This is a genomic window from Actinosynnema pretiosum (genome assembly GCF_024171695.1).
In the GTDB taxonomy this organism is placed as follows: Bacteria; Actinomycetota; Actinomycetes; order Mycobacteriales; family Pseudonocardiaceae; genus Actinosynnema; species Actinosynnema pretiosum.
Genome location: NZ_JAMTCF010000006.1, coordinates 288,358 through 346,028, shown reverse-complemented (window position 1 = coordinate 346,028; position 57,671 = coordinate 288,358). Strand labels below are relative to the sequence as shown.

Sequence of the window (57,671 nt, the reverse complement as noted above, 5' to 3'; positions counted from 1 at the left end):
GCCGAGTCGCCCGAGCTGCTCGCCGGCTACCAGGCGCTCGCCGAGCAGTTCGGCCGCTCCTCCCTGCCCGCGCCCGCCAAGCACGTCGTGTGGCTGGCCGCCAGCGTCGAGAACGACTGCGGCTACTGCGTCGCCGCCCACTCCGCCCTCGCCCTCAAGTCCGGGGTCGACGCGGCCGTGGTCGCCGCGCTGCGCGCCGGCGACCCGCTGCCCGACGAGTCGCTCGACGCGGTCCGCGCCCTCACCCGCGCCGTCGTCGCCGACCGGGGCTTCGTCGCAGACGACGTCGTGGAGCGCTTCCTGGCCGCCGGGCACACCCGACGCCACGTGCTCGACGTCGTCCTCGGCGTCGGCATGAAGACCCTGTCCAACTACACCAACCACCTCGCGGGCACCCCGCTCGACCCGGCCTGGGCCGACCAGGAGTGGCACCGCTGAGCCCGGCCCGCCGGGCCGGGGCCACCGCGCGCCCGCAGGTCCGGACCACCCGCCGGTCCGAACACCCGCAGATCCGAGGAGCACATGGCAGACCAGGACTTCACCACCACCATCGTCGTCGACCAGACCCCCGCCGAGGTGTTCGCCGCCGTCAACGACGTCCGGTCGTGGTGGTCCGGCGACATCGACGGCCCGACCGACCGGCTCGGCCGCGAGTTCCGGTACCGCCACGGCGACCAGCACCGCTGCACGTTCCGGGTGTCCGCGCTGGTGCCGGGCGAGCGGGTCGCCTGGTACGTGGTGGACAACCGCTTCAGCTTCACCGCCGACCGGACCGAGTGGACCGGGAACACCCTCTCGTTCGACATCGCCGAGGTGGACGGCCGCACCGAGCTGCGCTTCACCCAGCACGGCCTGGTCCCCGCCTACGAGTGCTACGAGGTGTGCTCGAACGCCTGGGAGTTCTTCGTCGGCGAGAGCCTCAAGGGCCTCATCGCCGAGGGCGAGGGGCAGCCCATCGAGCGCACCGGCCCGCCCGTCGAGCAGGACGGGGTGCCCGGCGTCCCGGCCGCGAGCCCGATGCCGAGGGTGGTCGAGCAGGCCGAGTGGCAGAAGGCCCGCGACGAGCTCCTCGAAGCCGAGAAGGCCGCCACCCGCGCCCTGGACGAGCTGGCGGCCAGGCGGCGCGCGCTGCCCATGGCGCCGATCGACCGCGAGTACTCCTTCGCCACCCCGGACGGGCCCAGATCGCTGCCCGAGCTGTTCGACGGCCGCGACCAGCTCATCACCTACCAGTTCATGGACAGCGGCCCCGGCCGCCGGTGCCCCGGATGCACCTGGTTCACCGACAACATCCCCGCCACCGCGCCCGCGCTGCTGGCCGAGCACGGCATCACCTGGGTCACGATCTCCGACATGCCCCTGGAGCGGCTCGACGCCCTCTGGGACGGGATGGGCTGGACCCTGCCGCGCGCCTCCTCCCACGGGACCACCTTCTCGCGCGACACCGGCGCGGGGGGCGGGTTCATGCTCAGCGTGTTCCTGCGCGACGGGGACCGCGTCCACCGCACGTACAGCACCACGTCGCGCGGCCTCGACCGGAACGCGTTCGTCACCGGGATGCTCGACCTGACCGCCTACGGGCGCCGCGAGCAGTGGGAGGACTCGCCCAGGGGCTGGCCGCAGCAGCCCACCTTCTACAACCCGAGCGCGATGCCCGAGGGCGCGCGGGCCGTCAGCTTCGGCCGCTTCCGGTAGCACCCCCCGAGCGCGTCCACAGTGGAAGCACGTCCACTGTGGACGCGCTTTCGCGTGAGAACGCTTGCACCGCAGCGCTTCTCGGCCCGGCGTCAGGTCGGCAACGTGGGAGAACCGGGCGCGCGCGCCCCCGTGCCACAGTTCCCAGCGGAGCGGAAGCGCTCGCCACCGACACCCCACCACACCGAGGAGCCCAGATGACGACCATCGACGCGCCGACGAGGGCCGAGCTCGTCGGCCGCGCGGCGGAGCTGGTCCCGCTGATCCGCGAGCACGTCTCCTGGCAGGAGCAGAACCGGGTCCTGCACGAGGAGGTGGTGCGCGGGCTGGTCGACGCCGGGCTGTTCCGGATGCGCGTGCCCACCCGCCTCGGCGGCCACGAGGCCGACGTGCGCACCACCTGCGAGGTGCTGGCCGAGCTGGGCCGCGCCGACGGCTCCGTCGGCTGGACGGTCGCCACCCTCACCATCGGCTCCTGGCTGGTGGGCCTGTTCCCGGACGAGGTCCAGGAGGAGGTCTTCGCCGACCCGGCCGTGCGGGTGTGCGGCTCGGTCAGCCCCGGCGGCGTGCTCGTGCCCACCGAGGGCGGCGCGGTCCTCAACGGCGAGTGGCACTTCAACACCGGCGCCCCGCACAGCCAGTGGGACGTGCACTCGGTGCTGCTGGCCACCGAGGACGGCGGCTACGTCCCCGCCACCGCCGTCGTGCCGATGTCCGACCTGACCGTGGGCGACGACTGGAACACCTCCGGCCTGCGCGCCACCGGCAGCGTCACCACCGCCGCGAAGGACGTGTTCGTCCCGCAGGCCCGCATCCTGCCGATGCTGCCGGTCCTGATGGAGGGCAGGCACCTGTCGCAGCGCAACGCGGACGCCCCCACCTGGAAGGTCCCGTTCATGCCGTACGCCGCCGCCGTCGCGGGCGCCCCCGCGCTCGGCATGGCGCGCGCCGCCTGGGAGGCGTTCTTCGAGAAGCTGCCCAGCCGCAAGATCACCTACACGAACTACGACCGGCAGGCCGAGGCCCCGCTCACCCACCTCCAGGTCGCCGAGGCCGCCACCCTGATCGACGAGGCCGAGTTCCACCTGCGCCGCGCCGCCGACCGGCTCGACTCCGCCGTCGCCGCCGGGCAGCCGCTCGACGTGCTCGCCCGCGTCGCCGCCCGGATGGACGCGGGCGCGGTCTGCCAGCGCGCCAAGGAGGCCGTCGACGTGCTCGGCAACGCCAGCGGCGGCTCGTCCATCTACACCGACCGGCCCATGCAGCGCATCGAGCGCGACGTCCGGGCCATCAACCTCAACGGGATCATGCAGCCCACCACGAACGCGGAGACCTACGGCCGCGTCCTGTGCGGGCTGGAGCCCAACACCCAGTTCATCTAGGCCGTGCGCGCGCCGCCCACCGCGGCGCCCCGCCCCCGGCGTCCCGCCGACGGGCATCCCGCAGTAGTGGCAAGAGCACCCGTAGCAAGAGCACCGAGGAGCGCAGATGACGACCACCGAGGCGCCGGGGCGGACCGAGCTGGCAGGCCGCGCGGCGGAACTGGTCCCCCTGATCCGCGAGCACGCCGCCTGGCAGGAGGAGCACCGGGTGCTGCACGCCGACGTGCTCGCCGGGATCAGGGACGCGGGCCTGCTCAAGATGCGCGTGCCCCTGCGCTACGGGGGGTACGAGTCGGACGTGCGCACCGTGTGCGACGTCGTGGCCGAGCTGGCGCGCGGCGACGGGTCGGCGGGCTGGACCGCCAGCACCCTGACCATCAGCTCGTGGCTGGTCGGCCTGTTCCCCGACGAGGTGCAGGACGAGGTCTTCGCCGACCCGGACGTGCTGATCGGCAGCAGCGTCAGCCCCAACGGCATCGCCGTGCCCGCCGACGGCGGGGTCGTCGTCAACGGCGAGTGGCCCTTCAGCACCGGCGTGCTGCACAGCAGCTGGTTCGCGCACTCCGCCCTGCTGGCCCAGCCGGACGGCGGCTACGTCCCGGTGGTGCTGGCCATCCCGGTGGCCGACCTGGGCGTGGTGGACGACTGGCAGACCGTGGGGATGCGCGGCACCGGCAGCGTCAAGACCGTCGCGAAGGACCTGTTCGTGCCCGAGGCGCGGGTGCTGCCGCTGCTGCCCGTGGTGCTGGAGGGCGTGCACCGGTCCGAGCGCAACGCGGGCGCGGCCATGTGGCGGGCCCCGTTCTCGCCGATCAGCGCGGCGGGGGCGGCGGCCGTCCCGCTCGGCATGGCGCGCGCCGCCCGCGAGGCGTTCTTCGAGCGGCTGCCCGGTCGCAAGATCACGTACACGGACTACGAGAACCAGGCCGAGGCGCCGCTGACGCACCTGCAGGTCGCCGAGGCCACCGTGAAGATCGACGAGGCGGCGTTCCACGTCTACCGCGCCGCCGACCGGGTCGACGGCAAGGTGCGCGACGGCTCGGCGTGGAGCGCGGAGGAGCGCGCGGTGGCGCGGATGGACATGGGCGCGTCCACCAGGCTCGCCAAGGAGGCCGTCGACGTGCTCGTGGGCGCGAGCGGCGGCTCGTCCATCTACGCGGACCGGCCGATCCAGCGCATCGAGCGGGACCTGCGCACGATCAACCTGCACGGGGTGCTGCACCCGGACACGAACCTGGAGCTGTACGGGCGCGTGCTGTGCGGGCTGGAGCCCAACACGCACCTGTTCTGAGCGCGCGGGGGAGCGGCCGGGTCCCGGTGGGGCCCGGCCGCTCCGGCGTGCGCGCCCGCCGCCGTCCCGGCGCGCGGAAGGGGCGGGCCGGTGCTCGACCGGCCCGCCCCCGACGTCCGCGCGTCACATGAAGTCGGTGTTCGGCTCCAGTCCGCACAGCACGCGGCCGTAGGTCTCCGCGTTCGTGCTCGGGTGCATGATGCCGTGCAGGTTCAGCGCCTGGATGTCGCGCGTGATGCGCTGGAGCGCCTTGTCCAGGTAGATGGACGAGCCGCCGCTCGCGTCCGCGAGCAGGTCGACGGCCTCCTTGGCGCGCTCGCACACCAGCCCCGCGTCCATCCTGGCGAGCGCGCGCTCCTCCGCGCTCCACGCCTCGCCCGTCAGCGACTTGGCGTGCAGCCGGTCGGCGGCCCGGTGCAGGTGGAACTCGGCCTGGTCGACGCGCAGCCTCGCCTCGGCCACCCGCAGGTGCGTCAGCGGGGCCTGCGCCTGGTCCGCGTAGTGCGTGTACGCGATCCCCCTCCCCGGCAACCGCTCGAAGAACGCGTCCCAGGCGGCGCGGGCCATGCCGAGCGCGGGCGCGCTCGCCACCGCCACCGCGAACTGCAGGAACGGCACCTGCCACGCCTGGACGCCGATGTTGCGCGCCGACCGGTGCTCGTTGCGCATCGCCACCGGCATCATCTCCAGCACCCGCTCCGGCGGGACGAACACGTCCCGCGCGACGCTGGTGACGCTGCCGGTGCCGCGCATCCCCGAGGTGTGCCAGTCGTCCTCCACCTCCAGCTCCGACACCCGGACCACGGCCAGCGCGGGCACGTGGCCGCCGTCCTTGGCCAGCAGGATCGAGTGCGTGGCCCACTGGCTCTGCCGCGCGCCGGTGTTGAAGTGCCAGCGCCCGGTGAGGGTGTAGCCGCCCTCCACCGGCTCGGCCGTCCCGCCCGGACCGACCGAGCCGCAGAACCGCACGGCCGGGTCGGCGAAGATCTCGTCCTGGGCCTCGTCGGGCAGCAGGCCCGCCATCCAGGTGCCGATCACCCAGGAGCTGAGCGACCAGGACGTCGAACCGTCCGCCCTGCCGATCTCGGCGACCGCGTCGCACACCTCGCGCACCGGCGGCAGCGTCCCGCCGAACGCGGCGGGCAGCCGCATCGCCAGCAGGCCGGACTCCTCCAGCGCCGCGACGACGTCGGGGTGCAGCACCCGGTTCTCCTCCTGCCAGGGGACGCGCGCCCGGATCAGCGGCGCCAGCTCCGCCGCTCGGCCGACCAGGTCGGTGCTCGGTCTCGCCTCGGTGGTTGTCATGTCGTGCTCTCCTTGCGGTGGCGGGGGAAGAGCGGCCCGCGGGGGTTCCCGCCCGGCCAGGAAACCACTGTGGACCAGGTGGGACGCGGGCTCTTTCTCCCACCGTGCCCTCCTTGTTTCGGGTTCCCCGCCAGGGGGAAGCGGGCACCTCCCGGCGCGGCGGCGACAATTCGGCGAGGCATCACACTGTTATTTCCCGCAGGGCGCTGCGGAAATGTCGCAAAACCTTTTACGGGTGTCCTTTCCGGCCGGTCCAACATCACGCTGTTATGCGAAAACAGCAGCTCACATGGCACGATGCGAGAAGCGAGCCGCGTTCGCCTTCCGGCAACCTTGCCCTGTGCGCATTCCGCGCCAACCGCGTCCGACCACTCCGAACCGGGGTGGCGCAATTTCCCGGACGCAATCCCGACGTTCTCGAAGACGGTGAGAGCATGAGCGACGGACGGATCTCGATCGTCGGCATCGGGCTGCGCTACCCCGACGCCGCGACGACCGCGGAGCTGTGGGAGAACGTGCTGGCGGGCAGGCGCGCGTTCCGCAGGCTGCCCGACGAGCGGATGAACCTGGCCGACTACCACTCCCCGGACCCGCAGGCCCCCGACCGGTTCTACGCCACCAAGGCGGCGGTGCTGCGCGACTTCGAGTTCGACCGGGTGCGCTACCGCGTCGCGGGCAGCACCTACCGCTCCACCGACCTCACCCACTGGCTCGCGCTGGACACCACCGCCCGCGCGCTGGCCGACGCGGGCTTCCCGGACGGCGAGGGCCTTCCCCGCCGGACCACCGGCGTCGTGCTGGGCAACAGCCTCACCGGCGAGTTCTCCCGCGCGAACGTGCTGCGGCTGCGCTGGCCGTACGTGCGCCGCACGGTCGCCGCCGCGCTCGCCGCGAAGGGCTGGCCGGACGACGAGACCGCCGGTTTCCTCGACGAGCTCGAAGGCCAGTACAAGGCCCCGTTCCCGCCCATCGACGAGGACACCCTCGCGGGCGGCCTGGCGAACACCATCGCGGGCCGGGTCTGCAACCACTTCGACCTGCGCGGCGGCGGCTACACCGTCGACGGCGCCTGCTCCTCGTCGCTGCTGTCGGTCACCACCGCCGCCAAGTCGCTCGTGGAGGGCGACCTGGACGTGGCGATCGCGGGCGGCGTCGACCTGTCCATCGACCCGTTCGAGGTCATCGGCTTCGCCAAGACCGGCGCGCTCGCCACCGGCGAGATGAAGGTCTACGACCGCGACTCCAACGGCTTCTGGCCCGGCGAGGGCTCGGGCGTGCTCGTGCTGCTGCGCGAGCAGGACGCCCTGGAGCGCGGCCTGCGGATCTACGCCACCATCACCGGCTGGGGCGTGTCCTCGGACGGCAAGGGCGGCATCACCCGGCCCGAGGCGGACGGCCACCGGCTCGCCCTGGACCGCGCCTACGGCCGCGCGGGCTACGGCCTGGGCACGGTGTCCTACTTCGAGGGCCACGGCACCGGCACCGCGCTCGGCGACGCCACCGAGATCGAGGCGCTGTCCTCGGCCCGCCGCGCCGCCGACCCGACCGCGCCACCCGCCGCGCTCGGCACCGTCAAGGGCAACATCGGCCACACCAAGGCCGCCGCGGGCGTCGCCGGTCTGATCAAGGCCGCGCTCGCCCTGCACCACCAGGTCATCCCGCCCGCCACCGGCCACCACGACCCGCACCCGAAGCTCGACGCGGCGGCCGTGCGGGTGCCGCTCGCCGCCGAGCCGTGGCCCGCCGGGCAGCCGCTGCGCGCGGGCGTGTCCGCCATGGGGTTCGGCGGCATCAACACCCACCTCGCCCTGGAGGCCGCCCCCGGCGCGACCCGCGTCGCGGGCGTGGACGAGCGGTCCGCCGCGCTGGTCGCCTCCCGCCAGGACGCCGAGGTGCTGCTGCTCGACGCCGCCGACCGGGCCGGGCTCGCCGAGCGGGTCGCCGAGGTCGCCGCCCTCGTGCCCAAGCTCGCCATGGCCGAGCTGGGCGACCTCGCCGCCGCACTCGCCGCCCGCCTCACCGGCGGCCCGCACCGCGCGGCCCTGGTGATCACCCGCACCGAGGACGCCGAGCGCAAGCTCGACCGCCTGCGCGCCGCCCTCGCCGACGGGTCCCCGCTGTTCGACACCGCCGACGGCGTGTTCCTCGGCGCGGGCGCCGACGCCCCCGGCATCGCGTTCCTGTTCCCCGGCCAGGGCTCCGGCCGGGGCGGCGCGGGCGCGCTGCGCCGCCGCTTCGCCTCCGCCGAGGAGGTCTTCCGCGCCGCCGAGCTGCCCGAGGACGGCGACCAGGTCGCCACCGAGGTCGCCCAGCCGCGCATCGTCGCGGGCTCGCTCGCCGCGCTCGGCGTGCTGCGCGAGCTGGGCGTGGAGGCCGACCGCGCCGCCGGGCACAGCCTCGGCGAGCTGACCGCCGCGCACTGGGCGGGCGCGCTCGACGCGGGCCGCGTGCTGTCCCTGGCCACCGAGCGCGGCCGGGTCATGGCCCACGCGGGCAAGGGCGGCGGCGCGATGGCGGGCCTGGCCACCGGGCCCGAGCGCGCCGCCGAGCTGGCGGCGGGGGAGGACGTCGTGGTCGCCGGCCTCAACGGCCCCGAGCAGACCGTGCTCTCCGGCCCCGCCGACGCCGTCGACCGGGTCCGCGCCGCCGCCAGGGCCCAGGGCGTGCCCGCCACCCGCCTGCCGGTGTCCCACGCCTTCCACTCGCCCCTGGTCGCCCCGGCCGCCGACGCGATGGCCGAGCGCCTGGTCGACTACGACTTCGGCAGGCTCATCCGCCCCGTCCACTCCACAGTCACCGGGGCCCCGCTCGAACCCGACACCGACCTGAGGGCGCTGCTGCGCGAGCAGATCACCGGCCCGGTCCGCTTCCACGAGGCCGCCGCCGGGCTCGCCGAGCACGCCGACCTGGTCGTCGAGGTCGGCCCCGGCCGGGTGCTCACCGGACTGCTCGCCGACATCGCCCCCGGCACCCCCGCGCTCGCCGTGGACACCGACAGCGCCTCGCTCGTCCCGCTGCTCACCGTCGTGGCCGCCGCGCACGCCCTCGGCGCCCCCGTCCGCACCGCCCCGCTGTTCGCCGACCGGGTGGTGCGCGAGCTGCCCCTGGACGGCGCGATGACGTTCCTGGCCAGCCCGTGCGAGACCGCCCCCGAGCTGGACCCGGCGCTGCGCACCACCACCGGCGCCGCGCAGGCCGCCACCGGGACCTCGGCGGCGTCCGCCCAGGCCGAGGGCGAGAGCACCCTGGACCTGCTGCGCAGGCTCGCCGCCCAGCGCGCCGAGCTGCCCCTGGAGGCCCTCACCGAGCACACCCACCCGCTGGACGACCTGCACCTGAGCTCCATCACGGTCGGCCAGCTCGTCAACGAGGTCACCAGGGGCCTCGGCCGCCCCGCGCTGGAGACCAGCCCGAACTTCGCCACCGCCCGCCTCGGCGAGCTGGCCGACCTGATCGACGAGCTGGCCGCCACCGCCCACGACGGCGACCGCGAGAGCGGCGAGGCCCCCGGCGTCGCCCCCTGGGTGCGCCCGTTCCACGTCGCGCACGTCCGGCGCCCGCTGCGGCCCGTCGCGGTCGCCGAACCCGGCGACTGGACCGTGCACGCCCCCGACGGCCACCGCCTCACCACCCACCTGACCGGCGCGCTGCCCGGTGACGGCGTCCTGCTGCTCCTGCCGCCCGACGGCGGCCCCGAGCACGTCGGCCTCGCGCTCGCGGCGGCCCGCGACGCCCTCGCCACCGGGAGGCGGTTCGTCCTCGCCCAGGGCGCGCTGGGCATGTCCGGCCTGGCCCGCACCCTGCACCTGGAGGCCCCGCACCTGCCGGTCACCGTCGTCGACTTGGCCGCCGGGCTGCCCGACCACGCCGCAGCCGCCGCCGTCGTCGCCGAGATCGCGGCGGGCGAGGGCTTCACCCAGGCCCGCTACGCCGCCGACGGCGCCCGCACCGTCCCGGTCCTGCGCGTCGCCGAGACCACCACCCCCGAGACCGCCGGTTCCCCGCTCGGCCCCGACGACGTCCTGCTGGTCACCGGCGGCGGCAAGGGCATCACCGCCGAGTGCGCCCTCGCCATCGCCACCGACACCGGCGCCGCGCTCGCCCTCCTCGGCCGCGCCGACCCCGCCGAGGACGCCGAGCTCGCCGCCAACCTCGCCCGCATGACCGCCGCGGGCGTCCGGCACCGCTACGAGCGCGCCGACACCACCTCCGCCGACCAGGTCGCCGCCGCCGTCACCGGATTCCGCGCCGACCTCGGCGAGGTCACCGCCGTCCTGCACGGCGCGGGCCGCAACGAGCCCACCGCGCTGGCCAACCTCACCGAGGACGCCTTCCGCGCCACCCTCGCCCCCAAGGTCGACGGCCTGCGCACCGTCCTCGACGCGGTCGGCGAGGACAACGTCCGCCTGCTGATCACCTTCGGCAGCATCATCGGCCGCGCGGGACTGCGCGGCGAGGCCCACTACGCCACCGCCAACGACTGGCTCACCGAGCTGACCACCGACTTCGCCCGGCGCAACCCCGGGGCCAGGGCGCTCGCGCTGGAGTGGTCGGTGTGGGCGGGCGCGGGCATGGGGGAGCGGCTGGGCGTCGTCGAGGCGCTCATGCGCGACGGCATCACCCCGATCTCCACCGACGCGGGCATCGCCGTGCTGCGCCGCGTCCTCGCCGACCCGGCCGCCGGTCCCGCGCTGGTCGTCTCCGGCCGCGCCGCCGGGCTGCCCACGCTGGAGCTGGAGCGCGCCGAGCTGCCGCTGACCCGGTTCACCGACCGCGTCGTCGTGCACTACCCCGGCGTGGAGCTGGTCACCGAGGCCGACCTGTCCGGCGGCAGCGACCCGTACCTGGAGGACCACCTGCTCGACGGCGACCTGCTGTTCCCGGCCGTCGTCGGCATGGAGGCCATGACCCAGGTCGCCGCCGCCCTCACCGGCCGCACCGGACCGCCGCTGCTGGAGGACGTGCGGTTCCTGCGCCCCGTCGCGATCCGCCCCGGCGGCGCGCTGACCGTGCGCCTGGCCGCGCTGGTCACCGGTCCCGACACCGTCGAGGTGGTCGTCCGCGCCGAGGACACCGGGTTCTCCGCCGACCACTTCCGCGCCACCGTCCGCCTGCCCCGCCCCGCCCTGCCCGCCGAGCCGGTCGACCCCGCGCCCGCGCTGCCGCCGGTGCCGGTCGACCCGGTCACCGAGCTGTACGGGGGAGTGCTGTTCCAGGGCAAGCGGTTCCAGCGCCTCCAGGCCTACCGCACCGCCTCCGCCCGGCGCGCCGTCGCCGAGGTCGCCACGACCTCCGCCGCGACCTGGTTCGCCCCGTTCCTGCCGCAGGAGCGGCTGCTGGCCGACCCCGGCGCCCGCGACGTGATGATGCACGCCATCCAGTGCTGCGTCCCCGACGCGGTCCTGCTGCCCCAGAGCGTCGAGCGGCTGCACCTGGCCGACCCCACGGCCAAGGCGGGGGAGTACGTGGTCCTGGACGCCCGCGAGCGCTCCCAGGACGGCGACAGCTACACCTACGACCTGGACGTGCGCGACCCGTCCGGCGCCCTGGTGGAGCGCTGGGACGGCCTGGTGCTGCGGGCCGTGCGCAAGCGCGACGGCAAGGGCCCGTGGACCCCGACCATGCTCGGCCCGCACCTGGAGCGCGCCCTGGAGCGCGTCCTCGGCGGCAGCCGCGCCGTCGTGGTCGAACCCGACCCGGCCGAGGGCGGAGAGCGCCGCGCCCAGACCGCCCTCGCGCTCTCCCGCGCGCTCGGCGCCCCGACCGAGGTCCGCTACCGCCCCGACGGCAAGCCCGAGGTGACCGGGCACGCCGTGTCCGCCTCGCACGGCGCGGGCCTGACCCTGGCCGCCACCGCGCCCGGCGGCAGGCTCGGCGTCGACGTCGAGACCGCCGCGCCCCGCACCGAGGACGACTGGGCCGCGCTGCTCGGCCGCGCCCCGCTGGCCGTGCGGGACCTGCTGGTCCGCGAGACCGGCGAGGACCCCTCCACGGCGGGCACGCGGGTGTGGGGAGCGCTGGAGTGCCTGCGCAAGACCGGGTCCACCACGCAGGCGCTCGCCCTGGAGCGGGTCCACCCGGACGGGTGGGTCGTGCTGTCCACCGGGGACGCCCGCGTCGCCACCTGGACCACCACCGTCGACGACCGCCCCGAGCCGGTCGTGTTCGCCGTGCTCGCCGGACAGGAGGACTGACGTGACCGGCTACTACGAGATCCGCCACACCGTCGGCTTCGAGGAGACCAACCTCGTCGGCAACGTCTACTACGTCAACTACCTGCGCTGGCAGGGGCGCTGCCGGGAGATGTTCCTGAAGGAGAAGGCGCCCGCCGTGCTCGCCGAGGTCCGCGACGACCTGAAGCTGTTCACGCTCAAGGTGGAGTGCGAGTTCTTCGCCGAGATCACCGCGTTCGACGAGCTGTCGGTCCGGATGCGCCTGGAGGAGCTGACCCGCACCCAGGTCCAGTTCAGCTTCGACTACGTCAAGGTCACCGACGGCGAGGAGTCGCTGGTGGCGCGGGGGCGGCAGCGGGTGGCCTGCATGAGGGGCCCGAACACCGACACCGTGCCCACGCCCGTCCCCGAGGAGCTGCGCCGGGCGCTGGAGCCCTACGCGCAGCCGTCCGCCCGAGCAGGCGTCGGGGTGGCGTCGTGACCGGGGCGGTGGTCGGCGCGACCGCGCTGCGCGAGGTGATGTCCCGCTTCGCCACCGGCGTCACGGTGGTCACGGTCGGCGGCGCGCACCCGCACGGCATGACCGCCAACGCGTTCACCTCGGTGTCGCTGGACCCGCCGCTGGTGCTGTGCTGCGTGGCCCGCAGCGCCACCATGCACGAGGCGCTGCCCGAGGCGGGCCGGTTCGCCGTCTCGATCATGGGCGCGGACCAGCGGGCCGTGGCCGAGCACTTCGCCGACAAGCGCAGGCCGACCGGCGAGCGCGAGTTCGCGGGCCTCGCCTGGGAGACCGGCCCGCTCAGCGGGGCCCCGCTGCTGACCGGCTCGCTGGCGTGGCTGGAGTGCGAGCTGGCGCACCGGCACGACGGCGGCGACCACACCATCTACGTCGGACGCGTGCTCGACTGCGGCGTGGGCGACGGCGACAGCGCCCTGCTGTTCTACGGCAGCACCTTCCACCACCTGTGACCCCCGGCCGCGGCGGCCGTTCGCCCGGCCGCCGCGGTCCCCGTCCCCAGGAGTCCCCGATGCTGGTCACGCTCACCGGCGGCACAGGTCTCGTCGGCGCCCACACCACCGCCGCGCTGGTGCGCGCGGGCCACCGGGTCCGCCTGCTCGTCCGCGACCCCACCACCGTGCCCACCGCCCTGTGCCCGCTCGGCGTCGACCTGTCCGCCGTGGACGCCGAGGTCGGCGACGCCACCGACGAGACCGCCGCGTCCAGGGCCGCGCGCGGCGCGGACGCCGTCCTGCACGCCGCCGCGGTCTACTCCTTCGACCGCCGCAGGCGCGCCGAGATGCTGCGCGTCAACACCAGGGCCACCGAGGTCGTCCTCGCGGCGGCCCGCCGCGCAGGCGCGGGGCGGATCGTGCACGTCTCCAGCACCGCCGCCCTGTTCGGCCCCGGCGTCCGCGTGGTCGACGACCGCACCCCGCCCGGAACCAGCCGGGAGCCCTACGCCGCGACCAAGTCCGCCTCCGAGGCGGTCGCCAGGGCGCACCAGCGCGCGGGCGCCCCCGTGGTGATCAGCAGACCGCCCGCCCTGCTCGGCCCGCACGACCCCAAGCTGGGCGACCAGACCCGCAGGCTGCGCGACACGGTGCGCGGCATCATGCCGGTGTGGCCGTCCGGCGCCCTCCAGATCGGCGACGTCCGCGACACCGCCGCACTGCACACCGCCCTCCTGGAGGGGACCGCGACCGGGGCCCACTTCGGCCCCGGCCACCTGATCACCACCCCCGAGTACGTGGCCGCCGCCCGCAGGGCCACCGGCCGCACCCTGCCCGCCGTCTTCCTGCCCGGCGCGCTGGTGGCCCCGGTGGGCAGGCTGGTGGACCTGCTGCAACCGGTCTGGCCCTGGCACATCCCCGCCGCCCACGGCGCGATCGCCACCGCCGCCGCGTCGGTCTCGGTCGCCCCGACGGCCAGCACCCTGGGCCTGCGCCCGCGCCCGTTCGCGGAGACCGTCGCCGACACCCTGGACTGGCTGGTCACCACCGGAGAGCTCCACCTCGACGCCGCCTGACCCGCCCCCACCCCACCAACCCCATCGCACCCGAGGAGTCCCCATGACCACGACCACCGCCGTCGTCCCCCGCTCCCACCTGCGCGACGGCGTCCTGTCCGGACTGGCGGGCGGCCTGGTGTTCGGCCTGCTCATGGCCGGGATGAGCACCCTGCCCATGGTCGGGATGCTGGTGGCCGCCGACAGCGCCCTGGTCGGCTTCGCCCTGCACATGGCCATCTCCGCCCTGGCGGGCGCCGGTTTCGGCGCGCTGGCGGCCCGCCTGCCGGACCAGGTGGTCCCGCTGTGCGCGGCGGGCGTCCTGCACGGCGCCCTGTGGTGGGCGGTCGGCGCCCTGCTGGTCATGCCCCTGTGGCTGTCCGCCACCGCCGACCCGGCCATGGCGGAGATGGTCCTGGTGGTGGGCGACGCCCAGTGGGTGAGCCTGTTCGGCCACGTCTTCTTCGGCCTGACGACCGCGGCGACCCTGCTGACCCTGCGCGGCCACGCCCGCTGACCCCGCCCCGGTTCCCACTCCCGGCTCCCACTCCCGGTTCCCACTTCCGGTTCCCACTTCCGGTTCCCACTTCCGGCTCCCGCTCCCGGTTCCGGTTCCGGTTGCCGCTCCCGCCCGGCGGTTCTCCCGGCGGTTCTCCCGGTGGCGCAAGCGGAATCGACTGTCCGGACCGGAAGTTCCCGCCTTCGGCGGCAAGACCCGACCGCCCGCCCCGACTACGGTGGTGACATGGCGCACATCGATCTGGCGGATGTGGACGAGAGCCTGTTCCCCGGAATCACCGGGCTGATGCGGTACCGGCCCGAGACGGCCAAACCGCTCGGCGAGCTGGCCGAGGTCCTGCTCCGCGCACCGAACTCGCTCTCCCCAGGTGAGCGGGAGCTGATCGCGGCCTACGTGTCGGGCCGCAACCGCTGCACGTTCTGCTGCGACTCGCACGCCGCGTTCGCCGCCGCCCAGCTGGACGAGGGCACGGCGCTCGTGGACCGGGTCCTGGCCGACCTGGAGCTCGCGCCGGTCCCGGAGAAGCTGCGCGCGCTGCTGCGGATCGCGGGCGCGGTGCAGGAGTCCGGTCGCGCGGTCACCCCCGACCTGGTGCGGCGGGCGCGCGAGCTGGGCGCGACGGAGGTGGAGATCCACGACACCGTGCTGATCGCCGCCGCGTTCTGCATGTTCAACCGGTACGTCGACGGCCTGGGCACGCTCGTCGCCGACGACCCGGCGCACTACGAGACGGCCGCGCGCCGGATCGTGGCCGAGGGCTACGTGGGCCTGGGCCAGGGAACCGACGGGGCGCGGGGCTAGCGATCACCGGTGTGACCGGTGTCCGAGGACACCGGTCACACCGCCTCGGCGACCACCGCGGACTTCGCGCCCGCCAACGCCTCCTGCCCCAGGAACCGCCACCCGGTGGCCCGCAACCACGCCTGGGCGTCGTCCACCCCGTACACGTCGCCGTCCTCGCTGTTGACCGCGAACTCGCCCGCCATCAACGCCGCCTGCGCGGGCTCGGCCCCGGTGGGCCCGGTCCAGTAGTCGACCAGCAGCAGCCGCGCGCCGGTCACCACCGCGCGCCGGGCGTTGGCCAGCACGCGCGCGTTGTCCTCGGGCGAGAACACGTGCGCCACGTTCGCCAGCAGGCAGCAGTCGTGCCCCTGCGGCATCGGGTCCACCCGCACGTCCCCCGCCACCACGTCGACCCGCCCGCCCAGCCCCGCGTCGGCGACCCGCCGCCGGGCCAGCTCGGCCACCGGCGGCCACTCGACCACCGTGGCGCGCAACCCGTCGTGCGCCCGGACCGCCGCGGCGGACCAGGACCCGGTCCCACCGCCGACGTCCAGCAGCGCCCGCCTGCCCGAGAAGTGCCCGGAGGCGGCGAGCGCGGCGGCGGGCCCGGCGTTGAGCGCCTCGACCCCGGAGGAGAACAGCGCCTGCTGCTCGGCGGACAACGAGGTGATCCGGTTGACCGGCCCCGACCGCAACGCCTCGCCGAGCCCACCCCAAGCCGGGTAGCTGACGAGATCGGTGAACCGCACGAACGCCCGCAGGTCCACACCGGACTCCCCGCTCAGGTGCCGGGCGACCGGGGCGTTCCGGTACCGGTCCCCGTCGCGCACCAGCACCCCGATGGCCACCAGCGCGTCCGCGCAGATCCGCCCGGCCCGCCGCGACACCCCGACCCGCTCCGCCAGCTCGCCCACCACCAGCCCACCGGGGAAGCCCGCCAACACCTCGAACACCCCGAGCTCGCACCCGACCATCAGGAACTTGGCCGCCCGGAACCCGTTCAACAGCCCGAGAAGCCCCGCGACCGATCCCGGAGGCCCAGCCCCCGCAGGCCCCTCGCTCACCGCCCCACCCGCAGGCTCGCCCGCTGTCCCACCCGCAGCCGCTCCACTCACAGCCGCCCCACCCTCACCCTCACCTGTCCGCACTGGCTCACGCCTCCCGCAGCAGCTCGGCGACCCGCTCACCCACCGCGATCACCGACAGGTTGATGTTCGCCCGCACCATGGTCGGCATCACCGACGCGTCCGCGACGTGCAACCCGTCCACCCCGCGCACCGCGCACCGCTCGTCCACCACGGCCATCGGATCACCGTCCGGCCCCATCCGGGCCGTGCCCGTGGGGTTGTAGGCCGGGTCCACGGTCGCCGTCACGTAGTCCCGCACCGCCTCGTCCGAGGCCACGGTCGCGTCGTCGAGCAGCACCACCCGCTCGGCCAGGTCCCGGATCTCCGGCGTCTGAGCCAACTCCCACCCGACCCGCAGCCCGTCGGCGAGCAACCGGTGGTCGTGCTCGGACGACAGGAAGTCCAGGTCGATCTCGGGGGCGCGCCGGGGATCGACCGACCCCAACCGCACCCGCCCCCGCGACTTCGGCTCGCGCGCCACGACCAGCACGGTGAACACCCGCCCGGCCCCGGCGGCGGCCCGCAGGTGCGGGAACTGCGTCGCGAGGTCGAAGTGGTTGACCATCGCGTAGTACATGTCGTTGGCCCGCCCGGTGCTCCGAGCCCCGGCCCGCACCACGATCTGCCCCACGGCGGCCCCGAAGTTCTCCGCACCGGGCTTGGGCACCATGAACACCCCGGTCCGCGCCTGCTCGCTCAGCCCGGCGCCGACACCGGGCAGGTCCACCCGCACGTCGATCCCCAGCGCCCGCAGGTCCTCGGCGGGCCCGATGCCCGAGCGCAGCAGGATCGCGGGCGTCCCCACCGACCCGGCCGACAGCACCACCCGCCGAGCCCGGACCTCCCGGACCGACGACTCCCCGTCAACCAGCTCGATCCCGACGACCCGCTGGTCCGACACCAGCACCCGGTTCACCACCGCACCGGCCAGCACGGTCAGGTTCTCCCGAGCCCGGACCTCGGGCGTGAGGTACCCGGTGGCCGTGGACACCCGCAACCGCTCACCCAGCCGGTTCGACGGCGCGGGCCCCACCCCGGTCGACTCGGGGTCGTTGTGGTCGGCGACGTCCGGCATCCCGGCGGCGAGGCACCCCCGGTGGAACGCGCTCTGCGCGGGCGTCAACTCCTCGGGCCGCCAGCGCCGGATGGGCACCGGCCCGCCCTTGCCGTGGAACGGCCCGGCGAAGTCCTGGTCGTCCTCGATCGCCAGGAAGTGCGGCAGCAGGTCGTCCCACCCCCACCCCCGGTTCCCGAGCGCGGCCCACCCGTCGAAGTCCTCGGGCATCCCCCGGATGGCGATGGTGTTCCCCACCGAGGAGGACCCGCCGACCACCTTCCCCTGGAAGTACCGGGTGGGCCGATCGGCCAGCATCCCGGCGGTGAACCGCCAGTCGTGGTGGACCAACGACATCTGGTTCCCGTCCGCGAGATCCGCAGGAAGCTCACCGGGGTAGTCCGGCCCCGCCTCGACCAGCAGAACCCGCCTACCCCGGTCCTCGCTGAGCCGAGCAGCAACCGGAACCCCGGCACTCCCGGCGCCGATCACGATGTCGTCGTAGTCGTCCAGCACCCCCACGGGGCACCTCCGTCTCCAGATCGACCGATCCACCGACCGTCCCCGCCCATTCGGGCAGGCGAGAGCCTATGACCGCACGAACACCGAACACTTCTCCCAGATTGCTCACCACCCCAAACCGCAACCACGCGGAAGCGCACCCGCCCAAACCCTGCTAAACCACCCCAGACCACCCACCCGCCACAACCCCGACACCGCTACCTCCCCATCCGCCACTCCCGCCGTGCCGCCACCTCCGCCGTCCCCGCCCCGCCCCACCTCGGCGCGCAGCGCGCGGACCTGGCAGAGTCCACCCCACAAGCAACCCGCCCGGTCACCCGGTGGACCGGCGCGGTGAGGAGCGGCGCACCGGGGGCAGGTGAGGCGACGGTGTCCTTCGACGTCCACGCGTTCCGCGCGCACTTCCCGTCCCTGACCTCCGGGATCGCCCACTTCGACGGCCCCGGCGGCACCCAGACCCCGCGCCCCGTCGCCGAGGCCATCGCCGCCACCATGACCGCCCCGCTGTCGCTGCGCGGGGCCGAGCTGCCCTCCGAGCGCAACGCCGAGCGGGTCGTCGCCGGGTTCCGCTCCGCCTACGCCGACTTCCTCGCCGTCCCCGAGCGCGGCGTCGTGCACGGCCGCAGCGCCACCCAGCTCACCTACGACTTCTCCCGCCACCTGTCCCGCTCCTGGGACCCCGGCGACGAGGTCGTAGTCACCAGGCTCGACCACGACGCGAACGTCCGCCCGTGGGTGCAGGCCGCCGAGCGCGCGGGCGCGGTGGTCCGCTGGCTGGAGCTCGACCCGGAGACCGCCCTGCTCCGCATGGACGATCTGGACGAGACCATCACCGCCCGCACCAGGCTGGTGGCGGTCACCGCGGCCTCGAACCTGCTGGGCACCCGCCCCCCGGTGCGCGCCATCGCCGACCGCGCGCACGAGGTCGGCGCGCTGGTGCACGTCGACGCCGTCCACCACGCAGCCCACGGCTTGGTGGACGCCACCGCGCTGGGCGCGGACTTCGTGGTCTGCTCGCCCTACAAGTTCTTCGGCCCGCACTGCGGCGTCCTCGGCGCGGACCCGGCCCTGCTGGAGACCCTGCGCCCGGACAAGCTGGTGCCGTCCACGGACGTCGTGCCCGAGCGCTTCGAGTTCGGCACCCTGCCCTTCGAGGCGCTGGCGGGCGCGACGGCCGCCGTGGACTTCCTGGCCGCGATCGCCCCCTCGTCCACCCGCCGCGCGAGCCTGGAAGCCGCCTACCGGGCCGTGGCCGAGCACGAGCACGCCCTGCTCACCCGCCTCACCGACGGCTTGGCGGCGCTGGGCGACCGCGTGGTCAACCGCTCCCGCGCCACCGACCGCACCCCGACCACCCTCCTGGAACTGCCCGGCCACGACGCCCGAGCCGCCTACCGCTTCCTGGCCGCGCGCGACGTCCTGGCCCCGGCGGGCGCGTTCTACGCCCACGAGGCGGGACTGGCGCTGGGCCTGCCGGAGAGCGGCGGCCTGCGGATCGGCATCGCGCCTTACACCACCGAGGAGGAGATCGACCGCCTCCTCGACGGTCTGGCCGCCTTCACCACCCCCTGATCCCCGCTACTTCTCGGACGCCTCCGCCTCGCACCCGGACATGAGCTCCAGCCCGCGCGTGATCTGCTCCGAGTCGTTCTCCGCACCTCCCAGCGCGACGGTGTAGCCGCCGCTCTCCTCGGGCACGACCTCCACCTTCACCACCCCCTTGCCGCGCAGGCAGTCCGCGACCCGGACCAGGAAGCCGTGCGACTCCGGGTTGGCCGGGTCCTTCTCCCACGGCGGCAGCGGAACGGTGTGCGCGCACGCCGCCTCCGCCGCCGCGATCCGCTCGTCGCTCTCCGGCTCGACGGACAGGTCGCCCATCGCCCGCTTGTCCGGAATCCCCTGCTCGCCCATGCACTTCCAGTAGGGCCGCAGCAACGCCTCCAGGTCCTCCGCCGTCATGTCCAACCGCTCCCGAGGCCGCTCCCGCTCCACCGACGTGACCGGAGCCTGCCCACTCCCGGACGACAACGACGCCACCTCGGGCGCGGATTCCGGGGCCGAACACCCGACCAGCGCCACCACCGCCAGCCCACCCACCAGAACCGAACGCACCACACCCCACCGCCCCGTCACTTCTTCGACGCCTCCGTCTCGCACGACCCCATGTGCTCCAACCCCGCCGAGATCGAGGCCGAGTCGTTGTGCTCGCCCCCGAGCGAGATGACCGGCCCACCCCAGGTCTCGTCCACCGCCACCTCCACGTACTTGATCCCCTTGCCGCGCAAGCAGTCCACGACCCGAACCGCGAAGTCGTGCGCCTCGGGATTGGCCGGGTCCTTCTCCCACGGCGGCAACGGCTGCCGATCCAGGCAGGCCGCCTGCGCCGCCTCGTCCGCCCTGACCTCCTCGGGCGTGGCAGCCCGCATCTCATCGCCACTCCCCGAACCCCCGGACCCGCCCACCGGAACCCCGCTGCGCTCCGCCACGCACTCCTGGTGCGGTCGCCACAACGCGTCCAAGTCCTCGGCCGACATGTCCAACCGCTCCCGAGGCCGCTCCTCCTCCCCGGCCGCACCCCCCTGAACCGGCGCCCGCTCCACCCCCGACGACAACGACGCCACCTCCGGCACAACTTCCGAAGCCGAACACCCGACGAGCGCGAACACCGCCACACCCACCACCAGCACTGCCTTCATCACCGAACTCCCCAAAGCAGAAGGAAAAACCGCCACACCACCCACGAGCCCACACTCACCCCGCCCACCCCCGCACGGGCCATCACCACCACCCCCACGGCCCCATCTAGCCCGCGCCCCTCCACCCGCCCGGACCACTCCGCCCGCACCGTCTCGTCCGGACCGCTCCGTCCGCTCCACTCCGGTCCACCCCGCCCCTTCCCACCTGCCCAGGGCACTCGCCACCCTCACCCGGCCACGCGCGCCTACCGCACCGCCCGCGCCCTGTCACGGCGTCGCACCCGCCCACGCGCACTCACCGCACTGCTCCCACTGCCCGCGCGCGCCTACCGCTCGCGCGCCTACCTCGTGCCGGTCCACCCGCTGGCGCGTGCCCACCGCGTGCAGCCCTGCCCGGCCGCGCGTACCCACCGCGTGCCGCTCTACTTGTTCGTGCGCACCTACCGTGTGCCGCTCCACTTGCTAGCGCGTACCTACCGCGTGCCGCTCCACTTGCTAGCGCGTACCTACCGCGTGCCGCTCCACCTGCTCGCGCGTGCCCGCCGCGTGCCGCCCCGCCCGGCCCAGCCCCGGCCCCGGCACCGCGCGCCTAACGCGTGCGGCTCCACCTGCTAGCGCGCACCTGCCCGTACCGTCCCGTCCGTCCGCACGCACCCACCGTGCAGTCCCGCCCGCTCGCTCACCGCGTCGTCCCGCCCACGCGCCCACGCGCCCGCGCTCCGCCGCCCCTGCTCTCCCCTCACCGCGCCGCCTCCTACCGCCCCGCCTCCTACCGCCCCGCCTCCCTACTGCGCCGCCAAAGCCTGCGTAGGCGTCAACCGGCTCGCGCGGATCGACGGGTACAACCCCGCCACCGCGCCCACCACCACCGCTGCGACCACCCCACCGCCCACCGCCGCCACGGGGATCACCACCGGCCACGAGCGCAGCCCCGCGTACCCGACCACCGCGACCACCCCGAGCCCCGTCCCCGCGAGCCCGCCCAGCGCCGACAGCAGCACCGCCTCGATCAGGAACTGCCCCCGGATCTGCCCGCGCGTCGCCCCGAGCGCCCGGCGCAGCCCGATCTCCCGCCGCCGCTCCAGCACCGAGATGACCATCGTGTTGGCCACCCCGACCCCGCCGACCAGCAGCGCCACCCCGGCCAACCCCAGCAGCAGCGCCGAGAACGAGCTCTCGGTCGCCCGCTTCGCCGCCAGCGCGTCGGACGGCCTGCTCACCTGCACCTTGCCCGGAGCCTCCGGGTGCAGGGTCGCCGCCAGCGCCGTCCGCACCGCCTCGACGGACTCCTCGCGCGCCTTGACGTAGACCACCGTCGGGCGCCCGTCGAACCCCAGCTCGGCCTTCGCCGCGTCCCACCCGACGAGCACCGACCGCTCCACGTCCGGCGCGAGCGGCATCGGGGCCAGCACCCCCGCCACGGTGAACCGGGTCTGTCCGATGTGGACCGTCGGTCGCTCGCCGGTCTCCGGAACCCGGTCGATCCCGAGCCTGCCCGCCGCCACGTGTCCCAGCACCACGAACGGAAAAGCCTGGCTCGACCCGGTGATGTACTCCCCACTCGCCACCTTCCCGTTCACAGTCTCCAGGAGTCCGAGGCTGGTTGCGAGCACCGTGAGGTCAGAACTTGCAGAATCACCCATAAGGTCAGAACGACGCACGCGGGTGTGCGTGTTGGCCACCGCCGCCGACGCCGTCACCGGCCCGATCCGCCCGGCCATCCCCGCCGACGCCTCCGGCAGCGGAACGGGTTCCTGCCCGCCGGGAGCCATCTGCGCCCGCAACGTGTTGGTGCCCAGCGCGGTCAGCTCGTCCATCAGCGCCCGCTGGCCGGACGCCGGGATGCCGGTCACCACCACGACCGTCGCGATCCCCAGCGAGATCCCCAGCGCCGACAGCACCGCCCGCAGCTTCCGGGTCCGCAACCCGATCATGCCCAGCGACAGCAGGTCCGCCAGCGCCAACCGGGGCGGTGACGGCGGCCCCGAGGACCGCGCGACCGGCTCGAACCGCTCGGTCGCCTCCTCCGACGACAACGACGACGCGCTCACCGCCCCACCCCCGAGTCCGCCACGACGCGCCCGTCCCGCAGCTCCACCCTGCGCGGCAGCGCCGCCGCGATGTCCCGGTCGTGGGTGATCACCGCGATGGTCGTGCCCTGCCGGTTCAGCTCGAACAGCAGCTCCAGCACCGAGCGCCCGGTCGCCGTGTCCAGCGCGCCGGTCGGCTCGTCGGCCAGCACCAGCGCCGGCCTGTTCACCACGGCCCGCGCGATCGCGACCCGCTGCCGCTCGCCGCCGGACAGCTCGTGCGGCCTGTGCCCGCCCCGGTGGCCGAGCCCGACCCGCTCCAGCGCGGCCTCCGCGAGCCGCGCCCGCGCCCCGCGCCGCACCCCGGTGTAGCGCAAGCCCTCCGCGACGTTCTCCACCGCCGTCAGCCCGTCGGACAGGTGGAACTGCTGGAACACGAACCCGATCCGGCTGCCGCGCAGCGCCGACAGCGCCCGGTCGGACAGCTCGCGCACGTCGTGCCCGTCCACCTCGGCCGTGCCCTCGCTGGGCAGGTCCAGGGTGCCGACGACGTTCAGCAGCGTGGACTTGCCCGACCCGGACGGCCCGACGATCGCCAGCAGCTCGCCCCGCTCCACCCGCAGCGACACCGAGTCCAGCGCGATCACCCCGCCCGCGAACCGCTTGCCGACCCCGCGCAGCTCCAGCACCACCTCCGCGCCCGGCCGCGCCGCCCTCGCCCCAGCCCGGACCGGCCTGATCCGCGCGGTCGCGTCCGCCGCGCTCACCGGGCCACCACCACGACCATGCCCTCGACCACGTCCGGCCCGCTGACCTCGACCCGGCTCTCCGAGTGCATCCCGGTCTCCACGGCCTTCAGCTCGCCACCGGGCGACTGCACCGCGTACCCGCCCTCGCGCAGCGCCACCAGCGCCTCCAGCGGCACGGACAGCACGCCCTCCCGCCGCTCCGTGGTGATCTTCACCTGCACCGGCGCCGAGTCCAGGTCGGCCACGTCCTCGGCCCGGTCCGGCATCGCCACCACCTCGATCTGCGGTCCGGAGCCCTGCCCCTGCTCACCGGTCACCGCCGTGCCCACCGAACCGATCGTGCCCGGAACGTCCCGCCCGTCCGGCCTGGTCAGCAGCACCTTCGCGCCCTGCGACACCGCACCGGCCTCGGCGGGGGAGACCTGGAGCACGACGACCTTGCCGGTGGGCGTGACCTGGAACAGCTCCTCCTCGGCCGAGGCCCCCGGCTGCGCGGTCACCGACGACACCCGCACCGGCCCCGCCAGCACCAGCACCTGACCGGGCTCGATCTTCCCGGTGTCCGGCAGCCCGATCTTGCGCTGCCACTTCTTCAGCGCCTCGACCACGCGCGGGGTGAACTCGGCCTTGCTGTCGTCGTCCGGCCGGATGCCGACGGTGTGGCCCAGCGCGGCCAGGTTGTCCATCACCACGGCCACGTCCGAGCCCTTCACGCCGGGCTCCTCCAGCTTGCGGAACAGCGGCGTCGCCCCGAAGAACACCGGCACCGGCCGGTCGTCCACCCGGTGCAGCGCCTTCCCGCGCTCCGCGGTCGCGCCCGCCTGCGGCAGCGCGGTCACCGTCCCGGTCCCACCGCCCTTGACCGGCTTGGGCGCGCCGAAGCCCAACGTCCCCCGGAGCGAGCGGGTGTTGCTGAGGTCGGTCCGCTCCACGGTGGCGGTCTCGACGTCGGGCCGGTCCGCCGACGGGTCGGCCTTCGGCGCGTCGGGGCGCAGCAGCAGCACCGCCGCGCCCGTCACAACGGCCAGCGAGACCACCGCGGCGACGGCGGCCCGGCTACGGGATTTCGACATGCGCCGCAGCTTGGCGGGCACTTGTGAGGGTCCTGTGATGACCGGGTGAGCGCGGTGCGAGCGTGCCTATCATCGCCGCGTGAGCACCCTCATCCTCATCGCCGAGGACGACGAGAGCCAGGCCGAGCTGCTGCGCCGGTACCTGGAGCGCGACCACCACGAGGTCGCCGTCGTCCACGACGGACGGGCCGCCATCGACACCGCGCGGGAGCGCCTGCCCGCGCTGGTCGTGCTGGACCTGATGCTGCCCAAGGTGGACGGTCTGGACGTGTGCCGGGTGCTGCGCGCCGAGTCCGACGTGCTGGTGCTCATGCTCACCGCCCGGTCCACCGAGGACGACCTGCTCCTCGGCCTCGACCTTGGGGCCGACGACTACATGACCAAGCCCTTCAGCCCGCGCGAGCTGGTCGCCAGGGTGCGCACCCTGCTGCGCCGCAGGGTCGAGCCGCCCGCCCCCGACCCGCTGCTGCGCGCGGGCCCCCTCGCGGTCGACCCGGTGCGCCACGAGGTGACCGCGCACGGCGCGCGCGTGGACTGCACGCCGGGGGAGTTCCGGCTGCTGGAGACCCTGGCGTCCGAGGTGGACCGGGTGTTCACCCGCGAGCAGCTGCTGCGCCGGATGCACGGCTTCGACCGGTACATCACCGGCCGCACCATCGACGCGCACGTGAAGAACCTGCGCCGCAAGATCGAGCCGGACCCGCGCAGGCCCGTGCACCTGGTGACCGTCTACGGTATCGGCTACAAGCTGACCTCGGGGGCGTCCGGTGCGCCGTAGCGTGTTCTTCCGGTTCCTGGGCGTCACGGTGCTGGTCGCGCTGTGCTCGATCGCCACGACCGCGTGGCTGGCCGCGCAGCTCACCCGCGCCTCCATCGAGCGCGAGCAGGGCCAGGAGCTGTCGGTCGACGCCCGCATCTACACCACCCTGCTCACGCACGCGGTCGACCACCGGGACTGGACCTCGGTCGGCCCGGTCGTGGCCGAGCTGGTGCGCCAGCACCCGACGAGGCGGGTCACCCTGCTGTCCAAGGACGGCGTGGTCCTGGCCGACGTCGGCGGCCACGGCCCGCTGCCCACCACCGCCTCGGCCGTGGTCGACCCGCTGTCGGTGGACCCGGTCCTGGTCCCCGACGCCCCCGCAGACCGCGTCGACCCGCGCCTCGGCGAGCCGTACCGGATGCTGGCGTCCCTGGTCCCCGAGGACTCGGGACGGGTGTCGGAGCCGGTCGCCGAGCAGGAGCTGGACGTCCGCGCAGCCCCTGCTGACTCCTACCAGCTGGTCCAGTCGTTCCTCAAGTGCGACCACGTCCAGCGCACCGACAACGACCCCGGCGACTTCCAGCGGGACTGCGCGGAACTGCTGGAGGGCGAGCTCCTGGCCGCCGCGCGAGCCCTGCTGGCCCTGCAGGAGCGGACCAACGCCTGCCTGACCGACCGGGGCCGCGAAGCGGTGCAGCTGGACCTGGACCTCACCCCCCACCGGGGGGACCGCTGGTCCGACGACCAGCGCACGGCGGCCGAGGCGTGCGTGTCCGACGCCCGCCACGCCCACCTGTCCGAACGCGTCCCGCCCCCCGCGCTGCTCTACGTCACGGTGCCGACCGGAGCCCCGGTCGCCTCGTTCGACCTCTCCCCGGACAACTGGTGGCGCGTGGCCGCAGCCGCCGGGGGCATCGCGCTCGCCGCGGTGGTCGTCACGGCGCTGGCGTGCGCCAGGATCATCCGCCCGCTGCGCGACCTGACCACCGCCGCGCACCGCATGTCGCTGGGCGGCGACACCGAGCCGCTGGTGGTGCGGGGCCGCGACGAGATCGCCAGGCTCACCGAGGCGTTCAACACCATGGCGCGGGCCAGAGCGAGGCTGGAGGGCCTGCGCAAGGCCGCCGTGAGCGACACCGCGCACGAGCTGCGCACCCCGCTCAGCAACATCCGGGGCTGGCTGGAAGCCGCAGAGGACGGCGTGACCGAACGCGACCCGGAGCTGATCGCCCTGCTCCTCAAGGAAGCCCTCGCCCTCCAGCACATCGTCGACGACCTGCAAGACCTGGCCGTGGCGGACGCGGGCGGCCTGCGCCTGGCCGTGGCCCCCCAACCCCTGACCACCGTCCTGGACAACCTGCGCGCCGCCCACGAGACAACCGCGGACCGCGCGGCCATCACCCTGACCACCTCCGCCCCGGACGACCTGACGGCCGAAGCCGACCCCGTGCGCCTGCGCCAGGTCTTGGACAACCTGCTGGCCAACGCCATCCGCCACGTCCCACCGGGAGGCCGCATCGACGTGACCGCCCACCGCGACGGCGAGGAGGCGGTCATCGAGGTGGCCGACACCGGCACCGGCATCGCCCCCGAAGACCTCCCCCACGTGTTCGACCGCTTCTGGCGAGCCGAGAAGTCCCGCAGCAGGCGCACCGGCGGCAGCGGCCTAGGCCTGGCCATCGTGCGCAAGCTGGTGGAGGCGCACGGCGGAACGGTGTCGGCGACCAGCGACCCCGGCAGGGGCTCGGTCTTCACCGTCCGCCTGCCCGCACCGCCCGACCCCGACTGAGCCGCGCCGCCCTCCCACCTTCACCGCCCTCAACCACACCCCTCCCCGCCCTCACCCTCCTCAACCGCGTCGCCCATAACCGCATTGCCCCGCCCGCAACCGCCCTGCCCCGCCCGCATCCACACTGCCGCCGTCCACATCCGCGCCCGCGTTCGCGCCCGATCCGCTCACGTCGCCTTCGGTTCCCCCGCGCGTTCGGAAGTCGAGGCTGAAGCGCCCCGGCGCACCAAGTCGGGGAGCAGGGTGGCCAGGCCGACGAGGGCCATCACCGCCCCGATCCACAGCGGAGCCCGCAACCCCAACCCGGCGTCGATCCCCAGCCCTCCCACCCACGACCCGATCACCACGCCGAAGGTGATGCACGAGGTGTGCACGGTGTTGACCAGCGACCGCCCGTTCGCCACGCCCATGACCCTGGCCACCAGCGCCGGGTTCATCGTCACGCCGACCAGCCCCACCCCGAGCAGCACCGCCACCACGACCGGCTTGTTCTCGGTGAGCAGCGCGAACACCGACAGGAGGACCGTCAACGACACCAGCCCGAAAGCGATGGTCGGGATCGCGTGCCGGTCGGCGAGCCTGCCGACGGCGGTGTTGCCGACGATCGTCGCGATCCCGTAGGCCACCAGCAGCCCGGTCACCTGGCCGCCGCTGAACCCGGTCACCTCGGACAGGATCGGCGTGAAATAGCTGAACGCCGCGTAGGTGGCGCCGATGACCAGCGTCGACGTCGAGTACACCGCCCACAGCGCCCAGTTCTTGAACACCGCGAACTCACCGCGCACCGACGTGGCCCCGTCACCCTCCAGCTTCGGCACGGCGCCCGCCGTGATCACGCCGACCACCAGCGCCAACACGGCCACGCCCCAGAAGCTCGCCCGCCACCCGAACTCCGGCCCGACCCAGCTCGCCACGGGCAGCCCGAGCACGGTGCCAGCCATGAGCCCGCTCAGCACCACCGACACCGCCCGCCCCGTCATCTCGGGCCGGGAGATCTCGACGGCGATGGCGATTGCCACGCCGAAGAAGGCCCCTGACACCGCCCCGGTGATCAGCCGCGCCACCAGCACGAGCCAGTAGTCCGCAGCCAGCGCCGCCAGCGCCTCACCCGCGACGAACACCCCGAACAGCACCATCAACGCCGTCCGCTTGGGCAGCTTGAGCAGCGCCGCGGTGAGGATCGGGCCACCCACCGCCATCGCCAGCGCGTACAACGAGATCAGGTACCCGATGTCGGGCACCGAAACCTCCAGACCGCGCGCCATCTCGGGCATCATCCCGGCGACCTGGAGTTCACTGGTGACGAGGGCGAAGACCCCCAGTCCCAGCACGTGCACGGCCAGTGGCATGGACTTCCTGCTCCCTCGACGACTTGCTGCTGAACGCTTCCCACCCGCCCTGACCGGTGCTCCTGCCTCACCACCCAGCCCGTCCCGATCGCACAGCCCCGCTCACGCACACCTCTGCCCTCGGTCTCCCCCTCCTGCGCTCGACCATTTTTTGACCGACTGGTCATAATAAATCGGCAGGGCGGCTCGACTGTCAAGCCGCTGCCCGAAGGGCACGGGTACGGTGGGACGGCACGCGGGAGGAGGCAGCGGTGCCACGAGGAAGACCCAGGGGCTTCGACGCGGATGCCGCCGTCGACGCCGCACTGGACCTGTTCTGGCGGCGCGGCTACGAAGGCACTTCCCTGGCCGACCTCACCGAGGCGATGGGCATCCGCAAAGGCAGCCTCTACCAGGCCTTCGGCAGCAAGGAAGCCCTGTTCGACCAGGTCCTGCTCCGCTACGCCGAGACCGTCGCCAGTTACATCACCGAAGCCTTGGCCCTGCCCACCGCACGCGAGGTCGTAGCTACGGTCTGGCGGGGTTCCGTGGAAGCCACGACGGGCGACGACTCCCCGCACGGCTGCCTCATCGTGCACGGCGCGCTCAGCTGCTCCGCCGAGTCGGAATCCGTCCGCACCCGCCTGTCCGAGATCCGAGCCGCAGACCGCGCACGACTCCGCGACCGCCTGACCAAGGCCTCCGCAGCGGAACTACCGGCAACTGCAACCCCCGAAAGCCTCGCCGCCTACGTAGCCACCGTCCAGCACGGCATAGCCGTCCAGGCCCGCAGCGGAGCGGACCGCGACACCCTGCTCACCGCCGTCGACCTCGCCTTGGCCGTCTTCCCGCGCGGCTGAACCACCGCAGACCCGCAGTGCTGGCCGGTCCGGCAATCACCAGCTCCAGCAATAGCGGGCATCACGCATCCCGCAGTCGAAAGCGGGTTCTCCGGCCACAGCGGCACTACTGTGCTCCCTCAACCCCTCTCGAAGAAGCGAGTGCCCGTGACCGCACCCGAGGTGACCGTCCGCCCCGCTACCGCCGACGACCTGAAGGCGGTCACGGCGATCTACGCCCACTACGTGCACCACAGCACGGTCACCTTCGACCTCGTCCCACCCACCGCGGACGACTGGCAGCGCAAGCACGGTGAAGTCGCCGAACGAGGACTACCGTTCCTGATCGCGGGCTGCGGGGACGAGGTTGTCGGCTTCGCCTACCTGGCACCGTGGCGAGCCAAACCCGCCTACCGCCACACCGCCGAGGACACGATCTACCTGGCCCCCGCCGCCACCGGTCGAGGCGTGGGAGCGGCGCTGCTGGGGGAGTTGCTCGCGCTGGCGGACAACGCGGGCATCAAGCAGGTGATCGCGGTGATCACCGAAGACGGCAAAGCCTCACTGGCACTCCACCACCGCTTCGGCTTCACCGTGGCAGGCCGCCTGGAGGCCGTTGCCCACAAGCACGGCCGCTGGATCGGCACCACCCTGATGCAACGCCCTCTCCCCACCTGACCGCAGCAACCCGCGCCGCCGCACGCCTGACACCCACCCGGCCTCCGTCGCTCACCCCGCTGTCCAGCGAAGTGGATGGCGGTCGCGCGGAACTGCTTGAGCCGGTCGAAGCAGCGTCCCACGACGTTGTGGCGTGTGTGGGCGGTGCGGTCGAAGACGGGCGGACGAAACCTCAGTTCCGACCGCCACGCAATCGATCGGCCTGCGGGTCGCGGTGTTCGGGAACGGTCACCGGGATGCGGTGTCGACGGGGGTGGGAGCGGATCACGCTGCTGGAGCAGCCCTTATCCGCGATCACCCGGCTCGCCGTGCCCGCCGCACGACCCGAGCGCCCCGTGCGGGCGACGTTCGCGCTCGTGCGGCGGGCGCCAGCGGCTCCACGGCCTGCCCTTGCTCATCGGTCAACTCGTGCCCACGTGCCACAACCCAAACCAAAGCAGCCCAGCACCACCCGCTTTGAGGACACGCCCTAGGGCACCAGGATCGCTCGGCCCCGCACCCTCCCCGCCGACAGGTCGTCGATCGCGTCCTGGAACCGGTCCAGCGGGTACTTCGTGGTGTGCAACCGCACGGCGCCCCGTGCTGCCAGGACCATCAGCTCGCACAGGTCCGTGTAGGACCCGACCAGGTTGCCGATGAAGTTGATCTCGGCCGAGATGATGTCGATGGTCGGGACGTTGATGTTCTCCCCGTACCCCACCACGTGGTAGTCGCCCGCTCGGCGCAGCACGGCGACCCCGTCCCTGGTCGCACCGCCCTCGCCGACGAAGTCCACCACCACCTCAGCGCCCTTTCCGCCGGTCAGGTCCAGCACCTGCTCGACGTGCGTGCCGTCGGCCACCACGCCCCGGTCTGCGCCGATCTCCACCGCCAGGTCGACCGCCGCCGCGTTCCGGTCCACGACGATGATCTCGGCCGCGGTCATCGCCTTGAGCACCTGCACGCCGATGTGCCCCAACCCGCCCGCGCCGATCACCACGCACCGGTCGCCCGGTCGCAACCTGCGCGCGGCCTTCGCCGCCGCGTGGTACGCGGTCAGACCCGCGTCGGCGAGCGCCGCCACGTCGGACGGCTCCAGCGAGTCGTCGATCTTCACCACGCTCCGCGCGGTCGTCTTCAGCAGGTCGGCGTACCCACCGTCGGTGTCGATGCCGGGGAACGCCGACCGCTCGCAGTGCACGTCGTCCCCGGACCGGCACGCCCGGCACAACCCGCACGTCATCAGCGGGTGCAGGATGACCTTGTCGCCCACCTCGACGCTGCCGACCAAGTCACCCACCGCCACGACCGTGCCCGCGTTCTCGTGGCCGATCGTGTAAGGCAGCGCCACCCCGGACTTCTGCTCCCACTGGCCCTCCAGCACGTGGAGGTCCGTCCGGCACACCCCGGCGCCGCCGATCGCGACGACCACGTCCAGCGGCCCGGACACCACCGGGTCCGGCACCTCCTCCATCCGGAGGTCCCGGTGGTAACCGACCACGCGCACCGCTCTCATGACACCCTCGCTTCCGTCGCCGTGTCACCCGTCGCACGCCCTGCCGTGCCACTTGCCGTGCAATCCGTCGTACGCCCCACCGCGTGACTCGCTGTGCGAACTGCGGCGCCAACCGCGCTGCCGCTCGCAGTGCCGACCACGCCGTTGTCTGCGGCGCCGTCCCAGTTCCCGTCTGCGGTCCCGCTCGCCCGGTTGCCGCTCTCGCCTCCGTGCCCGCCTCCGCTGCCGCTGAGGTCGAACAGCCGGTGACCACCCGGTGCATCCGGGTCACCGCCCGCTTGGCGCGGGCCCTGGTCCCCGGCCGAGTCCGGGTACCTGGTGCGCAGCAACCCCCGGCAGAAGTGGGCGTTGCCGTCCACCGAGATCCGCACCGCCCGCGCGAAGCGCAACCGCGCGGGCACCTGGTCACGCGGCACCGGCGCACCCTCCTCGTCGACCAGCGCCTGCCGGTCCGGCGCGCAGTCCAGCCCCAGCGCCGCCCTGCGCCGCAACAGCGCGCGCGTGCCCTCGGTGTCCGGCAGCTCGCCCAGCGTGACCCGGTGCAGGTCCGCCACCTCCAGGTCCACCCGCTCCCGCAGCAGCGAGGTCAGCGCCCGCTCCAGCGCTGCGGTGTGCGCCTTGCGGCGGAACACCTCGCGCAGCTCCTCCAGGTCCTTCTCGGCCTCGTGCCCGAACGTGCCCCGGTAGCCCGCGTCCAGCGCCAGCCCCCGGTTGATCACCTCCGAGTCGTGGTGGTCGTCCAGCACCACGACGACCCCCACCACCCCCGGCAGCGCGGTCAGCGCGTCCTTGGCGTCGGACGCCATCAGGTAGGCGAAGTTCGGCGAGCAGAACGACGTGGGCAACCTCAGGTGCGCCGTCAGCACCCCCTCGGGCTCCTCCACCAGCGACCGCACGAACCCCAGATCGGTGATCGGCTCGTCCAGCTCCGGGTCGTTCACCCCGTCCAGCGCCGCACGGGCCGCGACCAGCAGCCCGCCCGTCCCGGCGGCCACCTCAGGCCGCCGCGCGCTGGTCGTGCAGCCGGAGCGCGGCGGGCACCTCGACGTCGTACATCGCCGCCGCGTTCAGCCCCAGGATCTTCTTCTTCTGCGCGAGGGTGAGCGGCGCGTACTCGGTCATGTCCTCGGGGATCTGGAAGTCCACGAACGCCTCGACCAACCACCGGGGCGTCCACAGCGCGTAGTCGCTCGAGAACTGGATGCGGTCCTCGTCGAGCCAGTACAGCAGCTCGCCGATGATCTGGGCGAAGTAGCGGGGCCTGGTGTGGATGAACGGCATCGCCACCGCCAACCCCGCGTGCACGTTCGGCTCCTGCGTGGCTATCCAGCAGAAGTCCTCCAGCCTGGGCAGGCCGCAGTGCTCCACTATGAAGTTGAGACCGGTGAAGTCGGTGGCCGCGTGGTCGACGTCGGCCACGTCGAACGCGTCCCGGTCCAGCGGCCGGATCGTCGGCCCCTTGTGGACGTGGATGTTGCGAATGCCCAGCTCCTGGCAGACCTCCAGGTACCGGTACGTCCACGGGTCGTCGAGCTTGTAGCCCCGAGAGGAGCCCTGCCACTCCGCGGTGTAGAGCTTCACGCCCTTGAGGTCGAACCTCTCCGCGTCGCGGCGCAGTCGATCGATCCCGGCCTGCTCGAAGCGCGGGTCGAAGAAGTGGTTGTAGGTGAGCTTGTCGGGGTGCGCTTGGGTCAGCGCGAAAGCCTCCTCGGTCTGCCCGAAACCGTTCCGGTAGAACGCCCCCAAGTAGGCGGGCTGGAACACCGCGTGGTCGACGTGGCCCTGCTCGAACAGGTCGCGCATCAGGCGCTCCCCGCCGTAGTACAGGTACTCGTCGTAGGTCCACAGCTCCGACTCGGGGCTGAGGTTGCGGTGGTAGTCGTAGAAGCAGTCGATGAACTGCTTGCCGTGCACGTTGAGCTGGTTCTCCGGTCGTGCGTCCCAGAGCGCGACGTGCGCGTCGACGATGAAGTAGTCCTCGCCGTCCTTGGAGTACATCGGCGTTCCTCCGGTCCCGTGGCGCCTGCGGCACGTTCTCGCCACCGACGCTAGGCAGCGGGCCGGGGAACTCGGGAGGACCGACCTGTCTCAGTTTGAGACAGCGCGACCGGGGCCGGGTTAACCTGGCCGAACGTACGGTTGACCCGGATGGCGCAACGACGCGCACGGGAGGTCCAGGTGAACGACACGGCCAGCGCGCTGCCCGCCCGCCCCGTCGCGCCGAGGCTGCTGGCCTCGTGGCGGCGCAGCCGCCGCTACGGGGTACCCGAGGACGAGCTGCGCCCGGTGTTCACGGGCGCGGTCGACACCGGGTCGCTGCTCTACGAGTGCGGCCTCGAAGTCCTGCGCGGGCTCCAGGAGGCCCTCGCGGGCGAACCGGTCAGCATGATGATCACCGACGCGGACGGGCTCGTGCTCAGCAGGCTCTGCCACGATGCGGGCTTCGCCCGCTCCCTCGACCGCGTCCACCTCGCACCGGGCTTCTTCTTCGCCGAGCGCGACGCGGGCACCAACGGCCTCGGCCTCGCGCTCGCCGACCGCGCCCCCAGCCTGGTCCGCGCCGACGAGCACTACTGCACGGGGCTGCGCGGTTACACCTGCGCGGCCGTGCCGGTGCTCGACCCGCTGACCGGCGACCTCGCGGGCAGCGTCAACCTCACCACCTGGTCCGACACCGCGTCCGGGCTGCTGCTCGCGCTGGCCAAGGCCGCTGCGGGCAACACCTCGGCGCTCATGCTCGCCCGCTCCGGCGGACGCCGGGCCAGGCCCGTGCCCAGGGGAGAGGTGACCAGGTTCGGGGGAGGCGACCGCGTTCCGCTGTCCCCGGCCTGGGAGGAGGCGGTCGAGCAGTGCCGGGACGCGCAGGAGCGGGGCCTGGTGGTCGCGGTGGTCGGCGAGCAGGGCTCCGGCCGGGCCGCGCTCGCGGCACTGGCCAGGCGCACCCTGCGCCCCAGGGACCGCTTGCTGGTGGCCCGCCCGCCCTCGGTCGACGACGTCGACTCCTGGCTCGCGCTGTGGTCGCCGGAACTGGGCAAGGACAGCACGTGCGTCGTGGTCTCCGGGGTGGACCGCCTGCCCGCGTGGGCGGCGGCGGAACTGGCGCAGCGCTGCGCGGACGCGCGCACCGGCGGACCGCAGCCGTTCGTGCTCACGGCGGACCGCTGCGACACCCTGGACGAGCCGCTCGCGGCACTGGTGGACACCGTGGTGGAGGCCCCGCCGCTGCGCGGTCGGCCCGCCGACGTCCTGGCGCTGGCAGGCCACTTCTCCCGCCGCGACCGGGGGCGGGACGTCGCCTTCACCCCCGCCGCGCGCCGCGCGCTGACCGCCTTCGACTGGCCGGGCAACGCCAAGCAGTTGCGCGCGGTGGTCAGGGAGGCGTCCGCGCGCACGGACCTGATCGACGTGCGGCACCTGCCCGCCGAGGTGCTCTCCGGCTCCGCGCGCGGGCTCAGCAGGCTGCAGGTGCTGGAGCGCGACGAGATCGTCCGGTGCTTGACCGCGCCCGGCGCCACCGTCGTGAGCGCCGCGGCGGCGCTGGAGATGGGCAGGGCCACGCTGTACCGCAAGATCGCGCAGTACGACATACGCCTGCCCGGCCGCTCGACGGGCTCGACTGCTGATCCGGGTTGAGCTCGGGGTCGTTCGCACGGTTGCTCTCCTTCTTCCGGTTTGCCGGGTTTCGGTGCTCCTGGTCAAACCGTATTGCGCCGTGCTCCCCGGCGGCAGCTACCGCCGAGGTCCCCTTTCGTGTGATTGGTGCGGGCTGTCCGGCTGCCTACCTTTGGTGGGGGAGCGGGGTTTTCGGGGAGGTGACCGCTGTGACGACGTTGGTCTGGCACGTGCCGGGCAACCGTGAGCTCGACCTGGCCGCGCTGTCCGAGGCGGACCACCGCCTTGTTGCAGGAGTGCGCGGCGCGGGAGGGCTGGTGTACCTGGAAAGCGCGGGGGCGCCACCGCGCGGTCCACGTCGGGGACGGCGTCGAGCGCGGTCACTAGCCGGTCGGGAAGCCTGCTGGTCATCCCCCCGCATCCCCGGTCAGTGCCGGGGAAAAAGCGGGGAACGCTCTGCCCACTAGAGAAAGGCTCGCGAGGGAGGGGCTCGTGTGGGAAGAGGGCGCGTAGGAAGAAGGGGTAGCGCGGAAAGGGGCCGACGTGCCGCAGTGGCGCTGCCGGTGCGACAACCGGCTGCTGCACCTCCGCCGGGGGAGGGAGTTGTGCGAGCGCTGCGAGTCCGGGACGCGCGACTCGGTGGTCGGACCCGGATCGACGGGCGGAACCGGGTGACGGACCGCCTGGAATCGCGTTCCGGCAAGGACGAGCTCTCTCGACCGGAGGACGCGCGGTGCGGGGAGCGGTGGCCGCAGCACGGCGGTCGCCGCACCCCTGGTGGCGCGGTGGGCCTTCGCTACGCGGCGGCCGGTCGGGATTCCCGGCAGAGGGCGCGGGGATCGCGCGTCCTGGCGGGGGTGCGGGCAGCGCGAGGCTGCGGGCGGCTGTGCTTGGGGGAGCGGGGACCTTCGGGGCGGCCGGGACGCTTCGTCGGGGGCCTGGAGTTGGGCATGATCTTCGGGACCTTCGCGTGAGGAGGGGGGAGGTGAACCTCGGTTCGGCACTGCTGTGGGCGTCCGCTGCGGACGGTGCTGCGTGGTGGAGCGCTTGTGCGACAAGGGGTGCGGGTCAGGCCGCGATCGCGCGGCGGACCGGCGTCGTCTGGGTGAGCCGGTGCAGGAACTCCGCGTTCGTGGAGGTCTTGCGCAAGCCGTCCAGCAGCACGTCGATCCCACGATCGCCCTCGCGCATCTGGAGGACCCTGCGCAGCACCCGCGTCGCCGACAGCTCGGCCGGTGACACCAGGAGCTCGTCGCGCCGGGTGCTGCTCTGCCGGATGTCCACCGCCGGGTGCACCCTGCGGTCGGCCAGCGAGCGGTCCAGCTTCAGCTCCGCGTTGCCGGTGCCCCGGTACTCCTCGTGGATCACCGTGTCGCCGGTGGAGCCGGTCTCGACCAGCGCCGTCGCGAAGATGGTCAGCGAACCGCCGCCCTCCACGTTGCGCGCCGAGCCGAGGAACCGCTTCGGCGGGTGCAGGGCGGTCGCGCTCACGCCGCCGCTGAGCACCCGGCCCGAGGTCGGGGCAACCAGGTTGTAGGCGCGGCCCAGGCGGGTCAGCGAGTCCAGCAGGATCACCACGTCCCGGCCCATCTCGACCAGGCGGCGAGCCCGCTCCAGCGCCAGTTCGGCGACCGCGACCTGCTCCTGCGGTGACTGGTCGAACGTCGCGGCGGCCACCTCGGCCCGCACGCTGCGCCGCAGGTCGGTGACCTCCTCGGGGCGCTCGCCGACCAGCACCAGCATCACGTGGCACTCGGGGTGGTTGGCGCCGATGCCGCGCGCGATGGCCCGCAGCGCGGAGGTCTTGCCCGCCTTGGGGGGAGCCGAGATCAGCGCGCGCTGACCCTTGCCGGTGGGCATCACCAGGTCGATGACGCGGCCGGTCAGGTCGTCGGGGTCCGAGGCCAGCCGCAGTCGCTCCGTCGGGTGCAGCGGCGGCAGGTCGGTGAACTCCGGCCTGCCCGAGAGCCGCTCCGGCGGCAGCTCGTTCACGCTGTGGACGTGGTCCAGCCGGGCGTGCTTGCGGTCGTCCACCGGGGGCTTCGCGCAGCCGGTGATCTCGTCGCCCTTGCGCAGGCCCCAGCGGCGGACCAGGGACTGGCTGACGCGCACGTCGCCCTCGCCCGAGGTGTAGCCGCTGGTGCGCAGGAACGTGGAATCGCCTGCGGTGTCGAGGAAACCGGCCACGAGGAAGTGGTCGTCACCGTGCTCGTGGTGCTGCGTGTGGACGGCGCGCTGGGTCGGGATGGCGCTTGTGGTCGTGTCGGTTGTGCTGGTGTTCAAGGGTTTTCTCCAAATCTGAACAGGGCGTGCGAGGGCGTGGGAGGTTCGGCGCGGGACCGCGCCTGGATGTGGGACCACGACCGCACGCCGGATGACGTCGGTGATGGGTGTTTCGGAAGAGAAAGCCTCACGGGGGCGAACTGTGCGCCAGCATCCGGGAGGTTGACCTTGGGGGAGAAGTTACCCCGGGTTGTGGAGCAGTGCAACAAGTTTGTGTCCAGTCACCCGATCGGTCCCCTGTGGACAACTGGTTCGCCTGTGGATGGACGTTTGTGGAACTTCCCCGTCCTGTCGAACCTGGTAGTGCGAGCGACGACGGCACGACAGGTGAGGAGAACGGTGATGATGTGGACTTCGATGGGGAAGGTGTTGCGCGGCAACGGTTCCGCGCGCGGCGGTGCGCCCTGGCGTGGGGTTTCGCCTGTGGTGGGCGCGCGGTCCTCAGCGGACGGGCGCGGATTCCAGGATGGCCGGTGGCGTGCTTCCGTGCGGGAAACCCTTGTGCGACAAGGCAAGCGCGTGCAGGCGCGGATGTCCGGGCGGGAGGCCGGGAAGCGCGAAGGGGCGCGTTCCCCTGTGGGAGAGGGGAACGCGCCCCCGTGCTGCGCCGGGTGCCCGGCGTCCTCCGGCGACGAGCGGGCCCGCCGGTCAGCGCGCGGCGGCCAGCAGCGCCGGGTCGTGCGCGTTGACCAGCAGCAGGTCCTGCTCACCCTGACGGTGCAGCTCGGCCAACCGCTCCTGGTTGGCGCGCAGCAACCGGTGGTCGTGGGCGACGGCCCGCTCCTGCGCCCGCAGCGCGAGTGGCGGCGTGCCCCCGCCGGTCAGCGTCCGGTGGTCGTAGAACGCGTCACCGGCGTGCAGCACCAAGCGGGACCCGGCGTCCACGGCCACCGCCGCGTGCCCCCTGGTGTGCCCCGGAAGCGGCACCAGCACCACGCCGGGCGCCACGTCGGTCAGCTCCCGAGCCGCCGCGAACCCGCGCCACGACTCGCCGCCGGGCCCGTGCGTCGAGACCTGCGGCCCGTGCTCCCACTGCGCCGCCCGGTAGCGCCCGCGCTCCAGCGCGGTGGACGGCCGGGAGGCGGCCTCCCACTCGGTCGCGGTCACGTGCACCCGCGCCCAGGGGAAGTCCGCGAGCCCGCCGACGTGGTCGGTGTCGAAGTGGGTGACCACGACGTCGCGCACGTCCTCGGGCGCGAACCCGAGCCCGCGCACCTGCTCGACGGCGGTCTCGGCCCGGTCCAGGACCGGGCGGATGACGTGCCGGTACGCGCCGAGCCGACGGGCGGGCGCGGCGATGTCTGCGGTGCCGTAGCCGGTGTCCACCAGGGCCAGCCCGGTCGGGGTCTCCAGCAGCAGCACGTGGGTCACGACGCGCGCGCCTGGCAGGCGCATCGTGCCGCAGTCGAGGTGGTGGACCCGCACCGGTCAGCCGTCCGCGCCGAGCTCGGGCGGGGTGGTCCTGAGCAGCCGCTCGTCCGGCTCGCCGGACATGGCGAGCAGACCGCGCACCGCCCTGACCGCCAGCGGCCAGTTGCGCGGGTTCTTCAGGTTCACCCCGGTCAGCACCTGCTTGAGCATGGTGAGCGTGTCGAAGTAGACGCGCTCGCAGACGAGGGTCTCGTCCTCGTCGAAGATGAAGTAGGCCGTCACCCTGACCCGGAAGCGCTGCCCGGTGGGCGGGATCTTGCCCAGCGGACCCTTGTGGGTGCCCATGAGCCAGAACTCCGCGATGACCGCGTCGGCGCTGTGCCGCAGCGCGATCAGCTCGTGGTCCTGGTCGGGGAAGGCGACCCTGGTGTCGTGGTAGTACCCCCGGACCGCCTCGTCCCCGTCGTGGACGGTCATGGTGGAGATCAGCTCGTAGTGCGGGTGGGGGAAGGTCGACAGCACGTCGTCCCACTCGTGCACGACCTCGTCGTGGAAGTGGTCGAGGACCAGCTTCTCGCGGGCCTTCAGCACGTCGGTCGACGGGATGGCGAAACGGCTCATCTGCGGTGCTCTCCGGTGTTCTCGCGCGGGGGGTGGGGCGGGTCGCTGCGCCGGGCGCGGTGGTGGGTGGCTCGGGGGTGGAGCAGGGGGCCGCCCGGTCGTGCCCGGCCCGCGTGGCCGGTCCGCCGTCCGGGGCGTTCTCCGGCCGCGTGGCGCCGTGCGGCGCGTGCGGTCGGGTGGGATCGCGCGCCGGTGCGGGCGGACCGGTGGCGCGCGGGCGTGCCGTGGTCGGGGTCGAGTGGTGGGAGGAGGTGGGGGGGACTGGTTGATCGGCGCGCACGCCTCGGTGCGGCGGCCCGGTGGGTCCGGTGCGGACGGGTGAGAAGACCTGCGGAAGGCGCATCATCACCCGTTCGGAGCTGATTCTCGGCCGCTGTGCGGATCAGTCGGCGGGCACGTTAAACCCCCGGTGTGGGTTTTATCAAGGTGGGGCATCATGTGGGGCGTGACCGTCCCAGTCGAGGAGACACCACCCGCCACACCCGAGGGCGTCCGCAGAGGGCGCCCGCCGAAGGGAGCGGCGCAGCTGTCCAGGGCGGTGATCCTGGACGCCGCGGTGGCGGTGGCCGACGCGGAAGGGGTGTCGGCGGTCTCGATGCGCAGCGTCGCCCGCCAGCTCGGCGTGGACGCCAAGAGCCTCTACAACCACGTCGAGGGCAAGGACGGGCTGCTCGACGCGCTCGCCGAGCACGTCCTGCTGGGCATCCGGCTCCCGGAGCCCACGGGGGTGCTGGCGGACGACCTGCGAGCCATCGCGGTGGAGTTCCGCAGGGGCGCGCTCGCCCATCCGGGCGTGGCCGCGCTCGTGCTGACCCGTCAGCTGGCCTCGGTGGCCGGGCTCGCGCCGATCGAGGCGTCGCTGGCGGTGCTGCTGCGGGCGGGGATCGAGCCGGAGGAGGCCGTCCACCTGCTGCGGGCGCTGCTGGCGGCCGTGGTGGGCACGCTGCTGCGCGAGGTGTCCGCCGGGGCGGAGCTGGGCACGGAGGATCCGGTGAGCATCGCGCGCAGGCACGCCGTGCTGGCCTCGTCGGGGCTGCCGGGGCTTCTCGTCGCGGCGCCGCACCTGGTCCGGTGCGACCACGACCGGGAGTTCGACTACACCGTCGAGCTGCTGGTGGCGGCGGTCAACGCGCGGCTGCGGGAGCGGTCGGACACGTGTGGCCGTTGAGCACGACAGTCTCGTCCGAGCCGATCTTGTACCAGCCGGGGCCGAAGCTGCTGACCCAGCCGGAGGTCGTGGCGCGGCAACCGGCGTCGATCAGGAAGTGGTCGACGTCGATCCGGTCGTGCCACCAGCCGCCCATCCGGCCCCACGGCGGCACGGCGGCGTACGTCCAGCCGTTGCTGTAGTCGGCCCAGCGCACGGTGATCCGCGCGGGTGTGCGGTTCTCCAGGGCCCCGCACGGCGGTAGCAGGCAGCCGAAGCGCGCGGTGGGGATCGCCGGACTGGTGGTGATCGCCGTGATGGCGGGGTGCGCCGGGCCGGTCGGACTTGTCGGGCTGGCGGGACTCGTCGGGCCGGGGTGGGTTGCCGGGTCCGCGGGTGTGGTGGGCGCGGTCAGTGCTGCCGACAGCAGGAGCACCGCGCCGAGCGCTCGCATCCGGGCCCCCTGGGGTGTGGGTGGGTGACCATCATCCAAGGCGGGGTGCGGTGGTGCAGTGCGAGCCGGGTTGTTCCTTGGCGCGCAACGAGGACGTGTGACGGAATCACGTGACGGGAGGTGGTTGGTCGGTTCGGTACAGCTCGGTGACCGCTGCGGCGCGGGCGGCCAGTTCGGTGCGCAGTTCCGGTGGGGTGAGCACTTCCACGTCCGCGCCGAACGACAGCAGGGTCGTCGCCATCGGCACCGCGCGGAAGCGCAGGCGCACCAGTGCGCGGTCCTCGTCCAGGTCCTCGGGCGCGCCGTCCAGGTCCGGGGCGTGGAACAGCAGGAAGCGGGGCAGGATCGGGCGGCGCACGGCCACGGTCGCGGCCAGTGGGGCCGGGGCTTCGTCGACGCGCTTGCGCAACTGGTCCCACAGGTCGGCGAGCTCGTGGGGTGAGCGCTGGGCCTGCTGGTCCAGGACCGTCGCGGACAGGACGCGGTCCAGGCGGAACAGGCGGTGCGCGCCCCGGTGGCTCGCCACCAGGTACCAGGTGCCCGCCTTGTTGACCAGGCCGTGCGGGTCGGTGGTGCGCGTGGTCAGCGCGCCCTTGCCGTCGCGGTAGCGCAGGTGCAGGCGGCGGCCGGTGAAGACCGCCTCCTGCGCCGGGGCCAGCGCGTCCGGGGCCGGAGCGGGTTTGCCGCGCCAGCGCGCCGGGTCCACCAGCACCAGCCTGCTGGTGGCCTCGGCCTGCCCCCGGTGGTCCTCGGGCAGGGCGGCCATCACCTTGCGCAGCGCCGAGCGCAGCGCGGGGGCCAGGCCCAGGTCGGCGTGCGCGCGATCGGTGAGCAGCACGAACAGGGCCTTGGACTCCTCGGCGGTCAGGCCGGTGACGTCGGTGCGGAAGTCCGGCAGCAGCGCGATGCCGCCGTTCGGGCCGCGTTCGGTGTAGACCGGGACGCCCGTGGAGGACAGCGCCGCGACGTCCCGCATGACCGTGCGGGTGGACACCTCGAGGCGCTTGGAGAGGGTGCGCGCCGACAGCTTGCCGTGCGACTGGAGCAGCAGCATCATCGCCAGCAGCCGGTCGGCTCGCACCCGTCCTCCTCGTGCCCGGTGGTCCCGGTGGTCAGCTCTTGGCGGCGGCCTGCGCCTCGGCCGCGCGCGCCGCGATGAAGGCGCGCGGGTCGAAGACGTACGTGGCCGCGGTGATCTTGCCGTCGGTCACGGCCAGGTGCTCGGCGAAGGTCATGACGACGTCCGGGGTGGTCGTCGCCTCCTGCAGCAGCAGCGCGCCCTCGTCGTCGCCGTACGCCTCCAGCAGGCGCAGCTCGGTGGTGTGCACCAGGAACCGGGACCAGAAGCCCTGCAGGCCCGCCTTGCCGGTGGACTCGCCGGTGGGCGCCTTGAGGACGACCTCGTCGGAGGTCAGCGCCGCCGCCGCGTCCATGTCGCGCCCCTGCACGGCCTGGAAGTGCGCCAGCGCCGTCTGGAGTGCCGCGCCGTTCTGCTCGCTCATGTCGTCCTGCTCCTCGCTCGACGTTCTGGGGACGTGAGGAGTCTGCGCGGGAGAGTGTGACACGTTCTGTCATATATGGCGCTGGGCGAGACGGGGATCACGTCCGGGGTGCTCGTGGAACGGCGGGAAAGGGTGGGTGGTAATTGCGCGTGCGGATTGAGCCGGTCATTAACGGGAAAGGGGAAGATTGGTCGGAGTGGTTCGGGTGGCGCGTACGATGCGCCGCATGACGACCTCTCCGCGTTGGCGCGCCGCTTATGACGTGGCCATCGTTCTCGTGGTCCTCTACTTGGCGTTTCCGGGCGGCACCGGATTCGACTGGGCACTCGGTTCCACGATGGCCGTCGCGCTCTGCTGGCGAAGACGCGCGCCCGTGGTGGTGATGGCGGTGGTGTCCGCGCTCGGGCTGGCGCAGTGCCTGCTCGCGCTCCTCGACGAGCACGCGGCGTCCGACGTGGCCGGGTACGACATCGCGGTGCTGGTGGCCATGGTGACGGTCGTCGCGCACGCCGAGCGGATGTGGCACGCGGTCGTCTCCGGGATCGTGGTGGTCGTCGGTGCGTTGCTCGCTTTCGCCGATGGTGAGGAGGCGCTCGCGTTCGCCGGCGCCGTGGTGGCGCTGTGGATGACCGCTTACGTGCTGCGCAACCGGCAGGCGCACGTCGTGGTGCTCCAGGAGCGGGCCGCTGCGGTCGAGCGGGAACGGGACCACCTGACGCAGCTGGCCAACGCCCGTGAGCGCGGGGAGATCGCCCGCGAGCTGCACGACGTCGTCGCGCACAGCCTCGCGGTGATGGTCATGCAGGCGGACGGGGCCCGGTACGCCATCGACGGTGATCGGGAGAAGGCGCGGGAGGCGTTGCGGGTCATCGGGGACACCGGGCGGGACGCGCTGCAGGACATGCACCGGATCGTGGACGTGCTGCGCGGGGTCGCCGGGAGCGGGGAGGGCGGTGGGGACGGGTTGCGGAAGGTGACCGTGGCCGACCTGGAGCAGATGGTGGAGCGCGCCCGTTCGGCCGGGGTCGAGGTCGTGCTGCGGGTGGAGGGGGACGTGGGCGAGCTCGCTCCCGCCGACGAGCTGACGCTGGTCCGCATCGCGCAGGAGGGGATCACGAACGTGCTGCGGCACGCCGGGGTCGGTGCGCGGGCCGAGGTGGTGCTGGAGGTGGCGGGTGGGGTCGCGCTGCTGGAGGTCGTGGACGACGGGGCAGGCAGGTTGAGCCCAGGGGCGTCCGGCAGCGGCGGCAACGGGCTGGTGGGGGTGCGGGAGCGGGTCTCGGTGCACCGGGGGCGGTTCAGCGCCGGGCCCAGGGTGGGGAGCGGGTGGCGGGTGCGGGTCGAGATCCCGCTGCGGGACGGGGCGATGGGGTGAGTGGCGTTCGGTGGTGGGTTGAGCGGCGTGTGACTGGGAGTGCGACGGGGCGGGGGTGAGCGTGGCTGGGTGGGGAGTGCGCGGGGGCGCAGGCGGTGGGTAGGGCTTTCCGCCGGGGTGACGGGCGGCTCGCGCGCGTGCGGGCGGAGCTGCGGGTGTGCGTGGGACAGTGCTGGTGGGACGTGGGAAGGCGTGGGGAATGTCGGCTGTTGGGCAACCGGTCCGGGTGGTCATCGTGGACGACCAGCCGCTGATCCGGGCCGGTCTGGGCATGGTGCTCGGGGCGCAGGAGGACATCGAGGTCGTCGGCGAGGCCGAGAACGGGGCGCGGGCGCTGGAGGTGCTGAGCGCGGTCCGGGCCGATGTCGTGATCATGGACATCCGGATGCCGGTCCTGGACGGCGTGGAGACGACCCGCAGGCTGTGCGCCCGCGCCGACTCGCCGAAGGTGCTGGTGCTGACCACGTTCGACACCGACGAGGACGCGTTCGCCGCGTTGCAGGCCGGGGCCAGCGGGTTCCTGCTGAAGAACTCGCCGCCGGAGGACACGCTGAACGCGATCCGGGTCATCGCGGCCGGTGACGCGGTGGTCGCGCCTCGGGTGACGCGGCGGCTGCTCGACCGGTTCGCCGGGCGGCTCGACACCGCGAGGGCGCCTCGGGACGACCGGCTCGACGCGTTGACCGAGCGCGAGCGGGAGGTGCTGGTGCTGGTGGCGCGCGGGCTGTCCAACGTGGAGCTGGCCGAGCGGATGCACGTGGCCGAGGCGACCGTGAAGACGCACCTGGGGCGGGTGCTGACCAAGCTCGGGCTGCGCGACCGGGTCCAGGCCGTGGTGCTGGCCTACGAGCTGGGGCTGGTGCGGCCGGGGGAGTGAGTGGCCCGGCGCGCGTCTGCCACCCCGGTCGTACGACCCCGGTCGCAGGCGCGCCGGTGAAGATCAAGCCCGGATGCGATGTGGTCGATCCCGGATTCCCGAAGAATTCTCCCTGTTCGCAGGAAGGTCTTTTTCGGGAATTCGGGAGGAAATCGCTGTGCCCGCCATCGGATCGCGTCAGGTCAGTGCGAGAACGTTGACCGTGCTCGGTGTCGTCATCGCGCTCGTCGCCGCAGGAGCGTTTTTCGGAATTCGCTGGTGGAACGACTACAAGCGGGTGAGCCAGGCCTCGGTGGAGGACTGCCGGACCGCCGTGCGGATCATCGAGGAGGGCAAGGCGCTGGGGCCGGACCCGGCCGAGGCCGAGCGGTGGCAGGAGCAGACCGGGGAGTTGCGCAAGGGGATGGAGGACGGCTACCTCGGGTACCGGATCGCGGTGTACGAGGGCTGGGCCGTCGCGGTGGCCACCGGGAACCCCGACCGGGTCGACCGGGCTGGCATCGCCGAGTCCATGGCCGCCGCCCGCGAGCACTGCGAGGACGCGCGGGTCGACCTGCCCTTCCCGGCTGCGGCATGAGGGGCGGGCGCGCGGCCGTGCGGGAGGGGGCGAGCGGGGGGCGGGTGGCGGCCGTCGACCTGGTGAAGACGTACCGGCAGGGCGGCGCGGAGGTCCGGGTGCTGGACGGGGTCACCGTCTCCTTCGAGTCCGGGCGGTTCACGGCCATCACCGGCGCGTCCGGGTCGGGCAAGTCCACGCTGCTGCACTGCCTCGCCGGAGTGGACACCGCCACCTCCGGGCGGGTGCTCCTGGGCGGGCGGGAGTTGAGCGGGCTGGGCGAGCGGGCGCTCACCCGCGTCCGCCGCGAGCGGGTCGGGTTCGTGTTCCAGGCGTTCAACCTGCTGCCGCAGTTGAGCGCGGAGCGGAACATCACGCTGCCGCTGGACCTGGCCGGGCGGAGCGTGGACCGGGAGCTGTTCGAGCACCTGGTGGGCGTGCTCGGCATCGGCGACCGGCTGGGGCACCGGCCGGGGGAGCTGTCCGGTGGGCAGCAGCAGCGGGTGGCGCTGGCGCGGGCGCTGATCGGGCGGCCCGAGGTGGTGTTCGCGGACGAGCCGACCGGCAACCTGGACTCGCGGTCCGGTGGGGAGGTGCTGGCGTTCCTGCGCGAGTCGGTGTGGGAGCTGGGGCAGACCGTGGTGATGGTGACGCACGACCCGGTGGCGGCCTCGTACGCGGACCGGGTGGTCTCGCTCGCGGACGGGAAGGTGGTGCGGGACCAGGACAACGTCCCGACACAGCGGGAGAACTCCTCGCTGCGGTGGGACGGTGTGGTGGGAGAACGCGCTACCGGGCGTCGGGACGGTGTGGTGGGCGGGATCCCCGACGGGCGTCGGGGTGGGACGGCGGGTGGGAATCCGGTCGGGCGTCGGGGTTGGGCGCCGGGATCGAACCCCGCTGGGCTCGGGGAAGGTGCGCCGGGAGGCGGTTCCGTCGCGCGTCGGGACGGGGCGGTGGGCGGGAATCCCGCCGGGCGCCGGGACAGCGCGGGGGCGGAATGGGAGGACCCCGGTGGGTTCCGGGACGGCGGGGTGGCGTGGTGAGCCGGGTGTTCGACGTCAGCGTGCTGCGCACCCAGCTCGCCGGGATCGTCGGCAGACCCCTCCGGCTGGTGCTCACCGGGTTGCCGGTGCTGGTCGCGGCGTTCTTCGCCTGCGGCGCGGTGCTGGGGCAGGTCGTGGCCGAGCGGGCGGTGCTGGACGGGCTCGGTGGCACTCCGGCCGAGGTGGACCTGGTGGTTGACGGTGGGCTGCTCGCCAAGTCCGGGGTCGACCGGGTGCGCGCGGCTCCCGGTGTCGCCGAGGTCCAGCCGAGGGTGAGCGCGGGGGCGGTGCTCGCCGACGCGGCCGACCGGTACCTCCGGCTCGAAGCCGATCCGGGCGCCGGGCCGCTGTCTCTGGTGGAGGTCGTGGACGGGCGTTATCCCGGTGCGGCGGGGGAGATCGCGGTCAACGAGGCGGCTGCGGCGGGCTACGGGTTCGCGCCGGGGGGCCGGACTACCCTCGTGCTCCCGGTCGGTGAGAGCGGGCGGCGCGCGGCAGAGGTGCTCGTGACCGGGGTGGTCCGGGTGGTCGGGGAGAAGCTGGAGGCCGGGTACGCGCCCACCGACGTCGTCACCTCCCTGGTGGACCTGCCCGCCGAGGAGCCCCCGTACTCGCGGCTCGACGTCCGGCTCGTGGACGGGGCCGAACCCGGTGCGCTCGCGCGGGAGCTGGCCGCCGCGATCGGACCGGGTCCGAACCGGGAACCGGTGCGCGTCGAGACCGGTGACGCGGTGCGGCTCGCGGAGGCCCGCGCGGCGACCGACGACGTGGACGACCTGTTCGCCGGGATCGCGCTGTTCGTCGGCATCTCGGTGGTCGCCGCCGCGCTGGTGGCCGCCTCCGGGTTCCGCGTGGTGCTCTCCCAGCGGCTCAAGCAGTTGGCGCTGCTGCGGGTCGTCGGCGCGCACCGGGGACAGCTGGTGCGGGCGCTGGTGGTGGAGGGCGTGGTCGTCGGTCTGGTCGCAGGCGGTGCGGGTGCTGCGGCGGCTGTCGGGTCGGCGCGGTTGCTGCCGGTGGTGAGCGACCTCCCGACGCCGGAGACGCCGGTGGCCGGGGTGCTCGGCGTGGTCGTGGGCGCGGTGGTGGTGACCGTGCTCTCGGTGCTGGGGCCCGCGGTCTCCGCTTCGGGCGTGTCACCGCTCCAGGCGCTGCGCGGGGCCGACGTGGCGCCCGCCGAACGTGGTCTCGGGCCGCTCAGGCTGGTCACCGGGGTGCTGCTCGCCTCGCTCGCGGCCGTGGTGGTCGTGCTGCTGGTGCGCGAGCTGCCCGAACCGGGGGACACCGGGTACGACCGGGACGCCGGGCTGATCGCGGTCGCGGCCGTCGCGGTGCTGGTGTTCCTGGCCCTGCTCCTGCTGGGACCGCTGGTGGTGCGCCCGGTGCTGGCCGCCGTGGGGCCGCCCGCGCGGCGGTCGGGGCCGGTGGGGCGGCTGGCCGTGGGCGGGGTCGGTGGCGCTCCGCGCCGGGCCGCCGCCGTGTCGCTGGTGGTGGCGCTCGGGGTGGCGCTGGTCAGCGGCGCGCTGGTCGGTCGGGCCGGGCTCGCCGGGTACGCCGAGCGCGAGCTGGGGTTGAGCGCGCCCGCCGACCTGCGGGTCACCGGGGCGTCCGAGGAGACCGCGCGCCGGGTGGCCGGGCTGCCCGAGGTGGTCGAGTCGACCGACTACCGCACCGGCGAGCTGACCGTGGGCAACCGCCGCCACCAGTTCGCGGACCTCGACCTCGGGGCGCTGGAGCCGTTGCGGGACAACGTCGTCGCCGACAGCGGGAACCTCGCCGACCTGGGCGAGGGCCGGATCGTCGTGGGCGGGCGGACCGCGCTCGCCCTCGGCGTCACGGCCGGGGACACCGTGCGCGGCGCCGTCGACGGGCGCGAGGTGCGCTGGGTGGTGGCGGCGACGCTGACGGGCACCGACCCGGCGGGAATCGGGATCGTCGTGCCGCACGGACAGGCGCCAGGAGGCGAGCTCACCGTGCTGGTCTCGGGAGACCCCGTCGCGGCGGAGCGGGCCGTGCGGGCGGCGGTCGGCGACGGGGGCGAGGTCACCGCGTCCCGGCGCGACCAGGGGGACCTGCGGGAGGTGGTCGACCTGCTGGCGCTCGTCGGGCTGGGGCTGATCGGGTTGACCGTGCTGGTCGCCGTGGTCGGGGTCGGCGCCACCACGGGGCTGAGCGTGGTCGAGCGCACCCGCGAGATCGGGGTGCTGCGGGCGCTGGGCATGGGACCGGGCGGGGTGCGGGCGGTGGTCTGCGTCGAGGCCGGGATCCACGGGCTGCTCGGCGGGGTGCTCGGGCTCGCGGTGGGGGTGCCGTGCGCGCTGCTCGGGCTGCTGGCGCTGGGCCTCGGCGTGCCCTGGTCGTCCCGGTGCTGCCGCTGGTGGGCGCGGTGGCGGGGGTGGTCGCGCTGACCGCGCTGGCCGGGTGGGTCGGTGCTCGGCGCGCGGTCCGGGTCAGCCCGGTCGCGGCGCTGCGCGCGGACTCGTGACGGTTAGGGTCTGGTCGTGTCCGCGCCCCGCTCCCGCGCCGCTTCCGGCCTGCCGCCCGTCACGGCGACCGCCGTCGTGGACGCCGCGACGCGGTTGACCGTGCGGTCCGGCGTGGACGGGTGGACGGTGCGGCAGCTCGCCGCCGAGCTGGGCGTGGGCGCGCCCGTTGTCTACCACCACGTCGGGGACCGGGAGCGGGTGGTCGCGGCGGTCGTCGGGCGGGTGCTCGCGTCGGTCCCGCTGCCGGACGCGGGGCTGCCGTGGCGGGAGTGGTTCACCGCGCTGCTGACCGACCTGCGGCGGGTCGCCCTGCACCACCCCGGCGTGGCGCGCCGGGCCCTCGCGGTCGGTCCGGTGGCGCCCGAGTCGGCCTCGGCGGTGGGCGCCGGGATCGAGGTGCTCGTCGCGGCCGGGTTCGGGGCCGAGGCGGTCGGGATCTGCCGGTACCTGGTCGACTCGGCGCTCGCGCTCGTCTCGGTGGAGGACGAGCGCAACGCCGATCCCGAGCGCCGGGTGCGGCAGGCCGAGGCGGTCATCGGCAGCGCGGAGGGCGCGGGCGGGCTGGCGCTGGCGGGGGACTGGTTGCGGGCGCGGGGGTCCGACCCGAACACGTTGCGGGCCTACGACGCCGAGCACTTCCGGTACTGCCTCGCCCGCTCGCTGGACGGGGCGCAGGCTCGGCTGACCGCGCTGCGCCGCCGCCGCTGACCACGTTTCCCCTGTTTAACGGCGTTAAACGCACTGAGTCGTGCACCACTGCGCTGACCATTGAAATCCCCGAAGATGTGTAGTTAGCCTTGCCTAACTCAAGTCAACGGGGAAGGTGGGGCATGACGGCACCAGCAGCGGAGCACGCGCCGACCGGGGAACGGCCCGACCCTCCGCCGACCGAAGCGCCCCACGACGCGGAGGCCGACGACGCCCGCCAGGCCGCCGCCGCGCTGGACGAGCTGCGCCGCCCCGTCCTGGGCCGCACCCGCCTCGCCGTCGCCCTCGCCGCCGTCGGCGCGCTGGCCGCCCTCGTGCCCTTCGCCGGACTGGCCGCGCTCGGCGACCTGCTCCTCGCGGACGGCCCGCTCGACCGCGCGGCCGTGGTGACCGTCGCCGTCGCCGTCTCGGCGGGCCTGCTCGCCAGGGGCCTGCTCCTGGGCACGGCCCTGAGCATCACGCACTTCGCCGACGTCGACCTCCAGGCCCACCTGCGCCGCTGCATCGTCCGCAGGCTCGGCCGCGTCCCGCTCGGCTGGTTCGGCGAGCGCACCTCCGGTTCCGTGCGCAAGGCCGCCCAGAACGACATCGCCGCGCTGCACCACCTGGTCGCCCACCACGCCGTGGAGACCACCGCCGCCACCGTCCTGCCGCTGGGCGGCCTCGCCTACCTGCTCTGGCTGGACTGGCGGCTCGCGCTGCTGGCGCTGGGCACCCTGCCGCTGTACGCGCTGGCCTACGCCTGGATGATGCGCGGCTACCGGGAGAAGGCCGCCCGGCTCGACGCGGCCACCACGCGCATCAGCTCCGCCGTGGTCGAGTTCGTCACCGGCATCGGCGTCGTCAAGACCTTCGGCCGCGCCCGCAGCGCCCACGAGGCCTACCGCGCCGCCGCCGAGGAGTTCGGGAACTTCTACGCGGACTGGGTCCGCCCCATGCTGCGCGTGGAGGCCCTCAGCGCGATGCTGATCTCCGCGCCCGTCGTCGGCCTGCTCAACCTGCTCGGCGCCGTCTGGTTCACCGCCCAGGGCTGGGTCACCCCGGTCGACGCCATGACCGGGTTCCTCATCGCCCTGGTCATCCCCACGACCGTGGTCGCCCTCGGCTTCGGCGCGCAGGACCGCCGCACCGCCGCCGCCGCCGCGCTGCGCCTGCGCACCCTGCTCGACACCCCCGAGCTGCCCGTCCCCGCCGAGCCCCGCACGCCCGAGGGCGGCGCGGTCGAGTTCGACGGCGTCCGGTTCGGCTACGGACCCGGCGGCGAGGTGCTGCGCGGCGTCGACCTGGAACTGGCCCCCGGCACGGTCACCGCGCTCGTCGGCCCGTCCGGCGCGGGCAAGTCCACCCTGGCCACCCTGCTGCCCCGGTTCCACGACGTGACCGGCGGCGCGGTGCGCGTCGGCGGCGTTGACGTGCGCGAGGTCGACCCCGAGGCGCTCTACCGGTCGGTCGGGTTCGTGCTCCAGGACGTGGCGCTGGTGCACGGCACCGTCGCCGACAACATCCGCCTCGGCCGCCCCGACGCCACCGACGACGAGGTGGTCGCCGCCGCGAAGGCCGCCCGGATCCACGACCGCGTGCTCGACCTGCCGGACGGCTACGACACCGTCGACGCGCTCTTCTCCGGCGGCGAGGCCCAGCGCGTCGCCATCGCCCGCGCCCTGCTGGCCGACACGCCCGTGCTCGTGCTGGACGAGGCAACCGCGTTCGCCGACCCCGAGTCCGAGGCCGCCGTCCAGGACGCCCTCTCCGAACTGGCGCGCGGCCGGACCCTGCTGGTCATCGCGCACCGCCTGCGCACCGTCGTGGGCGCCGACCGGATCGCCGTCCTCGACGAGGGCGTCGTCGTCGAGCGCGGCAGGCACGACGACCTGCTCGCCCTCGGCGGCAAGTACGCGCGGATGTGGACCGCGCAGGAAGGGGAGCAGCGGTGAACCTGCGCCCGATGTTGCGCGACCTCGCGGCCATCCTCGGCCACGGCCACCGGGGCGCGCTGCGCGTCTACCTGGTGTGGGCCGTCGCCTACGGCGTCCTGCAGGGCGTCGCCACCGCGCTCGCCGTGCCGGTGCTGAAGTCCTTGCTCTCCGACGACACCCAGGGCGCGCTGCGCTGGCTCGCCGCCATGACCGTCGCGGTCGCCCTGACCTGCGCGGCCAGCTACACCCAGGCCATGAAGGGCTTCGAGGTCGCCCTCACCGTGCTCACCAGCACGCACCGCAGGGTCGGCGACCACGTCGGCGCCCTGCCGGTCGGCTGGTTCTCCGCCGAGCGCGTCGGCAGGCTCTCCCGCGTGGTCACCGACGGCACCGTCCAGGTCGGCGGCCTGTTCGCGCACCTGCTCACCCCGCTCGTGGTCGGCCTGGCCACGCCCGCCACGATCGCGGTCGCCGCGCTGGCGTTCGACTGGCGGCTCGGCGTGGCGATGCTGGTGTGCGCGCCGCTGCTGCTGGCCGTGTTCGGCTGGTCCGCCCGCCTGGTCGGCAAGGGCGACGAGCTGTCCGACGCCGCCGCCGTCGAGGCCGCGAACCGGGTCGTGGAGTTCGCCCGGCACCAGCGCACGCTGCGCGCGTTCGGCCGCACCGCCGCGGGCCACCGCCCGCTCGACGAGGCGATCGACCGGCAGCACGCCGTGGGCAGGCGCGCCATGTGGCTGTCCGTGCCCGGCATCCTCGCGGGCGGCTTCGCCACCCAGTTCGCGTTCACCGTGCTGCTGGTGGTCGGCGTCCTGCTCGCGCTCGGCGGCGACGTCGACCCGGTGGCGCTGGTCGCGGTGCTCGCGCTGGCCGCCCGCTTCACCGGTCCGCTGGCCGAGCTGTCCGCGCTGTCCGGCGCGGTCCGCATGGCGCACAACGACGTCCGCCGCATCGCCGAGGTGCTGGAGCAGGAGCCGCTGCCCGAGCCCGACGCGAGCGCCGAGCGGCCGAGGCCCGGCGAGGTGGAGCTGTCCGGTGTCACCTTCGGCTACGGCGCCGAACCCGTGCTGCGCGACGTGTCGCTGCGCGTGCCGCCCAGGACGATGACCGCGCTCGTCGGCGCCTCCGGCTCCGGCAAGACCACCGTCACCCGGCTCATCGCCCGCTTCTGGGACGTCCAGCGCGGGACCGTGCGGGTCGGCGGCGCGGACGTGCGCGAGCAGCGCACCGAGGACCTGATGGCCCAGATCGCCGTGGTGTTCCAGGACGTCTACCTGTTCGACGACACCCTGGAGGCCAACATCCGCGCGGGCCGCCCGGACGCCACCGACGAGCAGGTGCGCGAGGCCGGTCGGCTGGCCGGGGTCGCCGAGATCGTGGAGCGGCTGCCGCACGGCTGGGCCACCCGCGTCGGCGAGGGCGGGGCCGCGCTGTCCGGTGGCGAGCGGCAGCGGGTGTCCATCGCCCGCGCGATCGTCAAGGACGCGCCGGTCGTGCTGCTGGACGAGGCGACCGCCGCGCTCGACGCGGAGAACGAGCGCTACGTCCAGGCCGCGATGCGGACCCTGCTGGAGCGCTCCACCGTGCTGGTGATCGCCCACCGGCTCCCCACGGTCGTGGCCGCCGACCAGATCGTCGTGCTGGACGGCGGCGGCGTCGCCGAGCGCGGCACGCACGCGGAGCTGCTGGCCGCGAACGGCCGGTACGCGGCGTTCTGGCGCGAGCGCGACCGCGCCAAGGGCTGGCGGTTGACCTCGGCGCCCTAGCGCGCCGCGCGAACCCCCGGCCGCGCCGCGAGGTGCGACGCGGCCGGGGTGCTCACCCGGCTAGCCCTGGCAGGGGTTGCCGCGCGGGTGCGCGTCGGTGCCCCGGTAGCCGACCTTGGCCTCGCCCACCACGACCTTCACCAGCAGCGCGTCGAGCACCACCGCCCGCTGCACCAGCCCGTCCGCCGTGCGCTCGGTGCTGTTGAGCCGCAGCGAGCCGACCACCAGCGGGATCGTCACCGGCTGCGAGCCCACCACGGTCACCGGGACGCCGTTGACCTTCAGCGAGTCGATCGCCGACCCGCCCGCGAACCTCGGCTCCAGCCCGTGCTCGCCCGCCACGCAGGTCACCGACGCCTCCGACCGGATCACGCCCAGCTCGACGCTCACCCCGAGCGTGCTGATCGTCGTCGTCTCCACCAGCGCCCGCGACACCACCGAGTCGCCCTCGGCCGCCGGGCTCGCCGACGGGTCGTCCGGCGTCTGGTCGGTGCTCGCAGACAGGGCGTTGAGCCGCACGTTCAGCAGCCCCGAGCCCAGGTTCCCCTGGAGCACGGTCTGGGCCGCCTCCGCGCACGGCGCGTTCGGCGGGTTCGCCACCACCGGCTCGATCCCCGCCACGTTCGCCACGCTCGCCCGGCAGGTGAACTGGCCGTCGCGGTCGTCGTCCAGGATCGTGCCCACGCCCTCGCCGTCGGACACCGCCGCGCCCGCGACCTCGCTCAGCCGCACCGCGAACGTCTCGTCCAGCTCGTCCACGGCGTCGGACACCAGCGGCACCGCGACCGCCTTCGTCGTCTCACCGGGCGCGAACGTCAGCACCTGCGAGGTCGCCGCGTAGTCGTCGGGCGCGACCGCCGAACCGTCCGAGGTGGACGCCCGCACCGTCACCGGCTTCGTGCTCGGCCGGTCCAGCGACACGGCGAACACCGCCTGCCCGTCGCCCTCGGACGCGGTCGCGTCGCCCACCCGAACACCGGGCACGTGCACCTTGGTGCGCTCCACGAACCCGAGCGAGCGCCCGTCCACCTGGTAGTCCACCGAGCAGTGGTAGGTGCCCGCAGGAGTGCCCGGCTTGACCTCGATCGTCTCGGTGAACTCGGCCTTGGCCCCGCTGGTCACCGTCCGCGCCGACGGCTCGTTGCGCACCGACAGCCGCGCGTCGCACGAGGTCACCTTTGGCGTCACGGTCACCGGCACCTCGCGCACGCCGTCCAGGATCGCCCTGGCCACCTGGTCCGGCGGCACCTTGTTGAGCAGCACGCCCCCGGTCTCCCGCGCGATCCGGCTCGCCTGCCCGCCCGCGTCCAGGCCGCTGCCCGAGTCGCCCACGTTGACCGCGACCACCCGCACACCCGCCGCGCGCAGCGCGCCGATCGCGTCCGCCAGCGACCGGCCGAGCACCGGGTCGTGCGAGGGCGCGTCGCCGAACCAGGCGACGATGCGCGTGCTGTCCGGCCGGAAGCCCGTCGCGCCCTTGCCGATCTGGTAGAGCGCGTTGATCGCGGACTCCGGGAAGTCCCCGCCACCCGCGGCGGCCCACTGGCCGATGCCCGCGCGCACCGCGCCCCGGTCGGCGGTCAGCGCCTGGTCGACCCGGAACGCGAACGCGTCCCCGGTGTCCCGGTACTCCGCCACCGCGAACTGCGCGGCGGGCTGCGCGGCCAGCACCTGCCCGGTGACCGCGTCGGCGTTGGAGCGCACGCTCGCGATCGCCGCGCCCATGCTGCCGGTGGTGTCGGCGAGCAGCACCAGGTCCGGCTTCGGCGGCACGGCCGGGGTGGTGACCTTCTTCGCGACCTGGGCGCTCTGGCCGGGGCCGAGCACCACCTCGACGTCGGAGGGGACGACCTGCGCGGAGGCCGGTGGCGCGGCGCTGACGGCGGTCGTCGTCGCGGCCCACAGGGCTAACGCGAGAACCGCTGTCCTGCGGACGGGGCCGCGCTTCCCGGAACTGCGGGGGAAAAGCGGGGGAGGTCCGTACGAGGACCTGGCGACGGGCATGGGTGAACCCTTCCGGGAGCACTGCTCGAGAAGTGCGGGAACCAGCGGGGGAATCATCGAGGCGGTGCGGGAAGGGGGCAATTACCTGGAGGTATGACCGTTCCGGGCGCGAATCCACCGGGGGTGGCGCGTTTGGTTCACCGGGGTGGACAGCACCGATTAGTGCGGCCACGTTCGGCCTACGCCACGCGGGTTTTCGCACCGGTCGGAAAAATCGTGGGGCCCCCCGCAGGGGTGACGCCGTTCGGTGCGAAAAAAGGCGCGCGGGACTGCTCCGAATGCCCTGGGCCCGGTGCGGAAATGCGGAGCGGCGGTTCCTAGCGGATCGGGGCCCCGGTGAGCGCGGCGAGCTGGTCGGCGTACTCGATGCGGTCCACCCAGTCCTGCGGCCACCCGGACATGCCGTGCGCGGCGCCCGCGAACGCGCCCGCCAGCGCGGCGATCGAGTCCGAGTCGCCGCCGGTGCGCGCGGCCCGCACGAGCGCGGCCACCGGGTCGTCCGCGTGCCGGACCGCGCACTGCAACCCGGTCGCCAGCGCCTCCTCGGCGATCCAGCCCTCGCCGGTGCCCAGGCACGGGTCCGCGCCGTCGTCGGGCCGGGCCAGCACGTCGACCAGCGCCTGGAGCGCGGCGGCGCACTCGTCCCAGCCCGCGCGGGCGAACGCCACCGGCGAGGCTGCGCCCGCCACCTCCCACAGCTCGCCCAGCCAGTCCGCGCGGTAGCGCTCGCGCTCGCTCGCGCACCGGTCGAGCAGGAGCGCGGGCAGTTCGACCAGGTCCGCGCGGTCCACCAGCAGCCGGGTCGCCAGCGCGGTCAGCTCGGAGGCGGCCAGCCCGGTCGGGTGGCCGTGCGTCATGGCCGCCTGGAGCTGGGAGATCCCGGCCAGCAGGTCCAGGTCCAGACCGGGGACCAGCCCGACCGGGGTGACCCGCATGTTCGCCCCGCACCCCTTGGACGCGGGCATCGTCGCGGCCGTCCACGGCAGGCCCTCGGCCAGCCCGCCCACCGCGCGCAGGCAGGTCGTGCCGGGCGCCCGGTTGTTGTCGGGGCTGTGCGCCCACGCCACGAACCGCTCGCGCAGCCGGGGCTCCAGCGCCTCCGGGGTCGGCTCGGCCGCGTCGCGCAGCGCCCACGCCACCGCGAGCGCCATCTGGGTGTCGTCGGTGACCAGCGCCGGATCGCCCTCCAGGCGGTCGGGGCCGTCGCCGTAGCGCTGCTGGATCTGCTCGACGGACAGGAACTCGGTCGGCTTGGCCAGCGAGTCGCCGAAGGCGAGCCCGTAGAACGATCCTGCGACGCGGTCCACGGGAACCACCCTAACCCGCGCCGGTTCCCGACCACCGGCCGCGCGACCCCGGCGACACCGGACCCGCGACGGTCACCCCGACCCCGAAGCCCCGCCGCCCGCGCACCGCCCGCACGGGCACACTGGGGGAGCCGCCGCCGTCCGCGAGCACCGAGGAGCACCCATGCCTCACCCTCCCGGCGACGCCGTCACCTCCGTCGCCCTGTCGCTGGCGCACCTGCCGCTGCCCACCCCGGTCAGCGACGCGAAAGTGCTCACCGGCAGGCAGAAGCCGCTCACCTCGGTGGCGCTGCTGCTCGCCGAGATCACCGCCGAGTCCGGGCTGACCGGGTTGGGCCTGGCGTACTCCAAGCGCGCGGGAGGTCCCGCTCTATACGCGCACGCCGCCGAGATCGCCCACGAGCTGATCGGCGAGGACCCCAGCGACGTGGACCGGTTGTGGCGCAAGCTGTCCTGGGCGGGCGCGTCGGTCGGCCGGGGCGGGCTGGCCGGGCAGGCGATCGCCGCGTTCGACATCGCCCTGTGGGACCTCAAGGCCAAGCGCGCGACCCTGCCGCTGGCCAAGCTCATCGGCGCCCACCGGGACGCGGTGCCCTGCTACAACACCTCTGGCGGGTTCCTGTCCGCGCCGCTGGAGCAGGTGCTCGACAACGTCGACCACGCGCGCTCGCGCGGCATCGGCGGCATCAAGGTCAAGGTCGGCCACCCCGACCCCGCGCAGGACCTCAAGCGGGTCGCGGCCGTGCGCGAGCACCTCGGCGACGGCGTCCCGCTCATGGTCGACGCCAATCAGCAGTGGGACCGGCCCCGCGCCGCGCGGGTCTGCCGCGAGCTGGAGCGGTTCGACCTGACCTGGATCGAGGAGCCGCTCGACGCGCACGACACCGCCGGGCACGCCGCCCTCGCCGCCGCGCTGGACACCCCGGTCGCCACCGGCGAGATGCTCACCTCCACCGCCGAGCACTGGGCGCTGATCACCGGCGGCGCGGCCGACTTCCTCCAGCCCGACGCGCCCAGGATCGGCGGCATCACCCCGTTCCTGCGCGTCGCGGCCCTCGCAGACCAGCACCACCTCGCGCTGGCCCCGCACTTCGTGATGGAGGTCCACCTGCACCTGGCCGCCGCCTACCCCGGCACCGCCTGGGTGGAGCACTTCGAGTGGCTGGAACCGCTGTTCCACGAGCGCGCCGAGGTCGTCGACGGCCGGATGGTGGTCCCGGACCGGCCGGGCCTGGGGCTCACGCTCACCGACCAGGCTCGCGCGTGGACGGTCGAGCGCACCACCGTCACCGGTCCGCAGTGACCTGACCGGGTGAACCGCGACGAGGTGGCCTCGCCCACCCCGTCGCGG

General features: G+C 74.1%; 45 protein-coding genes and 1 pseudogene (1 of these 46 running past the window's edge). 26 read left to right on the top strand and 20 right to left on the bottom strand.

What is annotated here, in order from left to right:
- From LV78_RS14730 to LV78_RS14715, 4 genes are all read left to right on the top strand, one after another.
- On the top strand, positions 1-438 hold the 3' portion of the coding sequence (locus LV78_RS14730) for a carboxymuconolactone decarboxylase family protein (RefSeq protein WP_253845835.1). It extends 111 nt beyond the left edge of the window; the window shows 438 of its 549 coding nt (coding positions 112-549); its start codon lies beyond the left edge, outside the window; it ends in the stop codon at positions 436-438.
- An 84-nt stretch (positions 439-522) separates the two neighbouring features.
- Positions 523-1,695 (top strand): DUF899 family protein, encoded by a 1,173-nt coding sequence (locus LV78_RS14725; RefSeq protein WP_253845834.1) that lies wholly within the window; start codon positions 523-525, stop codon positions 1,693-1,695.
- Positions 1,696-1,892: 197 nt separating this feature from the next.
- A complete protein-coding gene (locus LV78_RS14720; protein WP_253845833.1) occupies positions 1,893-3,077 on the top strand; it encodes an acyl-CoA dehydrogenase family protein in 1,185 nt (394 codons plus the stop codon).
- A gap of 106 nt (positions 3,078-3,183) precedes the next feature.
- Positions 3,184-4,368 carry an acyl-CoA dehydrogenase family protein gene (locus LV78_RS14715; protein ID WP_253845832.1) on the top strand — a complete coding sequence of 395 codons (1,185 nt, stop codon included), beginning with the start codon at positions 3,184-3,186 and terminating at the stop codon, positions 4,366-4,368.
- Between the two features lie 123 nt (positions 4,369-4,491).
- On the opposite strand, the gene LV78_RS14710 is transcribed toward LV78_RS14715, so the two are convergent.
- On the bottom strand, positions 4,492-5,673 hold the full coding sequence (locus LV78_RS14710) for an acyl-CoA dehydrogenase family protein (protein WP_253845831.1): 1,182 nt from the start codon (positions 5,671-5,673) through the stop codon (positions 4,492-4,494).
- Positions 5,674-6,107: 434 nt separating this feature from the next.
- Between LV78_RS14710 and LV78_RS14705 the strand changes: the two genes are divergently transcribed.
- From LV78_RS14705 to LV78_RS14680, 6 genes are all read left to right on the top strand, one after another.
- The gene (locus LV78_RS14705) at positions 6,108-11,867 is read left to right on the top strand and encodes a type I polyketide synthase (RefSeq protein WP_253845830.1); all 5,760 of its coding nucleotides are present in this window, start codon (positions 6,108-6,110) and stop codon (positions 11,865-11,867) included.
- A 1-nt stretch (position 11,868) separates the two neighbouring features.
- The gene (locus LV78_RS14700) at positions 11,869-12,327 is read left to right on the top strand and encodes an acyl-CoA thioesterase (protein WP_253845829.1); all 459 of its coding nucleotides are present in this window, start codon (positions 11,869-11,871) and stop codon (positions 12,325-12,327) included.
- Complete coding sequence (locus LV78_RS14695) at positions 12,324-12,815, top strand: flavin reductase family protein (protein WP_253845828.1); 492 nt, start codon at positions 12,324-12,326, stop codon at positions 12,813-12,815. Before LV78_RS14700 ends, LV78_RS14695 begins: the two co-directional genes overlap by 4 nt.
- Positions 12,816-12,874: 59 nt before the next feature.
- Positions 12,875-13,873 (top strand): NAD-dependent epimerase/dehydratase family protein, encoded by a 999-nt coding sequence (locus tag LV78_RS14690; RefSeq protein ID WP_253845827.1) that lies wholly within the window; start codon positions 12,875-12,877, stop codon positions 13,871-13,873.
- Between the two features lie 43 nt (positions 13,874-13,916).
- A complete protein-coding gene (locus LV78_RS14685; protein ID WP_253845826.1) occupies positions 13,917-14,369 on the top strand; it encodes a hypothetical protein in 453 nt (150 codons plus the stop codon).
- 228 nt (positions 14,370-14,597) lie between these two features.
- Positions 14,598-15,173 carry a carboxymuconolactone decarboxylase family protein gene (locus LV78_RS14680; RefSeq protein ID WP_253845825.1) on the top strand — a complete coding sequence of 192 codons (576 nt, stop codon included), beginning with the start codon at positions 14,598-14,600 and terminating at the stop codon, positions 15,171-15,173.
- A gap of 35 nt (positions 15,174-15,208) precedes the next feature.
- Here the strand turns inward: LV78_RS14680 and LV78_RS14675 are convergent, their stop codons facing one another.
- Both LV78_RS14675 and LV78_RS14670 read right to left on the bottom strand, forming a co-directional pair.
- Positions 15,209-16,159, bottom strand: coding sequence for a methyltransferase (locus LV78_RS14675; protein ID WP_253845824.1), 951 nt, complete (start codon positions 16,157-16,159; stop codon positions 15,209-15,211).
- Between the two features lie 148 nt (positions 16,160-16,307).
- Complete coding sequence (locus LV78_RS14670) at positions 16,308-17,858, bottom strand: GMC family oxidoreductase (RefSeq protein WP_253845823.1); 1,551 nt, start codon at positions 17,856-17,858, stop codon at positions 16,308-16,310.
- A gap of 369 nt (positions 17,859-18,227) precedes the next feature.
- Between LV78_RS14670 and LV78_RS14665 the strand changes: the two genes are divergently transcribed.
- Positions 18,228-19,430 carry a cysteine desulfurase-like protein gene (locus LV78_RS14665; RefSeq protein ID WP_253845822.1) on the top strand — a complete coding sequence of 401 codons (1,203 nt, stop codon included), beginning with the start codon at positions 18,228-18,230 and terminating at the stop codon, positions 19,428-19,430.
- Between the two features lie 6 nt (positions 19,431-19,436).
- Here LV78_RS14665 and LV78_RS14660 read toward each other — a convergent pair whose 3' ends face one another.
- The 5 genes from LV78_RS14660 to LV78_RS14640 form a co-directional block, all read right to left on the bottom strand.
- Entirely contained in the window at positions 19,437-19,970 is a 534-nt protein-coding gene (locus tag LV78_RS14660; protein WP_253845821.1) for a hypothetical protein, read from the bottom strand.
- 17 nt (positions 19,971-19,987) lie between these two features.
- On the bottom strand, positions 19,988-20,554 hold the full coding sequence (locus LV78_RS14655) for a hypothetical protein (RefSeq protein ID WP_253845820.1): 567 nt from the start codon (positions 20,552-20,554) through the stop codon (positions 19,988-19,990).
- A 785-nt stretch (positions 20,555-21,339) separates the two neighbouring features.
- Positions 21,340-22,488, bottom strand: a complete 1,149-nt coding sequence (locus LV78_RS14650; RefSeq protein ID WP_301306604.1) for an ABC transporter permease — start codon at positions 22,486-22,488, stop codon at positions 21,340-21,342.
- Between the two features lie 113 nt (positions 22,489-22,601).
- Positions 22,602-23,276, bottom strand: coding sequence for an ABC transporter ATP-binding protein (locus LV78_RS14645; protein WP_372494904.1), 675 nt, complete (start codon positions 23,274-23,276; stop codon positions 22,602-22,604).
- A gap of 71 nt (positions 23,277-23,347) precedes the next feature.
- The gene (locus tag LV78_RS14640) at positions 23,348-24,406 is read right to left on the bottom strand and encodes a peptidoglycan-binding protein (RefSeq protein WP_253845818.1); all 1,059 of its coding nucleotides are present in this window, start codon (positions 24,404-24,406) and stop codon (positions 23,348-23,350) included.
- Between the two features lie 79 nt (positions 24,407-24,485).
- On the opposite strand from LV78_RS14640, the gene LV78_RS14635 reads away from it, so the two are divergent.
- Together LV78_RS14635 and LV78_RS14630 are read left to right on the top strand one after the other, a co-directional pair.
- Positions 24,486-25,184 (top strand): response regulator transcription factor, encoded by a 699-nt coding sequence (locus LV78_RS14635; protein WP_253845817.1) that lies wholly within the window; start codon positions 24,486-24,488, stop codon positions 25,182-25,184.
- Complete coding sequence (locus LV78_RS14630) at positions 25,174-26,955, top strand: sensor histidine kinase (RefSeq protein ID WP_253845816.1); 1,782 nt, start codon at positions 25,174-25,176, stop codon at positions 26,953-26,955. Before LV78_RS14635 ends, LV78_RS14630 begins: the two co-directional genes overlap by 11 nt.
- Before the next feature lie 167 nt (positions 26,956-27,122).
- On the opposite strand, the gene LV78_RS14625 is transcribed toward LV78_RS14630, so the two are convergent.
- Positions 27,123-28,304 (bottom strand): MFS transporter, encoded by a 1,182-nt coding sequence (locus LV78_RS14625; protein ID WP_253845815.1) that lies wholly within the window; start codon positions 28,302-28,304, stop codon positions 27,123-27,125.
- Between the two features lie 251 nt (positions 28,305-28,555).
- Here LV78_RS14625 and LV78_RS14620 point away from each other — a divergent pair, with 251 nt between their 5' ends.
- Both LV78_RS14620 and LV78_RS14615 read left to right on the top strand, forming a co-directional pair.
- Positions 28,556-29,143 (top strand): TetR/AcrR family transcriptional regulator, encoded by a 588-nt coding sequence (locus LV78_RS14620; protein ID WP_253845814.1) that lies wholly within the window; start codon positions 28,556-28,558, stop codon positions 29,141-29,143.
- Positions 29,144-29,290: 147 nt separating this feature from the next.
- Positions 29,291-29,800 (top strand): GNAT family N-acetyltransferase, encoded by a 510-nt coding sequence (locus tag LV78_RS14615; RefSeq protein WP_253845813.1) that lies wholly within the window; start codon positions 29,291-29,293, stop codon positions 29,798-29,800.
- A gap of 469 nt (positions 29,801-30,269) precedes the next feature.
- Here LV78_RS14615 and LV78_RS14610 read toward each other — a convergent pair whose 3' ends face one another.
- The 3 genes from LV78_RS14610 to LV78_RS14600 are packed head-to-tail and all read right to left on the bottom strand — an operon-like array spanning position 30,270 to position 33,293.
- Positions 30,270-31,295 carry an NAD(P)-dependent alcohol dehydrogenase gene (locus LV78_RS14610; RefSeq protein WP_253845812.1) on the bottom strand — a complete coding sequence of 342 codons (1,026 nt, stop codon included), beginning with the start codon at positions 31,293-31,295 and terminating at the stop codon, positions 30,270-30,272.
- Positions 31,292-32,290: an iron-sulfur cluster assembly protein gene (locus tag LV78_RS14605; protein ID WP_308208717.1), complete on the bottom strand. Its 999-nt coding sequence runs from the start codon at positions 32,288-32,290 to the stop codon at positions 31,292-31,294. The genes LV78_RS14610 and LV78_RS14605 overlap by 4 nt, the downstream gene beginning before the upstream one ends.
- Position 32,291: 1 nt before the next feature.
- A complete protein-coding gene (locus tag LV78_RS14600) occupies positions 32,292-33,293 on the bottom strand; it encodes an amidohydrolase family protein (protein ID WP_253845811.1) in 1,002 nt (333 codons plus the stop codon).
- A 150-nt stretch (positions 33,294-33,443) separates the two neighbouring features.
- Here LV78_RS14600 and LV78_RS14595 point away from each other — a divergent pair, with 150 nt between their 5' ends.
- Complete coding sequence (locus LV78_RS14595; RefSeq protein WP_253845810.1) at positions 33,444-34,928, top strand: AAA-type ATPase lid domain-containing protein; 1,485 nt, start codon at positions 33,444-33,446, stop codon at positions 34,926-34,928.
- 1,047 nt (positions 34,929-35,975) lie between these two features.
- On the opposite strand, the gene rho is transcribed toward LV78_RS14595, so the two are convergent.
- The 3 genes from rho to LV78_RS14580 all read right to left on the bottom strand — a co-directional run bounded on the left by rho (position 35,976) and on the right by LV78_RS14580 (position 39,182).
- Positions 35,976-37,190 carry a transcription termination factor Rho gene (rho, locus tag LV78_RS14590; RefSeq protein ID WP_308208716.1) on the bottom strand — a complete coding sequence of 405 codons (1,215 nt, stop codon included), beginning with the start codon at positions 37,188-37,190 and terminating at the stop codon, positions 35,976-35,978.
- A gap of 648 nt (positions 37,191-37,838) precedes the next feature.
- Complete coding sequence (locus tag LV78_RS14585; protein WP_253845809.1) at positions 37,839-38,585, bottom strand: MBL fold metallo-hydrolase; 747 nt, start codon at positions 38,583-38,585, stop codon at positions 37,839-37,841.
- A gap of 33 nt (positions 38,586-38,618) precedes the next feature.
- A complete protein-coding gene (locus LV78_RS14580) occupies positions 38,619-39,182 on the bottom strand; it encodes an ester cyclase (RefSeq protein WP_253845808.1) in 564 nt (187 codons plus the stop codon).
- Positions 39,183-39,627: 445 nt separating this feature from the next.
- Here LV78_RS14580 and LV78_RS14575 point away from each other — a divergent pair, with 445 nt between their 5' ends.
- Positions 39,628-40,350, top strand: coding sequence for a TetR family transcriptional regulator (locus tag LV78_RS14575; RefSeq protein ID WP_253845807.1), 723 nt, complete (start codon positions 39,628-39,630; stop codon positions 40,348-40,350).
- Here LV78_RS14575 and LV78_RS14570 read toward each other — a convergent pair.
- From LV78_RS14570 to LV78_RS14560, 3 genes are all read right to left on the bottom strand, one after another.
- Positions 40,307-40,783 (bottom strand): hypothetical protein, encoded by a 477-nt coding sequence (locus tag LV78_RS14570; protein ID WP_253845806.1) that lies wholly within the window; start codon positions 40,781-40,783, stop codon positions 40,307-40,309. The genes LV78_RS14575 and LV78_RS14570 overlap by 44 nt on opposite strands.
- Positions 40,784-40,889: 106 nt before the next feature.
- The gene (locus tag LV78_RS14565) at positions 40,890-41,864 is read right to left on the bottom strand and encodes a helix-turn-helix transcriptional regulator (protein WP_253845805.1); all 975 of its coding nucleotides are present in this window, start codon (positions 41,862-41,864) and stop codon (positions 40,890-40,892) included.
- A 31-nt stretch (positions 41,865-41,895) separates the two neighbouring features.
- Positions 41,896-42,285, bottom strand: coding sequence for a nuclear transport factor 2 family protein (locus LV78_RS14560; protein ID WP_253845804.1), 390 nt, complete (start codon positions 42,283-42,285; stop codon positions 41,896-41,898).
- A 226-nt stretch (positions 42,286-42,511) separates the two neighbouring features.
- Between LV78_RS14560 and LV78_RS14555 the strand changes: the two genes are divergently transcribed.
- The 8 genes and pseudogenes from LV78_RS14555 (at position 42,512) to LV78_RS14520 (ending at position 53,009) form a co-directional block, all read left to right on the top strand.
- Positions 42,512-43,660 carry a sensor histidine kinase gene (locus LV78_RS14555; RefSeq protein ID WP_253845803.1) on the top strand — a complete coding sequence of 383 codons (1,149 nt, stop codon included), beginning with the start codon at positions 42,512-42,514 and terminating at the stop codon, positions 43,658-43,660.
- Positions 43,661-43,859: 199 nt separating this feature from the next.
- Positions 43,860-44,537, top strand: coding sequence for a response regulator (locus tag LV78_RS14550; protein WP_253845802.1), 678 nt, complete (start codon positions 43,860-43,862; stop codon positions 44,535-44,537).
- Between the two features lie 202 nt (positions 44,538-44,739).
- Positions 44,740-45,114 (top strand): hypothetical protein, encoded by a 375-nt coding sequence (locus LV78_RS14545; RefSeq protein ID WP_253845801.1) that lies wholly within the window; start codon positions 44,740-44,742, stop codon positions 45,112-45,114.
- Positions 45,111-45,809, top strand: a pseudogene (locus LV78_RS14540) (ABC transporter ATP-binding protein); the annotation flags it as partial. The gene LV78_RS14545 and the pseudogene LV78_RS14540, both read left to right, overlap by 4 nt.
- 326 nt (positions 45,810-46,135) lie before the next feature.
- On the top strand, positions 46,136-48,544 hold the full coding sequence (locus tag LV78_RS14535; protein ID WP_253845800.1) for an FtsX-like permease family protein: 2,409 nt from the start codon (positions 46,136-46,138) through the stop codon (positions 48,542-48,544).
- A 93-nt stretch (positions 48,545-48,637) separates the two neighbouring features.
- The gene (locus LV78_RS14530; protein ID WP_253845799.1) at positions 48,638-49,330 is read left to right on the top strand and encodes a TetR/AcrR family transcriptional regulator; all 693 of its coding nucleotides are present in this window, start codon (positions 48,638-48,640) and stop codon (positions 49,328-49,330) included.
- Positions 49,331-49,452: 122 nt separating this feature from the next.
- Positions 49,453-51,264, top strand: coding sequence for an ABC transporter ATP-binding protein (locus tag LV78_RS14525; protein WP_253845798.1), 1,812 nt, complete (start codon positions 49,453-49,455; stop codon positions 51,262-51,264).
- Entirely contained in the window at positions 51,261-53,009 is a 1,749-nt protein-coding gene (locus LV78_RS14520) for an ABC transporter ATP-binding protein (RefSeq protein WP_253845797.1), read from the top strand. Before LV78_RS14525 ends, LV78_RS14520 begins: the two co-directional genes overlap by 4 nt.
- A gap of 60 nt (positions 53,010-53,069) precedes the next feature.
- Here LV78_RS14520 and LV78_RS14515 read toward each other — a convergent pair whose 3' ends face one another.
- The gene (locus tag LV78_RS14515; protein WP_253845796.1) at positions 53,070-55,013 is read right to left on the bottom strand and encodes a Calx-beta domain-containing protein; all 1,944 of its coding nucleotides are present in this window, start codon (positions 55,011-55,013) and stop codon (positions 53,070-53,072) included.
- Between the two features lie 317 nt (positions 55,014-55,330).
- Positions 55,331-56,320 carry an ADP-ribosylglycohydrolase family protein gene (locus LV78_RS14510; protein WP_253845795.1) on the bottom strand — a complete coding sequence of 330 codons (990 nt, stop codon included), beginning with the start codon at positions 56,318-56,320 and terminating at the stop codon, positions 55,331-55,333.
- A gap of 163 nt (positions 56,321-56,483) precedes the next feature.
- Here LV78_RS14510 and LV78_RS14505 point away from each other — a divergent pair, with 163 nt between their 5' ends.
- The gene (locus tag LV78_RS14505) at positions 56,484-57,623 is read left to right on the top strand and encodes an L-talarate/galactarate dehydratase (RefSeq protein WP_253845794.1); all 1,140 of its coding nucleotides are present in this window, start codon (positions 56,484-56,486) and stop codon (positions 57,621-57,623) included.
- Positions 57,624-57,671: the final 48 nt, after the last annotated feature.

What these genes read in the sequence shown, in the direction of transcription:
- LV78_RS14725 (WP_253845834.1), top strand. Translation starts at nt 523, where the DNA reads ATGGCAGACCAGGACTTCACCACCACCATCGTCGTCGACCAGACCCCC.
- LV78_RS14720 (WP_253845833.1), top strand. Translation starts at nt 1,893, where the DNA reads ATGACGACCATCGACGCGCCGACGAGGGCCGAGCTCGTCGGCCGCGCG.
- LV78_RS14715 (WP_253845832.1), top strand. Translation starts at nt 3,184, where the DNA reads ATGACGACCACCGAGGCGCCGGGGCGGACCGAGCTGGCAGGCCGCGCG.
- LV78_RS14710 (WP_253845831.1), bottom strand. Translation starts at nt 5,673, where the DNA reads ATGACAACCACCGAGGCGAGACCGAGCACCGACCTGGTCGGCCGAGCG.
- LV78_RS14705 (WP_253845830.1), top strand. Translation starts at nt 6,108, where the DNA reads ATGAGCGACGGACGGATCTCGATCGTCGGCATCGGGCTGCGCTACCCC.
- LV78_RS14690 (WP_253845827.1), top strand. Translation starts at nt 12,875, where the DNA reads ATGCTGGTCACGCTCACCGGCGGCACAGGTCTCGTCGGCGCCCACACC.
- LV78_RS14685 (WP_253845826.1), top strand. Translation starts at nt 13,917, where the DNA reads ATGACCACGACCACCGCCGTCGTCCCCCGCTCCCACCTGCGCGACGGC.
- LV78_RS14680 (WP_253845825.1), top strand. Translation starts at nt 14,598, where the DNA reads ATGGCGCACATCGATCTGGCGGATGTGGACGAGAGCCTGTTCCCCGGA.
- LV78_RS14655 (WP_253845820.1), bottom strand. Translation starts at nt 20,554, where the DNA reads ATGAAGGCAGTGCTGGTGGTGGGTGTGGCGGTGTTCGCGCTCGTCGGG.
- LV78_RS14650 (WP_301306604.1), bottom strand. Translation starts at nt 22,488, where the DNA reads ATGATCGGGTTGCGGACCCGGAAGCTGCGGGCGGTGCTGTCGGCGCTG.
- LV78_RS14640 (WP_253845818.1), bottom strand. Translation starts at nt 24,406, where the DNA reads ATGTCGAAATCCCGTAGCCGGGCCGCCGTCGCCGCGGTGGTCTCGCTG.
- LV78_RS14625 (WP_253845815.1), bottom strand. Translation starts at nt 28,304, where the DNA reads ATGCCACTGGCCGTGCACGTGCTGGGACTGGGGGTCTTCGCCCTCGTC.
- LV78_RS14610 (WP_253845812.1), bottom strand. Translation starts at nt 31,295, where the DNA reads ATGAGAGCGGTGCGCGTGGTCGGTTACCACCGGGACCTCCGGATGGAG.
- LV78_RS14600 (WP_253845811.1), bottom strand. Translation starts at nt 33,293, where the DNA reads ATGTACTCCAAGGACGGCGAGGACTACTTCATCGTCGACGCGCACGTC.
- LV78_RS14595 (WP_253845810.1), top strand. Translation starts at nt 33,444, where the DNA reads ATGGCGCAACGACGCGCACGGGAGGTCCAGGTGAACGACACGGCCAGC.
- LV78_RS14585 (WP_253845809.1), bottom strand. Translation starts at nt 38,585, where the DNA reads ATGCGCCTGCCAGGCGCGCGCGTCGTGACCCACGTGCTGCTGCTGGAG.
- LV78_RS14580 (WP_253845808.1), bottom strand. Translation starts at nt 39,182, where the DNA reads ATGAGCCGTTTCGCCATCCCGTCGACCGACGTGCTGAAGGCCCGCGAG.
- LV78_RS14570 (WP_253845806.1), bottom strand. Translation starts at nt 40,783, where the DNA reads ATGCGAGCGCTCGGCGCGGTGCTCCTGCTGTCGGCAGCACTGACCGCG.
- LV78_RS14560 (WP_253845804.1), bottom strand. Translation starts at nt 42,285, where the DNA reads ATGAGCGAGCAGAACGGCGCGGCACTCCAGACGGCGCTGGCGCACTTC.
- LV78_RS14555 (WP_253845803.1), top strand. Translation starts at nt 42,512, where the DNA reads ATGACGACCTCTCCGCGTTGGCGCGCCGCTTATGACGTGGCCATCGTT.
- LV78_RS14550 (WP_253845802.1), top strand. Translation starts at nt 43,860, where the DNA reads ATGTCGGCTGTTGGGCAACCGGTCCGGGTGGTCATCGTGGACGACCAG.
- LV78_RS14525 (WP_253845798.1), top strand. Translation starts at nt 49,453, where the DNA reads ATGACGGCACCAGCAGCGGAGCACGCGCCGACCGGGGAACGGCCCGAC.
- LV78_RS14515 (WP_253845796.1), bottom strand. Translation starts at nt 55,013, where the DNA reads ATGCCCGTCGCCAGGTCCTCGTACGGACCTCCCCCGCTTTTCCCCCGC.
- LV78_RS14505 (WP_253845794.1), top strand. Translation starts at nt 56,484, where the DNA reads ATGCCTCACCCTCCCGGCGACGCCGTCACCTCCGTCGCCCTGTCGCTG.